Here is a 56,782-nt window from a genome sequence, read left to right on the forward strand (position 1 = left end):
GTCATTTCGTGCATTGGCGGGAAACACGGGTAGACCGAGCAGACAGAGCCCCCGGCAGAACAGGGTAAAAATCCTGATAGATTGAGTGCTTTGTCGTTGATCAGTTGGCATCACTCAACGAAGCTTTAAATACCGCCGTCAGAAAGCACGGCACTGTAAAATCCAACCTGACTTTCCAAAACAGACTCTCCTACCCTTTTGCTATCCTTCCATCCGCCTCACCCTAAACGCCCTGCCGACGCATACTCAGTATCGCCGCACCAAAGCCAATAAAGGTCGAACCCACCACCCGATTCACCCACTTGGAAAATGCGGGACGGATCAGCAGGCCCTTGGCACGAGAAGCCAGTACGGCATACAGGCTCAACGAAGTCAGCGACAAGGCCATGAAGATCACCGTGAGGATCAGAAATTGCGGCAGCAGCGCGGCGCTTTGATCGATGAACTGCGGGAACAACGCGGTGAAAAATATCGTCGCCTTGGGGTTGGTGGCGGCGGTCAGGAACGCCGATTTGTACAGTTTGCTACGCGACGGTCTATTACCGGTTGGCTGGCCTTGAGCATCGCTTGCAAGCACCGGGGACTTTTTCAACAACTGTTTGGCGCCCAGATAGAACAGATAACCGGCACCGGCGATTTTCACCGCGTTGAACAACCACTCGGAACTAGCCAGCACCGCCCCGAGCCCGAGCATGGCCGCAGCCGACAGACAGAACAGGCCACAGGCGTTGCCGAGTGACGACCAGAGGGTGGAACGCGCGCCGTAGGCAACGCTGTTGCTCAATGCCATCAAGGTCGCAGGACCAGGACTGGCGATGGCAATACCGGCGACCAGGGTGAACGCAAGAATCGAGTGAACATCCATTTTTCTGACTCGTTGGCGATTAAAGGACGGATGCTACAAGGGTAATTGGAATGCCTCATCCAAAATCGAGCAAAAAAGCTACGAATCGCAGCCGCTTCTCGCCAGTTGTACAGCGTATTGCTGTTCACCGGTCCAGCACGATAGAGTCGCGCCCCGATCAGGCCAAAAGGGCCGGACGTTCGTGCTGAAAAGAGGTTGCGGTTGAACGAACAGACATTGTCCATGCGCCTGGAGCGCGTGGCGGCGCATGTACCAGCAGGCGCGCGCCTGGCCGATATCGGCTCGGATCACGGCTACCTGCCGGTGGCGTTGCTGCGCCGCGGTGCCATCGGCGCGGCAGTTGCCGGCGAGGTGGCATTGACACCGTTCCACTCGGCCGCACGCACCGTGCGCGAGAACGACCTGCAACAGCAGATCAGCGTGCGCCTGGCCAATGGCCTGGCGGCGATCGAGCCGGGAGACGGAATCACCGCGATCAGCATCTGCGGCATGGGCGGCGAGACGATCCGCGACATCCTCGACAGCGGCAAGGCGCGCCTGAGCGGTCAGGAGCGTCTGATCCTGCAACCCAACGGCGGCGAGCAGCCACTGCGCCAATGGCTGATGGAAAATGGCTACCGTATCCTCTGCGAGGAAGTGCTGCGGGAAAACCGTTTCGACTACGAAATCATCGTCGCCGAGCGCGCCGGGCCGGTGATGTACAGCGCCGAGGAGCTGTACTTCGGCCCGCTGCAGATGCAAGCCCGCAGCCCGCTGTTCCTGGCCAAGTGGCAGCGCATACTGCGCGAGAAGCAGAAGACCCTGAGCAACTTCGCCCGGGCGCGGCAGGCGGTGCCCGAGGCGAAGCTGCAGGACATCGTGCGGCAGGCCCGCTGGATCAGCGAGCTGCTGGCTTGAGCCCGACCCGGGGTTTCTACGAAAAATCGCCGGGCGTCGACCCAGCCGCTATCGCCAGGCCGGCGTCAGACGCCGACCTTCCATTCAGCACTCCCGATCAGCCGGCGACCCACGCTGGCAGCGCCTCAAAAATACCTTAAAGGTATTCAGCCATACTTCGTCAATATTAGACACCACAAACCAAAGGTAGGAAGCTAAAACACACCACAATAATACTTAAAGAGCATCGCCATGAACCCAGCCCGCGAAAGCGTTCCTGCTGCATTCCCCTCAACCTTCCTCACGTTGATCGGGTCATGAACATGCAGCCCAACTCTTCCTGGATCGTCCTGTCCATCACCGCCTTCTACATGCTCAGCCTCGCGCTGATCAGTTTCGGTGTGCGCCGACATTCTCGTAGCGCCAATAACTACACCACCGGCGGCGGACACTTTCCGGCGTTCCTGATCGGTTTTCTGATGCTCTCGGAATTCATCGGCACCGCCGTCAGTATCGGTACCGCGCAAACCGGCTTCAAAACCGGGATCTCCGCCGCCTGGAACCTCTTCGCCCTGGCCTTGGGCTTTGTCCTGTTCGCCTGGCTGCTGGCGCGTAAATACAAGGACCTGGGCGACAACACCATCTCCGGCGTGCTGTCGCGCAACTACGGGCAGAACACCCGTTTCGCCACGTCGATCATCACCATCTTCGCCCTGGAAATCGTCGCGGTTTCCATCTATGCCAGCGGCGGCGCGGTGCTGGCCAGCGTGCTGCAAGTCGATCGCACGCTGGCAATCGTCATTGTCGGTGTGGTTTCAGTGCTGTACGTCAGCATCGGCGGCATGCGCTCGGTCATCTATACCAACTTCGTCCACGCCAGCCTCAAATACCTCGGCGTCGGGCTGGCGCTGTGGTTCGGCTTGAAACAGGTCGGCGGCATCAGCGCCCTGCGCACTCAACTGCCGCCCGGCATGTTCGACTGGACCGCCATCGGCTGGGGCCAGATCATCGCCTGGATGATTGCCGGCATCGGCTCGATCTTTTCCACCCAATATGTGATTCAAGCGGTGAACACGGTCAGTGACGCGGGCAAGGCGCAACGGGCCTGTTTCTATTGCGCCGGCCTGATGATCCCTTTCGGTATCGGCGCGGCCTTGATCGGCATGTGCAGCGCCGCGTTGTTCCCCCAGGTTGACTCGCTGCAAGCCTTCCCCCGCCTGATCGCAAGCATGGATCAACTGACCGCCGGCCTGGTGGTCGCGGGCTTGGCCGGCTCGCTGTTCGGCACCATCTCGGCGGTGAGCATGGGCTCGGCGACCTTGCTGCTGCGCGACTTCTACGAACCCTGGTTCAACCCGGAAAAAAGCGATGTCAAATCCCTGCGCTTTGTCCGACTGGCAACCGTCGTCGTCGGCCTGCTGCCGATCGCGCTGGCCCTGACCTCGGACAAGGTGCTGATGATCGCCTTCCTCGGCAAAGCCCTGCGCGCGTCCCTGGCGGTACTGGTGTTGATGGTGTTCTACGCGCCGAAATTCGGCACCCCGAAAGCCGCGTTCCTGAGCATTATCGCCTCCCTCCTGGCGACGGTCGGATGGTTCCTGGCCGGCAATCCGTGGGGTATCGACAATGCTTATATCGCGCTTTTCACGCCGCTGCTGATCATGACCATCGGCCACCTCACGCGACGCGGCACGCCGCCCGAGCCGATTGCACCGAAGGCTGACGACGGGATGAAACAACAGCGCGCCTGACCCTTGTAGACGCAGGCCTGCCCTTCTTGCCCAAGGTTCAGTCCTTGACCAGGTGACTCCTGTTCCACCCAACGCCCGATGCGATGCATCGGGCGTTTGTCGTTCAAGGACCGGCGCAACCGACAACGTTTCGGCCAACACAGCGCCAGGCAGGGAAGCGATGGTCGCCGATTGAATGCTCGAGGCGTTGGCGCTGGAGGATATCCGCTATCGATCCCGATGATTTCCGCCGCGCCGGCGCGGACTCGCAAAATCGAATCCTCCTCCGTATTGATCAAGGACTACGCCCATGTCAGCTGCTACGACTGCGACACTCCCTTTGCGCAATGACGTCTGGTTGCATATTTTCGCCGGCTTGTGCGCGAGCCTGGTCAGTATCGGCCTGGCGCGTTTTGCCTATACCCCGCTGATCCCGCAACTGATCCAGGCACACTGGTTCGTGGCGACGGACGTGGTCTATCTGGGCGCCGCGAATCTCGCCGGGTACCTCATCGGAGCGCTGCTCGGACATCCCCTCGGCAAGCGCCTGTCCAATCCATTCGTGCTGCGGCTGATGCTACTGGTCGCCACGTTGTCCTTCTTCGCCTGTGCCTGGCCTTTGTCCTTCAGTTGGTTCTTCGCTTGGCGTTTGCTGTCGGGGATCGCCGGCGGCGCCATCATGGTCCTGGTCGCCTCCACTGTCTTGCCACACGTGCCGGCGGCGCGCAGAGGCGCGGCCAGCGGCGCGATCTTTCTCGGCATCGGCCTGGGCATCGCCGGCTCCGGCACACTGGTGCCGGCCCTGCTCGAATGGGGCCTGCGCGATACCTGGATCGGCCTGGGGCTCGTCGCCGCGCTGCTGACCGCGGCCAGCTGGTTCTGCTGGCCGCAGAGCCCGCCCGAGCCTGGCGTCGCAGTCGGCGCCAGTACAGCGGCAAGCCATGCCGATCAAGCCTCCAACAGCGGTTTGCGCCTACTGCTCGCCCAGTACGCGTTGATGGCCACAGGGCTGGTACCGGCCATGGTCTTCCTGGTGGATTACGTGACTCGCGGTCTCGACGCCGGCCCCCGTGTGGCGGCGCTGGTCTGGGTGATGTATGGCATCGGAGCAATCTTTGGCCCGATGGTCTACGGCATGCTCGCCGATCACCTCGGAGCCCGCCGCAGTATCCGCTGGGTGCTGATCGTGCAGGCGCTGACGGTGGCCACGCTGAGTGTCGCCAGCCAGCCGTGGCTCCTGTGCGGGCTTGCGGTATTGATCGGTTCGTTTCCGCCCGGCATCGTGCCGCTGGCCCTGGCCCGCGTGCACGAACTCAAGCCCCACGCCCACGCCCAACAGGTCGCCTGGAGCCGCGCGACGGTTGCTTTTGCCAGCTTCCAGGCGTTGGCCGGGGCCGCCTATTCGCTGATCTTCAATGCCAGCGGCGGGCATCATCAGTGGCTATTCATGATCGCGAGCATCGCGCTGCTGCTGGCGATCGCCCTGGATATCGCCACCCGTCGGCTACGCTAGTGCACCTCGCCCAGCGCCCCCGCCGGCAGCGCGAGGAAAAACATCGGGGCCGCGGCGGCGACCTGTACCAGCGCCACGGTCATCGGACTGGCCGACAACAAGGTCATCAGCCGGCCGGCGCCCACCTCGTGCATCCAGGTGCCGATGTTCGAGGTGATACTGGCCCGCCAGAGCCCGCGAAACAGGCCATGGCTCGGCGGGCTCCAGGGCGAAAGGGAGGCCGTGGCATGGGGGTTATCGAGAGTCTGTTTCATGGCGGTCCTTGAGTCGGGGCCGCGGTTTGAAGTCCGGGCCCGGATGCCGAGAGCGAAAAGTACGGCAAACGACTATCCCTGCCCACGAACAAGCTGCCTTGTAGGGTTGTGCTCTACGCCGCTGGGGCAGCAAGATCGTGGTCGACGGATCAACTAGCGCAGCAGCGCCTGCGCCACGCTCCTTGGCTGAACCAACTGCGACGCTTCGCTCACGGTCGAGGTGACCATCGTCGCAATAATCGACTTGAGCGCCAGTTGCCCCACGGGCTGGCCCTGACTGTCCGTCACCACCAGCTCATCGAGTCCCGCTTCAACCAGTCGTTTTACCGCCGATTCGAGTGAGGTCCCCAGCGGCACCGTCAGCGTTGCGCCGGCCTTCACCGACACAAACGGCCGCATGATCGCCTCGACGCCAATCACCCGGCCGCGATTCACTTCCTTGACGAAGTTGGCGATGTAGTCGTCGGCGGGGCTCATGACGATCTCCTGGCGGGTGCCTTGCTGCACCACCTCGCCGTCCCGCAGGATCGCGATGCGATCACCGATGCGCAGTGCCTCATCAAGATCATGGGTAATGAACACGATGGTCTTCCTGATCTCTTTTTGCAGGTCCAGCAGAACCGATTGCATGTCCATGCGGATCAGCGGATCCAGGGCCGAGAACGCTTCATCCATCAACAGGATCGGCGCGTCGCTGGCCAAGGCCCGGGCCAGGCCGACGCGCTGCTGCATGCCGCCAGACAGCTGATTCGGATAGTGCCGCTCGTAGCCCTTGAGGCCGACCCGCTCCAGCCAGCCCATGGCGATCTCGACTTGCCGGCCACGGGCCATGCCCTGGATCTCCAAGCCATAGACGGCATTCTCGAGCACGGTGCGGTTCGGCAGCAGCGCGAACTTCTGGAACACCATGGAAATGCTGTGCCGGCGAAACTCCCGCAACTCGTGGGGGCTCATCTTCAGCACATCCACGCCACCGACGATGACTTCGCCGGCCGTGGGCTCGATCAAGCGGTTGATATGGCGGATCAAGGTCGATTTGCCCGACCCGGACAGCCCCATGATCACCTGGATACCGCCGGACGGCATGCTGATGTTGATGTCCTTCAGGCCCAGCACATGACTGTGCCGGCTCAGCAGCTCGGCCTTGCTCATGCCCTGTTTGACCCGCTCGATGCTGGCCTGCGCCTGGTAACCGAAGATCTTGTAGAGATGCTTGATTTCGATGCCGAAGTCATCGCTCGGATTAGTGGCCATGGACCCGCTCCAGATGCTTTTGCAGTCTTCTGCCGTAGGCCTGGCTGACGCGGTCGAAGATCACCGCAATGCCGACAATCGCCAGGCCGTTGAACATGCCCAGGGTGAAGTACTGGTTGGAAATAGCCTTGAGCACCGGTTGCCCGAGCCCCTCGACCCCGATCATCGAGGCGATGACCACCATGGCCAGGGCCATCATGATCGTCTGGTTGATCCCGGCCATGATCGATGGCAACGCCAGCGGCAGCTGGACATTTTTCAGTTTCTGCCAACTGGACGAACCAAAGGCGTCGGCGCACTCCAGCATCTCGGCATCGACGTGGCGGATGCCGAGATTGGTCAGGCGGATCATCGGCGGCAAGGCATAGACCACCACCGCAATCAGCCCGGCAACCTTGCCGATACCGAGCAACATCACCACCGGAATCAGGTAGACAAAGCTCGGCAGCGTCTGCATCACGTCGAGCACCGGGCTGATCAGGTTGCGCAGACGATTGGAGCGGGCCATGGCAATCCCGGTGGGCAGGCCGATGACGATGGAGATAACGGTGCAGACGAAGATCATCGACAGGGTTTTCATGGTGTCGGTCCACATGTCCAGATAACCGATCGCCATCAGCGTGAACACGCACCCCAGGACGATTCGCCAGCTGCGACTGGCGAACCAGGCAATCAACGCCACCAGCACGATGATGATCGGCCACGGCGTGGTGGTCATGAACCGTTCGGATTGATTGAGGAACACTTGCAACGGTTGGAAAAAAGCTTCGAAGCCATCGCCATAGGTACTGGTGAAATGGCGAAAGGCCCCGTCGATGAGCTTTTTCAAGGCGCGGAGTCTTTCGTCATCCATATGTGGAAAGCTGAGCAACCACTCCATGACATTCCCCTTTCGTAGAAGACCGTAAGAACGCTGGCAGGTCATTTCAATACATGGGTGTTTTTATTGTTGTCGCCGCCAATGGAGTAATGCAGCCCGTCGCAACGGACTGCATGGCTCAGACGGATTACAGCGCGGCCTTGATCTTGCTCGACGCCTCAGGGCTGACCCACTGGCTCCACAGCGCTTCGTTGTTTTTCAGGAAGTACTTGGCGCCCTCCTCGCCGGTGGCCTGGTTATCGGTCATCCAGGCGATCAGCTTGTTCACCGTGGTATTGGACCAGGCGCGCTTGTTCAGGTAGGCCATGACGGTGGGCGAGCGCGCGGCGAAGGACTTGGTGGTCAAGGTATAGACCCGATCGATCGGCCAGCCGTTGGGTTTCGGATCAGGACAGTCGGCGACCGTGTTGCAGCGCTTCCACTCCGCCGGGTCGACGGCATGGCCATTGTCCAGTTTCACCATCGGGTACTTGCCCAGCAAGGCGGTGGGTGCCCAGTAGAAGCCCAGCCAGGGCGCCTTGCGTTCGTAGGCCTTGGCGATGGAGCCGTCCAGCGCCGCCGCCGAACCGGTATCCACCAGCACGAAACCGGCCTTCTCGAAACCGTAGGCCTTGTAGAACTGGCTGGTGACCACCGTGCCGCCCCAGCCTTGCGGGCCGTTGTAGATCGCGCCTTTCTTGGGGTCGTCCGGGGCCGGAAACAGTTCCGGATGCTTCTTCACATCATCGAAGCTCTTGATGTCCGGATGGGCGTCGGCGATGTATTTCGGAATCCACCAGCCCTGCGAGCCGCCGTCGGACAAGGAGTTCGCCGCCTGAATCAGGTTACCACTCTGAATGCCCGTCCTGACGACCTCGGGCACCAGGTCGATCCAGCCTTCCGGGGCGATGTCGGGGCGGCTTTTTTCGGCCATCGAGGTGATGGTCGGCACCGTATCGCCGGTGACCAGGCTGGCATTGCAGCCGTAGCCGGCATTGAGGATCAACTTGTCGACGTTGGCCATCACCTCGGCCGATTGCCAGTTCATGTTGGCGATGGTCACATCGCCACATTCCGCCGCTGCCGCCCAGCCACTGCAGGCGACGATCCCCAGGGCAAGTCCCGTCTTCGAGAAAGACTTTATATTCATAAACGCTAACCTCGATTGCGGCCAGAGTTAGGAAGGGCCAACTACCGCGTCATCGGACCTTCTTGGGTGTCAGCAGAATGGACAAATGGCCCCATGGCGTTGGCGACCGAGGCCGCCGAATCCAGACCTGCTTTTATTGTTCTATCGAAGCCGCCGGCAATCATGGCTTCAAGGCCCGCGGCGGTGACGCCGCGGTAACTGATCAGTGTCTGCAAGAGTTCATCGACGCTGTAGCCATGGCTGATCAGTTGGCTGGCATCCACCACTACGGCGTTTACCGCACGCTGGGCAATGGCGGCAGGCAGACCAACGCCCAGGGCATGTTCGAGCAGGCTGCGCGCCAACAACGCCGGGTAGGCCGGCCCGGTTCCCACCAGCGCCGTCAGGTAATTCAGATGACCTTCGCTGAAGACCTGATCGGCGCCGCCGAAGGTTTCGAACAGCCGCTGAGCAAAGGCTTTCTGCGGGTCAGTAACCGCCTGCGCGGCCAACCAGGGGGTGTAGGACTTGCCGATTTGCGCGGCGGCATTGGCCATGGCGCGAATCACCTGGCGGCTGCCGGTCAGCGCCATCACCTCAGCCATGGGCACACCGGCCATCAGGGAAATCACCAGGCGGTTTTCAGCGAAAATCTCCACCTCGGCAAATTGTTCGGGGCGTACGGCAAGGATGATCACCGCGCAACGCTCCACCAGGGCCTGGTTGTCACAGGTCAGCATCACCTGCGCACGCCTGGCGCCCGCTAACGGGTGGCGGCCGCTACGGTTCGAAAGCAGCAACGCCTCGGGCCGGACAAATGCCTTGTCGAGCAGCGCCTGGGCAATCGAGCGGCCAAGCCATCCCGATCCACCGATAATGCCTATCGTGGGAGCTTCGAACATATGAACCTGCCTTCGTCAGTCAGAAGTCGCGGTCATTGCGGGTTGGGGGGTGACGCGTCATCCGTGACATACCCATGGCGGGCATAGAAGCGTTTCAACTCGCGCTCCAGGGGTTCCTGGCCGGTAAAGATCTTCACGTACTCGGGAATCCGCCGCATGCGCTCGCCGATGTCCTCCCGGGTGTTGGTGCTGATGTAGCCGATCTGCGTCAGGTAGATCGTGCGCGCCCGCACATCGGCGGCGTCGAAGTCGTAGTCGAAACCCATGAACATCCGGATCAACGCTTCCCGTCGGGCGATGTCGGCGACCCGGATATGTTCGGCCACTTCAGCCGACTGCAAGGCCCAGCTGCGCATGGCGAACTCGAACTGTGAATCGAACAGGTCGGGGTTCAGCCAACAGTCGAAAACATTGAGCATCGCCTCGGCAATGCTCTCGGCATAACACTCGGTCTGGGCGATCAGGTTGCCGGTGTTCTTCACCCGCCAACGTTCGATCAAGGCGCCGAGCAGTTCTTCGCGATCCTTGAAGAACCAATAGAAACTGGTGCGCGACAGCCCCAGCTTCTTGGCCAGCGGCATCACCCGGACCGTGTCGACGCCGCACTCGGTCAGGCTTTCATACGCGGCATTGAGCCACCCTTCCAGGGAGCCTCTCCAGCCGCTTTCTACTGCTTTGGATTGTTCGTTCATGGCTCGATCCTAATCGCTCATCCGACGCTGCGCAAGTAAAATGTACACCTATGTCCAGCTTGTTGACACAGGTGTACATTTCGCCCTACCGTAATTTCAACTTAGGTCCTGCCCTGTTCCGGAGAGTCTTGACGATGCTGAACGATCCGCTCCTCCAGCCCTATCAGTTGAAGCACCTGACTCTGCGCAACCGCATCATGACCACCGCGCACGAACCGGCCTATCCGGTGGACGGCATGCCCAAGGAGCTGTATCGCGCCTACCATGTGGAGCGGGCGAAGGCCGGCGTGGCCCTGACCATGACCGCCGGGTCGGCCGCGGTTTCCCGGGACAGCCCGCCGGTGTTCAACAACATCCTCGCCTACAAGGATGAGGTGGTCGGCTGGATGCGCGAGCTGGCCGACGCCTGCCACGAACATGGCGCCGCGGTGATGATCCAGTTGACGCACCTGGGTCGGCGCACGCGCTGGGACAAGGGCGACTGGCTGCCCGTGGTGTCGCCGTCGTTCGAGCGCGAGGCCTCGCATCGCTCCTTCCCGAAGAAGATGGAAGACTGGGATGTGCAGCGCATCATCAAGGACTATGCCGACGCCGCCGAGCGGATGCAGGCCGCCGGCCTGGATGGCATCGAGCTGCAAGCCTACGGGCACCTGATGGATCAGTTCTGGTCACCGCTGACCAACGACCTCGATGCGCCCTATGGTGGCTCCATCGACAATCGTCTGCGCTTTACCTTCGACATCCTGCGCGCCATTCGCCAGCGCGTCGGCCAAGAGTTTATCGTCGGCGTGCGCTACACCGGCGACGAGCAGATGCCCGGCGGGCTGACCCAGGCCGATGGCCTGGACATCTCCAGGCGCCTGAAAGACAGCGGTATGGTGGACTTTCTCAACGTCGTACGCGGGCATATCGACACCGACGCCGGCCTGACCGACCTGATTCCGATCCAGGGTATGCGCAACTCACCGCACCTGGATTTCGCCGGGGAGATTCGCGCCGCCACCCACTTCCCGACCTTTCACGCGGCGAAGATCCCGGACGTGGCCACCGCCCGCTACGCCATCGCCTCGGGCAAGATCGACATGGTCGGTATGACCCGTGCGCACATGACCGATCCGCATATCGTGCGCAAGATCATCGAAGGTCGCGAAGAGGATATCCGCCCCTGCGTCGGCGCCAACTATTGCCTGGACCGGATCTACCAGGGCGGCGCCGCCTACTGCATCCACAACCCGGCCACCGGTCGCGAAACCAGCATGCCCCATGACATCCCCAAGGCACCGCGCAAACGCAAGATCGTGATTGTCGGCGCCGGTGTCGCCGGGCTGGAAGCGGCGCGCGTGGCGGCCGAACGCGGTCATGAAGTGCTGGTGTTCGAAGCCGCCAACCAGGCCGGCGGGCAGGTTCGACTGACCGCGCAATCGGAACGGCGACGGGAAATGATCAGCATCGTCGAGTGGCGCATGGCCCAGTGCCTGGCGCGCGGCGTGAGCTTTCGCTTCAATACCTGGGCCGAAGCCGGCAGCGTGCAGGACGAAAACCCAGACGTGGTGATCATCGCCACTGGCGGCCTGCCCCACACCGAGATTCTCTCGGCCGGCAATGAGCTGGTGGTCTCGGCCTGGGACATTATTTCCGGGGATGTGAAACCCGGGCGCAATGTCCTGCTGTTCGACGACGCCGGTGATCATGCCGGCCTGCAAGCCGCCGAGTTCATCGCCAAAACGGGCGCGAAAATCGAAATCATGACCCCGGACCGGACCTTCGCCCCAGAAGTGATGGCGATGAACCTGGTGCCCTACATGCGCTCGCTGCAAGCGCTGGATACCACCTTCACCGTCACCTTCCGCCTGCTCGCGGTCGAGCGCGAGGGCGCCGAGTTGCTGGCGACCATCGACAGCGACTATGGCAGCGCGCGCAAGGTCCGGCGCGTCGACCAGGTGGTGGTCAACCACGGCACCCGACCGCTGGACGAACTGTATTTCGAATTGAAACCAACTTCGAGCAATGGCGGCGTGGTTGAACAGCAGGACCTGATCGTCGGTCACCCGCAACAGCTCGTGAGCAACCCGGACGGCCGCTTCCAGCTGTTCCGCATCGGCGACGCGGTGGCGGCGCGCAATACCCATGCCGCGATCTACGACGCCTTGCGACTGGTCAAGGACTTGTAAGCCAACCCGCTCCCAGGTGAAGAACATGCCAGACAATGAAGCCCCCTCCTGGAAAATCAGCGCCAGGAACGGCATTCAAGGCCCGGTCAGGGGCTCGCTTTATCATTCGTCCACCACTGATGAATGGCTGCCAACAGCGGCTGAAGGCTTTTGGATCAAGCCGCTGTTCGAGGACCCCGAGCGCGGTGAAAAGACCCTGTTGATGAAGGTCGATCCCGGCGCCCAGGTCGCCAGCCACACCCATGCCGGGGAGCTGGAGCAGCTATTCGTACTACAAGGCTCATTCTTTGATCAGGATCGAACCCTGAATGTCGGCGACTACTGTTGCCGCGCGCCGGATGCGGCACACAGTGCGGGTTCGGTACAGGGGGCTATTTTGCTGTTGATTTATACTCGCCGGTGAATAGAGGTTGCAGCAGCATCCTCCAGTCAGCGGTGGCCGAGTCGTCCAATGAAAAGCACGCCTTGAGATCACAGCGTCCCGGCGTAAAACGTGGTCAACTTGCCGGGTGCGGCGTCCACATACTTGGGAACCCAGTAGGTTTCGATATGCGTGGCGCCATCGATAATGAACAACTCCTTGTCCTTAGTGCCCGTAGCTTTGGGGAACGCGTCCTGGGTCATGTACAGGCTGTCGGCCTTGCTGCCGGCAATCATCAGCAACGGCTGATTGATCAGGTCGATCTGGCTGGTGGCATCGAAGCGCATCAGGTCCAGGAGACTGCTCGTGGTGTACTTGAAGGTCGAATTGGGGTGCGCATGCGTCTTCCAGTAGTACTCGTAACCCTGGCGATACAGGTCGAACGGCAGTTTGGCGATCTGTCCATCGGTGAGATTGGCGTCCCCCCAATACAGCACTTCGCCGCCGGCCGCTTCCTGGGCGCGGGCCGCGGAAGCCTGTAGTGTGGATCCCTCCGGGGGTCAAGCACTGGCACGGTGCCACAGCCACCACCGGCATGAGCCATATCGCCATAGCCGAAGCACTTGATGGCAAGTCAGTGAGCTGGATGGAGAAAGTTTCCAACGAGCAATACCGACAAGCCGTGACAGCGCGGGCGTCGGCGCAATAGCGCTACTTGCCTCTGCAATCGAGCCAATGGCATCCCAGCCCAGTCCCGGATCAAAGCCATCTGCATCCGTACTATCACCACACCAGATAAATATGTATATTCGAATATACGAATATTCATATATCTTACGAGGCAGCGCCATGAGCCTTTCCCCCGCCACTGTCTTCAAGTGCCTCGGTGACGAGACCCGCGCTCGAATCATGCTGATGCTCTGCGAACAGGGAGAGCTTTGCGTCTGTGAGCTCATCTGGGCACTGGACGATAGCCAGCCGAAAATTTCTCGTCATCTTGCGCAGCTACGTACCAGCGGACTGCTGGAAGATCGCCGCCAAGGGCAATGGATCTATTACCGCCTGCACCCGCAGTTGCCGGAGTGGGTCGGGGAGACTCTCCAGGTGACCCTCAAGGCCAATCGAGCCTGGGTCGAGCGGGGCACCGACCGCCTTGCCTCCATGGCAGACCGCCCCGTCCGCCAGGCCGCTTGCTGCTGATCCGACGCCCGAGACAATCAAAGGTTGGCCGCCCGCCCTCACTCCCCACCCGCTCATGAACCTGGCCACCAGGCCCCGCGGTTGAGCATCCAAGCCCAGGAGCAAATAATGAAAGTTCTGTTCATGTGTACCGCCAATAGCTGCCGCAGCGTGCTCAGCGAAGGCCTGTTCAACCTGATGGCGCCTGAAGGGATGACGGCAGTCAGTTCCGGAAGCTTCCCGAGCGGGCGCTTGAACCCTCGCGCGGTGAGTACCTTGCAAGGGCTTGGCGTGGACACTTCGGGACTCTATAGCAAGGGCTCGGAAAGCTTTGCCGACGCTCCGCCGGACCTGGTGATCACCGTGTGCGACAAGGCCGGCGGCGAGCCCTGTCCGGTGTACTTCGGTCCTGCCATCAAGAGCCACTGGGGCCTGTCCGATCCGTCCGAGGTCAGCGGCACTGATGAAGAGGTCCAGGCCGCCTTTGACGCGACGGTTGCGCACATCCGCCAGCGATTCAGCGCCTTTTTCTCTCTCGATTTCAAAGCGCTCAACTCTACGGAATTGAAGCAGGCGCTGGACCGGATTGGTGAGCTCTGATGAACGACTTTACCCAGGAAAACCCCAGCGACGCGCCGAACCTGGACCTGTCACTGTTCGATGTACCGAGCGATGAGCGGCTCGCCCAGTACCTCCCGCCCACGCACAAGCCGCGTATTCTTTTGCTTTATGGATCAACTCGCGAACGCTCCTTCAGCCGCTTGCTGACGGAGGAAGCGGCACGCATCCTGACGCTCATGGGCGCCGAGACGGTCATCTTCGATCCGTCCGGCCTGCCCCTGCCCGATGACGCGCCCGCCGACCACCCCAAGGTGCGGGAACTGCGCGAGCGGGTGATGTGGTCGGAGGGCCAGGTCTGGTGCTCGCCTGAACGCCATGGCTCGATGTCCGCCGTGTTCAAGGCGCAGATCGACTGGATTCCCCTGGCGCTGGGAGCGCTGCGACCCTCCCAGGGCAAGACCTTGGCGGTGATGCAGGTGTGCGGCGGCTCGCAGTCGTTCAACACGGTCAATCAGCTTCGCGTGCTGGGCCGCTGGATGCGCATGGTCACGATTCCCAACCAATCCTCCGTGCCCAAGGCGTTCCTGGAATTCGATGAGGCCGGGCGCATGAAGCCGTCGTCCTACTACGACCGCGTTGTCGACGTGATGGAGGAGTTGATGAAGTTCACCCTGCTGTTGCGCGGCCGGGAGGAATACCTGGTGGACCGCTACTCCGAGCGCAAGGAAAGCGCCGCAGCGCTCTCGGCGCGAGTCAACCAGCGATCCATCTAGGACAGCCGCTTTGCCAGATAGCGGGCGGTGGACGGGCAAAGGCTAGGGAACTCACGCTCAGGCTCGCCAAGGTCCGCGTAAGGCATGCCCTCGGCAAGCAGCGACTCCGTCAGTGAGTCAAGGTTCTCAAGCGGGATCATCTCGATGGATTGGGAAACGGACATGAAACATCACCAAGAGGTTAGAGGATGAGCATCACGAGTCATATCAGGGTAGCGACCCCATCGGATGCAGCAGCCATCCAGGCAATCTATGCACCGATAGTCGAGCTTACGGCAATATCCTTCGAACTGGAGCCCCCGACCGTTGCACAGATGGCACAGCGCATCGAGTCGACGCTGCCAACCTACCCATATCTTGTTGCGGAACGCGACGGACAAGTCCTTGGTTACGCCTACGCAAGCCAGCATCGGGCTCGGGAAGCCTATCGCTGGTCGGTAGACGTGACTGTTTACATCGCCCCAACCGCGCACCGCACAGGTATCGGGCGGACACTCTATGAGCACTTGTTGCCTATTCTTGCGAGCCAGGGCTTCCACGCGGCCTATGCCGGTATAGCGCTGCCAAACGTTGGCAGCGTGGGTTTGCACGAAGCGCTGGGCTTCGAACACATTGGCACCTACGCGCAAGTCGGCTTCAAGCAAGACAAATGGCATGACGTGGGATACTGGCGCAGGTCGTTGAGTAGCGCCACACCTCCAGCCCCGATCATTCCGTTCAGCGCCTTGCAGCCCGCCACGAGTACGTAGCCCTGGGTATTTGGCACGGCATTTCAAACAACGCTTGAGATGCCTGAAATTATTCCTCATGGACGCAAATCCTGCCGCTGATGGACTATCCCGCTCCATGCGGCGCAGGCTGGCGATGCAGAGCCGTTGGCCCCATCAGGCTGCCCCGTGTGCGCATGTCCTTCAGCCACGCAGGAGCCGAGCATGAATATCGCCAACTGGCTGGACGAAGCCGGCCTCCGTTACCCCAAGCGCGCGGCCTTGTTCGAGGGACGACGGCAAGTCGCCAACTATGGTGCCTTTCTCGACCTGGTCCGGCACCGGGCCGCGTATCTGATCGACGAGCACGGCATTGCCCCCGGCGACCGGGTCGCACTGTTCATGAAGAACTGTTGCGAATACCTCGAGCTGCTCTACGCCATCTGGTGGGCCGGCGCCGTGGCGGTGCCGATCAACGGCACGCTGCACCCCGTCGAGGCCGGCTGGATCGTGCGTAATGCCAAGGCCAGGCTGATCTTCACCGATGGCGGCCAGGTATTCGCGCCCGGTGCCCTGCCCCAGCCGTGTCGGGAGCTGGATCGGGAGGACATGGGCGCACTCACCTCGATCACTTCACCGCCAGACACCCCCTATCCGCGTCACGCCGCTGACCTCGCCTGGCTGTTCTACACCTCCAGCAGCACAAGCGATGCCAAGGCGGTGATGCTCAGCCACGGCAACCTGATGGCCATGTCGCAGGACTGTTCGCCCGATGGCGATCCCATCGACAGCGATGAGGCCGTGGTCTATGCCGCGCCGATGTCCCACTGCGCCGGACTCTACAGCCTGATCCATGTGCGTCGGGCCGCTCGCCATGTCGTCCCGGAGTCTCGCGAATTCAAGGCCGACGAACTGTTCGAGCTGGCGAGCGGGTTCGGCAATATCACCTTGTTCGTGGCCCCCGCGATGTTCACCGGCATGGTCGAGCAGGGCCGCCGCCAAGGCTACGACGGCGGGGGGATCAAGACCATCATCTATGGGGACGCGCCTATCTACCCGACAGAACTGCGCAACGTACTGCTCAAGAACAGCTACGGCGAGCTCCTCAAGACGGAGCTGCGCCTGTGGTTGAAAGCCAGCGCCAATGACACCTGTGCTCACTGAGGGGCATCTTCGACACTGCGCTTGGAGCGGCTGCGGACAGGTCGCTCGGCGCGCTCATGCAGCCGCAGGCCGACCACCGCGCTCAATGCCTGGTCCGACAACTCGGGGTTATTGACCGCCAGCCGTACTTCGAGGAGATCCTCGAAACCGGGAAAAATGCTCAAGCCGTTACGCTCGGCCGCCTCGCGGGACACCATGCCGAGGCCGTCCATCTGCGTAATCAGCGAAAGGGTCAGGGTTTCGCTGCCGGAGTAGATCATCCGCTGGGCGCCCCCATAGTTTCCAAGGCCCGCGTCGAGCAAGCGCAAGAAACTACGGGAATACGGACAATCGTCCGCCGGACGCACCAGAAACCTGTCCCCCAGCAGCAGCAACGGATCGCTCTCATGACCGCAGTGGGCGCCCACTACCTGAATCTGCACATTCGGCAGCACGATGCTCGGCACGCCGGGCCTTGGCGGGCCGATCAGCACGGCCAGGTCGAAGTCTTCATTCTTGAGTTTGCTGAGGTTTTCCATCGACTCGGCGTAGCTGAATTCCAGCTGATACTCGGGAAACACTTCAATCAGGCTCCCGACCATTCTCCGATTGAAGTCCTCCGACAGCGTGGTATTCAACGCCACCTTCAGCGTGCGTTGTCCAGGCACCTTCAGGGCGTTGACCTTTTCTTCCAACTGCCGCGTGGCGACCAACACTTTGTCCATATAGGGCATGAGCTCCGCGCCCTGCGGGGTCAGGGTCAAGCCCTTGTTCGAGCGTCGAAACAGGCGAAAACCAAACTGCTCCTCAACCTTGTTCAACTGCGCGGCCAACGCCTGTACCGTCAAACTGGAATGCTCCGCGGCCGCCGACAACGAGCCGGTCTGCACAATGCGCATCAGGTTGTGCAAGGTTCTACTATCCATGGGCTGATGCCCTCTAAAGTTGACTGGCAATAAGTAAGAATAAATTGAGATGACCGTTCGGCGCTTTTTCTGGCGAGATCAGAAAACCATATCTAGGGTTACGTGACTGGCGAAATGCCAGTTTGCGAGCGCCAGAAAGGCCGCCGCCACCGATAGCAATACCAAAGAAAACCAGGGATGGCTTGTGCTTGCAACTATGTATGCACCCGCCCTCAGTGACGAGTTGATCCCAGCGTTTCGTTGTTTTCTCTCAAGGATAGAAAGATGACCAACGTACAACCGACGCACTCTTTTTTCTTGAATCCACGCCTGGCCACCGATAAGCACAATCCGGCAACCAGCAGGCCCCCAAACATCTCAAAGTCAGCGTGGGCAACTCAAAGGCACGATTGAATCGTCGCCCATTGCCTGTGTCTTCGCTAACACGCAGTTGCAAGCAGCCATTGTCGACTGGCGGAACATCTCCACGCTGATGGGCCAGCTTGCGTAAGGGCGCCCTCCTTCCCGCAAGGAGGGTATTGGCAACACCACGGAAGGATCCATCATTATGAGCCGCTCCACCCCTCACGCCTCCCCTCCTTATGGGAGCGCCATCCACGACGCAATCGAGGAAGGCAATCTGCAACAGATGAAGACTTTGTTGCAGCAACGTGACTCAACAAAGCCACAACCGAAAGACCTGCAAACCGCGTACGAAAAACTGGCCAGGGAAGTTTCCCGTTTAGAGAAGCTTTAGGGCCTTTCTCTCAATGCAATGGAGGCAATAACTATGTCTGATTCTACTCAGCAATTTGTCGGCTTGTTTCCGCTCAGTTATCGAATTGGCACCTCGGCCCCGGGGGCACAAAGCCTGGTGCTCAATCTGCTGGTCTTTACGCCCGAGCAGAGTGTCAGTGGTACTGCCGTCGTCACCCAGGCAATCAACCCGCCGCTCGACCTGCAGTCGGATGTCTGGGGTGAATATACCTACATGACGGTCATGTCACCGGCCGTCAGCAAAATCCTGATTACCGCGCAAGGCAACCACGGTGGCCCAAGCTCGAACTCTGCCGTGAACTTCAAGTTGCACCTGGTGGTGGGCAGTGACTGGAAAGACGGCGTGGCCAGCTACCAGTACCTGGATGGCCAGCGCTGGGTCAACGTCCAGAACGTCCCCGCACACCTCGAACAACCGGTGCAATCCAACTTTTTTCCAGCGATGGGCCCTGGCCCGGTCATCCTGCCCTACCCACATATTATGCCCCTGTACGCGGCGCCGATTCAGAGCGCCATTGCCAGCGGCGACCTGGCCCAGATGAAACACCTGGCCGGCCTCGCCAAGCAGCAACTGGAGCAACAACCCCAGTTGCAGAGCGCACTGGAAGCGGCGAGAAGCGAAATCAGCAGGCTGGAACGTCGCTGACTGGCAGCTCGACCAGACTGAACTGTCCGCATACAAACAAGGGAGTTGCACCATGTCGACTGGACTTTTTCACACCCGCCTCATCACCCATACCCCACTGCTGGGTGCTCCGGTACTCACCCTCGACCTGCTGGTCGATACCGTTCGCAAGACCGTCACCGGAGTGGCCAGTGTTTTCGCCAGTACCTACCCAACGGTTAATTTCCGCGCCCGGGTCTGGGGCAATTACTCCGAGGCCAAACTGACCGCCTCGGTCGAGAACCACATTGTCCTCACGTTGGCGGGTGGCCCAGGCAGACCGCCCAGCCAGATCGCCGAGACCTTTCATCTCAAGGGTATCCTCGGAGCGGATTGGGCCAGCGGGTTTGTCGACTATAACTACGTCGACCAAGGCCAGGAGCATTACGTCAGGCACGTAGCGGTCAGCCAGGCCCCGGTCTCGCAGCACGAACCCGTGACCCATCAGAAATTGCCGCTCTACGCCGTGGCGGTGCAACAGGCACAAGCCAGTGGCGATCTGGCGCATCTGAAATCCGTTGTACGCCTGGGAGAGCAGCAACTGGCGCATCAAGGTGTACTGCAAAGTGCCCTCGAGCAATTGAACGCGGAAATCGCGCGCCTGGAAGCACGCTAATCCGTTTTGCCCGGGCGAGGCCGATCCGGGTCTCTCCCGGGCATTTCCAACCAGAGGCAGATCCAGTCGCGCCATCGATACCAGGGACGGCGCGAACACTTCGATGGACTCGTATCGCGCCCGTGCCCGCGCACAAGGATTTTCCATGTCAGACAGCCGCCCTGCCCGCTATCTCACCGAGACCGACCTCAAACGCTACGTGCCCGTGCATGTGGTCTGGGAAATCACCCTGGCCTGCGACCTGAAATGCTTGCACTGCGGCTCACGCGCGGGCCATCGGCGTCCCGATGAACTGAACACCCGGGAATGCCTGGAAGTGATCGACTCGCTGGCGGCGCTCGGTACCCGGGAGATCACCCTGATCGGTGGCGAAGCCTATTTGCGCAAGGATTGGACGCAACTGATCCGAGCGATCCACGATCACGGCATCTACTGCGCCATCCAAACCGGTGGACGCAACCTGACACCTGCGAAGATGCAGGCCGCGGTCGAGGCCGGCCTCAATGGTGTCGGTGTTTCACTCGATGGTCTTGCCCCGCTACACGATGCGGTACGCAATGTGCCGGGCTCTTTCGACAAGGCCGTGGACACTTTGCGACGGGCCAGACAATCCGGACTCGCGGTGAGCGTCAACACGCAAATCGGCGCGGCCACATTGCCTGATTTGCCGGCGCTCATGGACACCATTATCGACCTGGGTGCCACTCACTGGCAGATCCAGCTCACGGTCGCCATGGGCAATGCCGTCGATCACCCGGAACTGCTGCTGCAGCCCAGCCGGCTGCTTGAGGTCATGCCGTTGCTGGCGAGGCTTTACCGGGAGGGGGTCGATCGTGGCCTGCTGATGAACGTGGGCAACAACATCGGCTACTACGGCCCTTACGAACATATCTGGCGCGGCTTTGGTGACGAGCGCGTGCATTGGAGTGGCTGCGCCGCCGGCCAAACGGTCCTGGCACTTGAGGCCGATGGCACGGTGAAAGGCTGCCCCTCTTTGGCCACCGTCGGCTTTTCCGGCGGGAACGTGCGCAACATGAGCCTGCACGACATCTGGCATTACAGTGAAGGCATGCACTTCGGGCGCCTACGTGGTGTCGAGGACCTCTGGGGCTATTGCCGCAGCTGTTACTACAACGATGTTTGCCGTGGCGGCTGCACCTGGACCTCGCACTCCTTGCTGGGCAAGCCGGGCAACAACCCTTACTGCCATTACCGTGCGCTGGACCTGGAAAAACGAGGACTGCGAGAGCGAATCGTGAAAATCGAGGACGCCCCGCAGGCCTCCTTCGCGGTCGGGCGTTTCGACCTGATTACCGAGCGCATCGACACCGGTGAAAAAGTCAGCAGCGTCAGTGATAGCGGTCAGGTGATCAAACTGGCCTGGGCCAATCAGGGGCAGAAATCGCCGGATGAAGGACGTATTCCCGTGCAACTGGCGCTGTGCCGTGCCTGCCTGCAATACATCTATGCTCACGAGTCGACCTGCCCGCACTGCCAGGCGGATGTTGCGGCTGCGCAAGCAGAATATCAGGCCGACCGCGCCAGGCAGCAAGCGATCATGAATACCCTGGCGGGGATCCTGGGGATTGCGCCGACTACCTTGATGTAGCTATTGCGCAACAAAGTGCTTGCTAAATGGCGGGTTGAGAAGCGTTGCCAAGATGGCGGATGGCTGCGCGCCGCTGATTACCGTCTCGCCTGACTTGATGGCCGGTGTCAGGCGTCCACACCATGCGCCGGTTTCGCGTTCAGCCTCCACAAGAGCCTTGACACCGTCTTCGCTGCGCAGAAAGTTCATGGCCAGTTGCCGCTCTTCGGCGTCTTGCGGGAGCAATGCGACAAGCGCCGCTGGATCGTTTATGTCCTTGCCCTCGCAAAAAAGCGCATGGTACACGCCTTCAAACAGGGTTTGGGGGCATTGACCCCTATCCCTCTGCCACTGCATGAGCCGAAGCGCGCGTTCCGTATCCGGCATCGTGCCGATCCGGCTGAAGTCCAATGAGATACCGAACTCCGCGGCAGCAAGGCAAAGGGCTTCTTCATGGGCTTTGGCTTGGCTGCCGAAGCGATTTTCCCGGTAGGTGCGATAGTCCATGCCGACCTGGGCCGCAGGGTGCGACCGACACGCCTGGTAGTCGACAGGCAGGCTTACCCCGGTGCTGGCCATGGCTTGGCGCAGGCGTTTTTCACCGACCCAACACCAGGGATTGAGGAAATCAAAGGCCAAGGCGATGAACGTGTTTTTCATGTGGGTCAACCGAAATATCCAGTGACCCGACTTTAGGTGAAATGACCCGATCCGGGTAGATATCCGCAGCGCAACGCAGTGTTGCGTGGGCGCTGTCATCACCTTCAGTAGCTGAGGATTTCCTCGAGAAAGGCGATGAAAACCTTCACCCGGCTGGATCCTCGATGGTTTGGCAAATACAACACGTTGATCATGCCATTGGCCTCGCCCGGGTTGACCTCGTAGTTGGCGAGCACGCGGGTCAGACGTCCTTGGCGCACATCCTCGGCCACCAGCCAATCCGCCAGCAACGCCATGCCCCTGCCGTCCAAGGCCGCCTCACGCAGGATATCGGCATTGTTGCTTTCAAGCCGTCCCTGGACATTGAGGCGAATGCAATCTTCCGGGCTGCGAAAAACCCAGCCCTGATGCATGCCCTCGTAATCGAAGCGCAAGCATTCGTGATGCAAAAGCGCCTGTGGCTGCAAGGGAATGCCGGCTCCCGCCAAATAGTCGGGGCTTGCAACTATCCAGCGTTCGAAGCGGCCAATCGGTTTACTGATAATGTCTTCGCTGGCCAATGAGGAGCCCAAACGAACGGACAGGTCGATTCGCTCCTTCAACAGATCGGTCATCTGGTCGCTCAGCGACAGGCTCACGTCGAGTTCCGGATACTGGGCAAGCAAGCGCCCTATATGCGGGGCTATGACCCGCCGGCCAAACTCGACCGGTACGCTGACCCTCAGGCGCCCGCGGGCCACGGCGTTGCGATCGGCAACGGCCGTGTCTGCCTCAGCGAGGGCATCCAGGATAAAAAGAGCTTTTTCGAAGTACGCTTGTCCGGCGACCGTGGGATTGGTGTTACGAGTCGTACGATTGAGCAATGACGCGCCCAACTCCGTTTCCAGGCCGGCGACCTGGCGAGTGACGGATGAGGTTGAAACGCCGAGTTTACGCGCTGCAGCAGAATAGCCACCGCAGCGCACGGTTTCGACGAACATAGTCAGCGCAAGCAGTTTGTCCATGGCCCAAACTCCGATGTTGTGAGCGACTGGACCCAGCGGCTCAACCGATATACCTGGTTGGACGCATTCTGAACAAGTCTTGCGCATTTGCCTTGAATGGTTGTGCTGGTAAGCCTCACGACTTCGCACTGATGCGCAGGCGGCTGAAAAACAGCAGGGCCGCCAAGGCGGGTATCAAAGCAGCCAGGCAGACGAACAGACTCCATCCCAAGCGCTCGTAAAGCGGGCTTGCCAGCACTGAGCCCAAGGCTCCGCCGAGGAAAATGCTGGTCATGTAGACCGCATTCAAGCGAGCGCGACTGTGTGGATCAAGAGCATAGACCTCACGCTGTCCCAGCACCATGTTCAGCTGAACGGCAAAGTCCAGCAGCACGGCGCTAACCACCAGCCACAGGTAACCCGAGGCTGGCAGTGCCGCGATCAATAGCGATGCCGGTGCCAGTATCAGGGCGATGACGGTACCCCGCGTTGTATGACCGGCATCCGCCAGGCGTCCTGCAATCGGCGCCGCTATCGCCCCGACCGCGCCCACCAAGGTAAACAGGGCTACCTGTGTTTGGCTGAAATGGTGATGACGGATGAGTTCGACAGGGGCAATCGTCCAGAAGATGCTGAAACTGGCAAAGAGCAATCCTTGATACAGAGAGCGCTCGCGAAGCACGGCGTAACGGCGCGCGAGGCTAAAAATCGAACCGATCAACGCCCCGTAGCTGGCACGGTGAGCGGGCATTCGTTGCGGCAGGGCAACCCCCATCAAGAGGGCAATCATCGCCATCAGGGCGGACGCAGCAAAGAACACCCCATGCCAGCCGAACGACTCGGTGAGCGTACTGGCGATAGGGCGGGAAAGCAGAATCCCCAACAGCAAGCCACTCATGATGTTGCCCACCACTTGGCCGCGGGATTTTTCCGGCGCCATGTGCGCCGCCAACGGCACCAGGATCTGCACGGCCACCGATGTGAGGCCGATCAGCAACGAACAGATCAGAAAAGTTGAAGGTGTCTGGCTCAGTGCCGCACCGGCCAGGCACAAGGAAGCCGCCAGCGAGAAGCCAACCACCAGTCGGCGATTTTCCATCAGGTCGGCCAGGGGTACCAAAAAGAACAGCCCCATTGCATAGCCGAGCTGAGTCAGGGCAACGATGAGGCTGGCGTGCTCGCTTGCCAGGCCAATCTGGGGCGCTATCAGCTCAACGATGGGCTGGGCGTAATACAGGTTCGCGACGACGGCGCCACAACAGAAGGCAAGCAATACGACCATCGTGCTGGACAGGGTTGGCGACGTAACAGGAGTCGCCTTCGGATCAGACGTTGTGGAGCTGCCAAGGGACATGGCCACACCTCATTGGGGGTTGAATGGATGTCGCTAGCCTAGATGCCTGTTTCCAACTCAGGAATCAGGCGGCGGAGCAACACTACGATGCGCGAGGCGCAATGCTCGGCGGGCATGCAGTTGGCGCAACACACTTTTGCGCGGCGAGGCGATACCCCGTCTCTGCCTGTCTGCCTACCCTTCCCGCTTCGAGTACAACGCTGGCGCAACGCCGCGGCCACTGCGCCACGGTCAGGGCGCCGGGGCTATCGGAACGCGCTTCAGACTGGCGAAGGATGAGCAAGCATGAACAAGAAAGGTCTCTGGCTAGGCGGATTTACCCTCGCCATCTGTGGCGCCGCTTTAGCCGGTGCGCTGATGTGGCGGCCATCCCTGCCCCCGGTCAAGCAACATGCGCCACAGAATGCCGAACAGATCCGGCGCGGAGCGCTGGTGGTCGAGACCGGCGATTGCGCGGTCTGCCATACGCGCCCGGGTGGCGATTATCTGTCCGGCGGACTGCCGCTGGTGACCCCCTTTGGCACGCTCTACAGCACCAACATCACACCCGACGAGCACAACGGTATAGGCGGATGGTCTCTGGAAGCGTTCGAGCGGGCCATGCGTCACGGTATATCCCGTGATGGGCATTTTCTTTATCCGGCATTTCCCTACGCCCATTATCGCCGCATGAGCGAAGACGACCTGAAAGACGCTTATGCCTATCTGATGAGCGGACCGCCGGTGGACTCGCCCGCCAGGCCAAACCAGATGAACTTTCCCATGAACATCCGGCCGCTGGTTTCATTCTGGAACCTGCTGTTTCTTCATGACGAACAAGCACAACCGGAGTCCGGGAAAACGGCGCAATGGAATCGAGGGCGGTATCTGGTCGACGGGGCCGGGCACTGCGCGGGATGCCATTCACCGCTCAACCTTCTGGGCGCCGAAAAGTCTGGGCAATCACTGGCCGGCGGCACGGTCGATGGCTGGGAGGCGCCTTCCCTGCTGGGTCTGGCCCAAGCACGCAAGCCCTGGAGCAACCAACAGCTGATGGACTATCTACGCGGTGGAGTGGCCACCGACCACGGGGCGGCAGCGGGTCCGATGAGACCGGTCAGCCTGAGCCTGGGGAAAGTACCCATCAGTGATGTGCAAGCCATTGCCGAATACCTGCTGAGCCTGGATGCACACGCTCCAGCTGAAACACCCTCGCCGACGCCTGAGGCCAAAGCGCTCGATCCGACGGCAGGCAATGAAGGGGCAGCCCTCTTCCAGGCGGCCTGCGCAGGTTGTCATGGCGCGGGCGCCCCCATGCGCTCGATCGACGGCCGTCCTGAACTTGCAGACACCTCAGCCATGCGCTCGGCCAGCTCGCGCAACTTCGTGAAAACGGTACGGGAGGGCATCGCCCTGACCCCGGGCGCTGCAGGTCCTGGCATGCCGGCATTTGCCGCTCTTCTCAACGAAGCCCAACTCACGGTGCTGGCGACGTACCTGCGTGCTCGCGCAGAGCCGGATCATCCCTGGGCCGACCTCTCAGAAACTATCGAAGACTTACGCGAGGATGCGCAATGAGCCGCATGACCCTGAATGTCAATGGCGCGTCCCACCTGCTGGACATCGACGCCGACACCCCCCTGCTTTATGCCTTGCGCAACCAGCTTGAACTCAATGGCGCAAAGTATGGCTGCGGGCTTGGCCAGTGTGGCGCCTGCACGGTGATCGTCGACGACAAGCCGATATTTTCCTGTATCACCCCTTGCTCAAGTGTACAGGGCAAAAAAATCCGTACCGTGGAAAGCCTGGGTACAGCCGCTCAACCCGGTGCATTGCAAAAGGCCTTTATCGAAAAACAGGCCGCACAATGCGGCTACTGCATCGCCGGAATGTTGATGCGTGCCCAGGCGCTGCTGGAGCGCAATCCCAATCCCGACGAGCAGACAATCACCACTCACATGGCGCCGAACCTCTGTCGTTGCGGCACACACTTGCGAATCATCGGCGCCATCCGTGCCGTTGCCGCGTCGGGAGCACAGCATGAAGAGTAACGCTAAGGTCGACCTTGGGCGGCGCGCCTTCCTGCGCAACGGCTCCCTGCTGGTGGCGTTCTCGCTGCTACCGGTTGCAGGCAATACATGGGCCGACGCCGAGGTGGATACCCTCGGCACGCTGGTCCTGGCTCCAGACCTGGCCGGCAGCTTGCGCAGCAACCCTTACCTGGATGCCTGGATACGCGTCGATGCGCAGGGAATAACCGTCTACACCGGGAAGGCCGAACTGGGTACCGGGGTGAAAACCGCCTTGTTGCAGATCGCCGCCGAGCGCCTGGAAGTCGCACCCAGCGCCATAAACATGCTGACCGCCGACACCGCGTTGACCCCCGATGAAGGCTATACCGCGGGGAGTCACACCGTCGTCGACAGCGGCACGGCGTTATTCAATGCCGCGGCCCAGGTGCGCCAATTGCTGGTGGAGTCCGCGGCCAGGCGCTGGCGCGTCGAGCCTGATCGGCTGGTGACCCGTGATGCGCTGATTCAAGGGCCCGACGGACAGCGCATGAGCTACTTCGAGGCCGTCGGCAGTGTGGATCTGCATCGCCATGCGCTGCCGAAATCGCCAACAAAGGCTCCTGGAGAATTCAGCCTGATCGGGCACTCGCTGCCTCGCCTGGACATCCCGGCCAAGGTCAGTGGCGGTGCCGCATTCGTACAAGACATGCGTTTGCCAGGCATGCTGCATGCCCGACTCATCCGGCCCCCCAGGCCAGGTTGCCAGCTGCAGTCGTTTGATCCCGACGCCTTGCAAAGCCTGCCTGGCGTGGTGCAGGTCGTTCGTGACGGCAACTACCTGGCCGTCGTTGCGAAGGACGAATGGCAAGCCGTGAAGGCGATGCGCGCGGGGTATGCGCAGGCGAAATGGAGCGAAGGCGTTGCGCTGCCCGACGCACGCACCATCCATGCGTTGCTCCCGAGCCTGCCGTCGCGCCGTTACCCCATCAGCCACACGGGCAGTCCGGCAGCGGTCCCCGGATCGGGTTATCGGGCACGGGTGACCAAGCACTATCTCATGCACGGTTCTATCGGCCCGTCCTGCGCGGTGGCCTGGTTCAAGGACGAAGTGCTCACTGTCTGGACCCACTCCCAAGGTGTCTACCCGCTCCGCGCGGGTATCGCACAAATGCTCGGGTTACCCCTGGAACGGGTTCGCTGCATCCATACCGAAGGGGCCGGCTGCTACGGCCATAACGGCGCAGATGACGCGGCGGCGGACGCCGCCCTGATTGCCATGCGCGTGCCCGGCTCTCCCGTGCGGGTTCAATGGATGCGCGAGCAGGAAAACCTCTGGGAGCCCTACAGCTCGGCCATGATCACCGAGGTGCAGGCGAGCCTGGATCAAAACGGCCGGATCCAGGATTGGGCATACGAACTGTGGACCACCCCGCACAACGAACGCATCGTCAATGCCGGTCGCTTGTTACCGGCACGCTTGCTCTCCAAACCGTTCACCTCGGCCCCATCGGTGCCTATCGCGCAACCGGAAGGCGACGGTGACCGTAACGCCGTGCCCCTGTACCGCACTGCCTCGACCCGTATCGACATGAACTTCATCACCCAGATGCCATTTCGCACCTCGGCAATGCGCTCTTTGGGTGCACACATCAATGTCTTCGCGATCGAAGCCTGCATTGACGAGTTGGCGGCGCGGGCCGGTGTGGACCCCGTCGCTTTTCGCCTCGCCCATTTGGATGACCCGCGCGCTCGAGCGGTGATAGAGCGAGTGCGGGACAACTTCGGCTGGACAACCCAGCCCATCAAGCCGGGCGTGGGTGTCGGCTTTGCCTTCGCGCGGTACAAAAACATCATGGGCTATTGCGCCCTCGCGGTGCAGATCAACGTTCACCCTCAGACCGGCGACATCGTGGTTGATCGGGTGGTCACGGCGGTGGATGTCGGACAGATCGTCAGCCCGGACGGCCTGCGAAACCAGATAGAGGGCGGGATTGTGCAATCCACCAGTTGGACCTTGTTCGAAGCCGTCGATTTTGATGTCGCAGGCGTCCGCAGTTATGACTGGAGCGGTTATCCGATCCTGCGTTTTGCGCAATTGCCACGGAATGTCGAAGTGCATTTGCTCGATCAGCCAGGGCAGCCATTTCTGGGGGCAGCGGAGATCGTACAAGGCCCGATGGCGGCAGCCCTCGGCAATGCCCTGACCCGCGCCACTGGCCGACGGCCTTCGCAACTGCCCCTGACCCGGTCGCTTTGAGCGCGGCAACAATGACCAAGCGTGAGCGCGCTCATTGTTGCCTGTACCCAGATCGGTGTTGCAACTCACGCAATACGGCTTGGCGAAGAGTGCGGATTATCAGAGTCCGGCCCTGCCCTTAGAGTAGGTCGAAAAGGAGGACCTACCATGGGCACGTTTACAACTCACCCTCAACGATCTCCCGGGGCACCTCGTGCCCTGGTGATTGGCGGATCATTGGGCGGGCTTTTCGCAGGTAATCTGCTGCGCCAGGCCGGCTGGGACGTCGATATTTTCGAGCGTTCTTCCCATGAGCTCGACAGTCGAGGCGGCGGCGTAGTGCTGCAGCCGGAGGTGGTCGACGCGTTTGGCAAACTGAACGTTCCATTGACCCACCTGGAGATGGGCGTTCGTTCGCAGTACCGCACCGTGCTGTATCCGGACGGCCGTGTCCAGAGCAAGACCTTCGCCCCGCAAGTCCAGACGTCCTGGTCACTGCTTTACACAACCTTGCGTCGGGCCTTCGGCAATGAGCGCTACCACCAGGGGAAAATCCTGGTTGACCTCAATCAGCCAGAAGCCGGCCGTGTGGTCGCTGTGTTCGAAGATGGCGAACGCATCGAGGCTGACTTGCTCGTCGCCGCTGATGGCGGGAACTCGCAGGTACGCCAGCTGCTCTGGCCAGAATACCAGCCTGGCTACGCCGGCTATGTTGCCTGGCGCGGCCTTCTACCGGAAAGCCGTTTGCCTGAGTTGCCTACCCAGGTGTTGGCGGGGGACTTCGGTTTCGCGAATGCCGGCGGCTCGCACATCCTGGGCTACCTGGTGCCAGGTGAAAACAACGATATTCGTCCCGCTCGACGCTACTACAACTGGGTTTGGTATCGGGTTGTCGAGGAGCAATTCATCGGCGCTCTCATGACTGACGCCAATGGCCACAAACGCGACTATTCGGTACCGGAAGGACTTCTCGCGCCGACGTGGCGCGAACATGTCCGGAGGGAAGCCGACAGCCTGCTGCCCCCCGCCTTTCGGGAAGTGGTGCACGCCACCGAACAGCCTTTCGTGCAAAGCATCCGCGATTTGGCGATGCCGCGGATGGTTGATGGCCGGGTGGTTCTACTCGGCGATGCGGCCGCCATTCCCCGGCCGCACACCGCCGCCAGCACCTCCAAGGCGGCATTCAACGCACTCGAACTCGCCCGGTGCCTGAGCCAGACCCCAAACGACACGGATCGCGCCCTGGCGAACTGGGAGCCGGCACAGGTTGCCTTGGGCCAACGCCTACTCGCCCAGGGCCAAGCCATGGGCGATCACCTGATGTTCCACCGTCCGACCCTTCACGCTGGCTGAGCCCAGCCGACTCAAACTGGAGAAAGATCATGAACCCCCTGTTCCAACCGATTGCCATTGGCCCGTTGCAACTCGAACATCGCATCGCGATGGCCCCCCTCACACGCTCGCGCGCCGGCCAGCCGGGTGATGTGCCTACATCCATGAACGCCGAGTACTACCGTCAGCGCGCCAGCGCTGCCCTGATCATTACCGAAGCGACCCAGATCTCTCGACAAGCACAAGGCTATGCCTGGACGCCGGGCATCTACAACCAGGAACAGATTGATGGCTGGCGCGTAGTGACCGATGAAGTCCATAAGGCCGGCGGACAGATTTTCATGCAGTTATGGCACGTCGGACGGGTTTCGCACCCCAACTTCCAACCAGATGGCGGACTTCCAGTTGCGCCGACATCGATGCCGGTTCCGGGTAGAACATTCATTGTCGACGAACAGGGCAACGGCGTGTGGGGAGAGATTCCTGATCCTCAGGCACTGACAATCGATGGCATCAGGACAATCGTGGAAGACTACCGTCGCGCTGCGCGTAACGCCATTGAGGCCGGAATGGACGGCGTTGAAATCCATGCGGGCAATGGTTACCTGCTTGACCAATTCATCAATAGCGCCAGCAACCAGCGAAAAGACGCTTACGGTGGCAGCATCGAAAATCGCAGCCGCATGTTGCTCGAAGTCGTAGCCGCCGTAGCAACGGAAATCGGAGCCGCGCGAACAGCCGTGCGCCTGACCCCCATGGGGCGCTTCATGGGGATGGGTGACGACACGCCTGAAGACACGTTCGGCTATCTGGTCAACCGACTCAACGATTGGCCGCTGGCCTATCTTCACCTAGTTGAGCCTGCCATCGTCGGGACTGTACGAGATGAGCAACTTGACCCCCGCTGGGACGCCATCATCAAGCAATTGCGGAGCACATGGCACGGGGTGCTGATGCTTGCCGGCGGTTATGACCCGACCAACGCCGCCCGGGCAGTGTCGGAAGGCCGCGCCGATATCATCGCCTTCGGTCGCCCCTTCCTGGCCAACCCTGATCTGCCGCGACGTATCCGCGAAGGGCTGCCACTCAATCCAGCCGACCCTGCCAGCTTCTTTGGCGGCGATGCGCGCGGGTATACCGACTATCCCGTCCATCCGTAACCATCGTTCGGCGACAGATACCTGTGTTCTTGAGCAATCCAGGCCCGCAGCGTCTGCACTTGTCCTATCCTTCCATCCAACCACCCACTCCGGACATCAAAATGCCCGCCCCCGAATCCAACCTTCTGCAAAGCTGGCACCATAACGCGCAATCCTGGATCGAAGCGGTCCGTGGCGGAGCGATCGAAAGCCGCCGCCAGGTCACCGACCAGGCCATCCTGCTGGCGGTGCTGGGTCGCCAGCCCGAGCGTGTACTCGACCTGGGCTGCGGCGAGGGCTGGCTGTTGCGAGCGCTGGAGAAACGCGGCATCAACGCTGTCGGGGTGGATGGCGATGGAACGCTGGTCGAGTCGGCGCGGGCGGCGGGCTCGTCGCAAGTGCATCTGGCCAGCTATGCAGCGCTGGTGGAGGCAAGGGTGGACATCGGCAGCCACTACGACCTGGTCTGCGCCAACTTCGCCCTGCTGCACCAGGACATCATCCCCCTGCTCGCCGCCATGAACGCCCTGCTCGCCCCCGGCGGCGCGCTGGTGATCCAGACGTTGCATCCGTGGACTGCGGCAGCGGGTGACTACCAGGATGGTTGGCGAAAAGAGACCTTCGATGGGTTCAAGGGCCAGTGGCAACCCATGCCATGGTATTTCCGCACCCTGTCCAGTTGGCTCAACGCACTGGACATGGCCGGTTTTCGCCTGGCGGGCCTGCAGGAGCCGCAGCACCCGCAAAGTCCCGTGCCGCAGTCGTTGTTGCTGCAGGCTGAGAAACGGGACTGAGCGACGCATCTGCGGGTATTCCTAGTTGCCCGTGTTCTCGACCACGCCCTTACCCTGAAAGCCCAGAGAGTATTTCAGAGCCCGTTGCTGCTGGGTGCGGGGATCCGGCAAACCTATGGTCTCCGGGTTCGAAAAGCCGGTGGTGCCCTTGGTATTGATCGCATCAAACAGGAAGCTGAAACCTTGTTTCAGTACGCTCTGCGAGGCGCCATGACAGCCCATGCAGCCGCCCATGGTCTGGCTTTGAGTGCTGTGATCAAAATCCGGGACCTTGATGTTAGCCATGGTGCGCATATTGGTCAGGGTGTTGTCCTTCGGAACGGGGAATATGTTGGTTCCGCGAAACAGCTGGATCCCTGGTCGGCTGCTTTCGAGCATGATATTGGCCAAGTAATAATCCGGGTCGGTTTCAGTGCTTGACGGGATGGCCTGCACCCCTTTGAGCCGGTAGTGCTTCCAGACCGAATTGTTGAATTCGCTGCTGCCGTCCATCAACTGCTTGACCTGGTTGTTGACCGCAGTGACTTCGGAAAAGATGGTTTGCGGTTGCACGACACGGATCGGACCGGCCTGCCCCTCGGGGATGCCGTTACTGCCGGAGTAGATGGGCGGATTTTGGTTCCGATCCGCAATCTTGCCCTTGGGCAGGGTCACCGTATGGATTGTGTTGCCGTCAGAAAATCTAGCGATCGGCGCTGGATCGTTATTCGGCGACTTGGAGTAGGCGATATTGTTGTAGTTGGCGATATAGTAAAGCCCGCTCGGCGATTTGTCGGGCAACGTCAGGGCATCCTCCTGCTCGAATGTGGCGAATATGAAGGTCGGGTAGTTGGCCGTCTTATGGATGATATGCAAGGCCACCAGAGCATATTCTTCGTTGTACGCCACCGGCGCCTTATCGTCGCCGTGATAGGTCACAACTGTCGCCGTATAGTAACGCGCACGCTGTGCGGTCGGAATGTCCGCCAGCTTGCGCCACGCAGCCTTGACCTCCACCGCGCCGTCGGGCAGAACGATATGATCCGGGTAGCGGCTCAGGCTTTTCGCATACGCGTAAACGACGGGATTGGCCTTGGCCTCGAACAGGATCTGGCTGTCGTTCGAAGGGGTGTAGTTGCTCCCTTTCATTGCCGCCTGCGGAGGGTTGACCGGGAAAAATATCGCGTTTTGCCCTATCTGAGTCGCCTCATCCAGGTTGTTGTAGTGAGCAAAACTGGCGCCTGCGGCCAAAGGCGCACCGTTGGGGAAATCGATATAGCTGTATTGCGGGCTGGAACCAAACGGACGCGTCGGGCCGCCTACGGCGTTTTTCCCTAGCGCCGGAAACAACTCGGTGCGGTGGGCGAAGGTTTGCCACAACAGCGGGCTGGAAGATTGTGGCAACTTGCCCGAATCGGCAAAGCTGCTGGCCGGATTGCCGACGCCGCGGTTAGCGGGCAACGGCGTATTGGCCGCGTTGTTCAGTGCGATAAAGCTCCGCCAGGCGAAGGTTGCATAGTCGGTATGGCTAAGGCCCGTGGCCAGATCCGCGGGCAGTTGCGGGTTGTCCGTGGTTAAATCGTTCGCAGTAATCGCGTAGGAAACGCCCAATCCCGACGGATAGACGAAGCCAGCATTCCCAGTGAAACGCTTGGCGAAATACGGCGCCCAATGCAGCCCATCGTCTGAATAAAACGTATTGGCGCTGCTGCTGATAAACACACGCTCACCGATCATCGTTGCACTATTCAGGAAGCCCTTGGGCGCCTGGTTGGTTATACCCGCCAGTTCTTGCCTCGCGCCCCACTGGCCGGCCCGGTCGTAAGTACGGGCGAACATGGCGCCATTTTCAAAAGCGTAATAGACCCATAATTTACCGTTATAAACGACAGGTACCATTGTCAGAATCGAGTCGGCACCTTCCTGGAATCCCAGGTTTTCCCGGCTCCAGGCAAGACCGTCATTCGAGCTGACATAATAGATGGCCTTGCCTGAGTTTTCGCTATACAAGACAAATAGTTGTCCATTATACACCACGGGCTTGTTATTGACGGCCTTATGCCCGGTATTGATAAAACTGGCCTGGGACCAGGCGATACCATCAACGGAACTGATGGTTTTCAAGCGGCTCTGGGGATCGGAAAAGGTCAGTACCAGCTTTTGCTTGAACACGCTGACTGAGACATCACCCAAGACGCTATCCACGCTAATGGGCTGTGCGGCGGACCAGTTTTTCCCTTCCGTCGAAGTGGAAAAATAGATATGTTTTTGGTCATAATTATTGGACCAAAACATATAAACCTTACCTTTGAACGACTGCACCGATGGTATATAGAATGCTGGCAGGGTGAATCGCACCAGACTCGTCGAAGACGGCTTGCCGGTTGAAGCTTCCGGATGGTCAAAGACATCCACCGAAATCCCCACACCTTGTTGCGGTGTCGCTACGATGACGCTCTCCGCACCCGCCGACGAGACCAGTAACACACCACATAGGCACAGTATCAGTCGACTGATCATTGCTCTGACGTTCATATCTCACTCCATTGAGTTAGTTACCACTACAGGCCGTTTAGGCGCCCTGTAGTGGCGCAGCTGTTCCATTGCTGAAGCGCGATGTTGATTGGCCGCGAGGTGTCCAGCCTCAAGAAACCTTGCATGCCTCCCTGTTGCAACTCTACTTATCTGCCGATTGCTCCATTGCAGCGGCCATGTTTTCCACGGTGGCGCCGACCGAATTCCCGGCAATGGTGTACAGATAAAGTGACGTGACAAACCCCGGTGAGGCCCCCAGGGCAACGTCGACTGGAGCACCGGCGCTATTCGGCAGCAACTTGCCGCTGGTATCCTGCTCTTCATTCAGCGCCTGCTCCACCTTCAGGCTATAGCGGGTAAACTGGAGAAATTGAGGGTCGGTTATCGCGACGGCCGCCAGTGGATCCCAAAAGTACAGATAGTGGCCGATACCAGGCGCGATGGTCGAGCTCTGCAGCACCTGCGTGAGGAATTGAGCAACCGGGTTGGAAATACGCGAGAGTTGGTAGAGGAAATTCTGCGTAAGGGGAATCTGGTTACAGGCATTCAGCGCAACCAACTGCACGGGAATGCCGCCATCAAAGACATATTGGGCGGCCAGCGGATCAAGGAAGATGTTCCATTCGGCAACCTGATTGGTGTAATAAGGTGCGTCGCCCAGGGCGTCAATAATATTGCCAGCCGCACCAGGCTTGACGTATTCCGACAACAAATTGCCGCCCATCATAACGATGCGCTCTACTTTTCTGAGTAACAGATTTTTCAAGGCGTTGTCGGTTTCAGCGTGCTGGAACAAGTGACCCCAGGTCGTACCGCCGCCGATCATTAATACGGTAAACTTATGATCAGACTTTTCCAGTGTTTCCCTTAAGAACGCGAGCGTATCGGCTCGCGTGGGATTTGGGTTTTTCCGCGGAAACTCGGCGTCGTAATGGTGATCCGCCGCCTGGCGCGTTTCAAAGGGAAAGGTATTGCTGTAAAGCATCGGCCGTTGAAAACCGGCGACGACGGGGATGCGCGCTATCTCAGGATCATCGAACAACGTGAGGTAGTTACTGATATTTTCAGCGCCATGACTTAAGTGAACAGCGCCCACTCCGGTCACGGTGATACCTTCGACCTTTACCGCGTGATGCTTTAGCAAATACGAGATAGCCATATAATCATCAAAATCGACATCGGTATCTATAAGCAGGTGCTTGAGTGATTGTACAGACATATCGTTAGCCTCCTGGCTAATGAAGAATTCACATCCAATGTCAGGCGCTACCGAACGCTCCAGCTTTCCCGGGTATAAGTCTAACAGTAGCGATTTTCAGCGTAGGCGGCCATTTAATATCTGTCTAGTGACCCGGGGCGGTTAATCTATTTATCCACTGATAACAATAAGCTATGCATCCAACCTGATGGATTTATTATTCGCATGACCCGGTCGCAGCTCCCCTCCCCTCACGTTAACCTGAAGGATGGCACTTTCCTGAAAATGACCTACACCTGATAGCTAAGGAAGAACGGCTAGCGAACGACAGGAGTCGATCGGCAATCCCCTCGCATTCCCTGCGCACAATCCGCTTCCTCTCTTTTGATCACTCCTGGCAAATCGGCGGGGGTTTGAACTCATTCGTCCGGCATTGCCGAGGAGGTAGACCACCGCATACCCAATACCCCCGTTCACCTGTGAAGCCTGTCCCGGCTATCGAGCCGAGACCCTGATTAAGAATAAAGGAAGCCCCCGCATCCGCGGGCACAAGCCCAAACGATGCCAGGCGTTTTCCCTATCAAGGAGATGATCGATGAAGCACCCCCAAGGAAAGATCACAGCATTCGCGGTGACCGCCGCGTTGTTCAGCGTCGCGGCCCAGGCCGGAACCTACCCCGACTACGGCTACGCGCCACCCGCCAGCTATACCGGCGCCAAATTCGTACTCAGCCAGAGTTATCCCAGCACACCGCCCGGCGGTCCGCTGCCGGCGTTCTTCAAGAAGTTGCCGGTCAAGCGCGACAATAACTTTGAAACCTGGCGTGCCTACATGGACGACGTGAAAAACTATTGCCTGGAAGGCAACGTCGACGTCAATTGGGACGTTCAGAAAAACAAGGTTCGCCATTGGTATCACATGCCGTGGCAGCACTACGGTCCACTGGGACGTGAGGGCATCCATGGCTTGACCAAGGAAGCGCAGATTCAGGCCAAGCAGCTGGCGCCCACGCAAACCGCCACCGGCCAGACTTACGCCGTGGGTATTTACAACGACATCGGCGCCTACACCATCGGCCAGGTCTGGAAAGACCCGCAGAACCCCGATCCGTCCTACACCTCGCAGCCCAACAGCTTCCCCAACGGTACAGTCGTGTGCAAGGCGCTGTTTGCCGACATCGATCGCAACAGTGTGCCGTTTCTGGTCAACCCGGTTTTGTGGCAGGGCTATATCACCGACACCTTCACCTCCGCCAATCGCAAGGTGAAGGACGTCGCCCTGATCCAGATGGACATCGCCGTACGGGATACCCGCATGAGCGAGACCGGTTGGATCTTCGGCACCTTCCAGTACAACGGCGCCAAGACCGGCAAGCCCGGTTGGGACAACCTGGTGCCGGTGGGGATCATCTGGGGCAACGATCCGAAAGAAACCGGCAATGACTTCACCAACCCGACACCGACCGTCACCAGGATCAACCCGGCGCTGCAACAGACCGCCATCAACGCCAACACCAAGGAGCTACCGCCGACCCACCTGGGCTGGAACGGTCGCCTCAACGGTCCGGTGGACAACCCCAACAGCTCCTGCCAGAGCTGCCACATGACGGCCGAGTCGCCGCAGGTGGCGATCATGAATCCGCTGTTCCAGAAAAATCCGCCGGCGGTGGGTTCGCCGAAATGGATGAAGTGGTTCCGCAACATCCAGGCCGGCCATCCGTTTACCCCGGGCGCCCAGAGCACGGATTTCAGCCTGCAACTGTCAGGCGGACTGGTGAATTTCTACCAGTGGAAGTGTGACATGGGCGGGATCTACGAGAACGGCATCAACGCTTGCGCGAAAGCTGCCGGCATGAAGTTGAAGATGATGAAGTCCGGCGATACGGCGCCGCTGCCAATGCAGCGGGTGATCCGCGATCCAAGCCTGGAACAACTGCTCGAGTAACAGGCGACAACCACCGGGCACTGGTTGCCCGGTGGTTGACTCAGGCCATCGGCAACAGTTGCGGTGTTCAGGCCTGTTGAAGCCTCCATGGCCCGCAGATTTCTTGACCTGCGCTTGAAAAGCCCTGACAATCCCGCGGCTTTCAAGCTGTTTACTCAGGATGAGCATGAAGTTTTCATGGATGATTTAATTAGAAAGTTGGACTTGGTTTCATTACGTTTATTTGCCGCCGTATGCCAGGAAGGTAATATTTCACGTGCCGCGGAGCGCGAGTTTATTACGCCATCGGCGGTAAGTCGCAGGATCTCGGAAATTGAAGCATTGGTTGGGCTGCCGCTCATTCTCCGGCATGCTCGTGGTATCAGCGTGACGCCGGCTGGAAATGCAGTATGGCAAAGTGCGCTGAGTGTCGCTGACAACATCCAGGAACTGGGTGCCGAGCTCTTGCAATTCAAGACCGGGACGAAGGGAACCGTCCGTGTCGTTGCAAATCTATCCGCCGTTGTGCAGTTCCTGCCTGAGGACATTGCAGCGTTCGAGCAGCTATTTCCAGAAATTGATGTTGAACTGGAAGAACAACCCAGCCTGCAAGCCATGCGCACTATTGCCGCGCACGGCGCCGATTTCGGTATCTGCAACGAAGTTGCTGGTCTTGATGATTTTGACGTAGTGCCCTATCGAAAGGACCAACTGTACGTAATGCTGCCAAAACAGCATCCTCTTGCGCAGACCCGTTCATTGAGCCTTGCAGACTTGACCGGCGAGAAGGTGATTGGCCTGAAGTTGGACACCTCATTAATGCAACTGTTGAAACGAGAGTACGCAGCACTCGGCGTCCTCTTTACCCCACGCATTCGGGCAGGCAGTCTTGAGGCCATGTGCCGCATGGTGCAGGTTGGTTTGGGTATCGCCATCGTTCCAAAGCTTGTCGGTGAAATGTATGTTGATGTGCTTGATGTTGCGCTGCGGCCTTTGAGCGCGGCGTGGGCAACACGACAATCATTCCTGATTTCCAATGGCCGGCATGGACTCAGCGCATCGGCCAGTACGCTTGCCAGCTTTTTGACCGATGGCAAAGATTTTTTCCGCTCGAATGTTCATTGAGCAAGCGGCGATGCATGGACACTGTCCAGAACATCGCCCTTGCCAACCAGGCTATCTACGTCAAGCCTGAGTCTCATTTCCCTCGGGTGAGGTGATTGCCTTTATGCCCGCGCAGAAAGCGAGAACATCTTCTCGCTTGGAGAGTGGGCTGAAGGATACCCGCAGTGTGGCGCTCATTTGGGCAGGTGTAAGCTTCATGGCGCTCAACACCCGAGAGGGCACAGGGGAAACACTGCTGCAAGCGGAGCCTTTGGAAACGCAGATGTTCCGTTGCGCAAGAAATTTCATCGCCTTGCCCGCATCCAGCCCAGAGAAGCACAGCGAAAGCACATAACCCGAGGTTTCAGCGTCCAGTGTATTGAGGGCAAATGCAACTTCCAGATGTGTCAGTGTCTCGCGAAGGAGAGCGTTTAACTGTTTCACATGGTCGTGGTATTCAACTGCATTTTTTTCATGGTGGCGAAGCGCTCGGTATAAGGACTCGACGCCATACAGGTTCTCGGTTCCGGGACGAATCCCGGACTCTTGCTCGCCCCCGAACTGAGAAGGAAAGAGCCTGAGGCGATGACTCATGAAAAAAAAGCCTATCCCTTTGGCGGCCCCCAGTTTGTGACCGGAACCAATCAAGGCATCAACATAGGTCAAGTCAGGCGTCTCAACCTTTGTAACCATTTGAACGCCATCGCAAACAACGGAAATTTTCGGATCGAATGCCTTGACTCTTCTGGCGATATCGTTGACAGGCTGGCACACGCCGGTTTCATTGTTGACGCCCATGATCAGAACCATCGCCGTGTGTTCGTTGAGCAGGTCATACAAACAGGCGCTCTCGATGACGCCGCGACGGTCAACCGGTATGACATGGACAACAAAGCCAAGCTGCTGCATATGCTTGACGGTATTGAATATCGCCGGGTGCTCGATGGCACTGATGATTATCTGATTGCGTGGCGACTGGGTCGTCGTTAAAAAATTGCAGTGCCCCTGGATAATAAGATTCGCCGCTTCAGTGGCGCCGGAACAAAAGTAGTATTCGCCCGGCCGGCCGCCGAACAGCGTGCTCAACTGTACCCTGGTTGCTTCGATCACAGCTTTGGCGGCATGGCCTGCCGGATGATCACTGGACGGATTTCCTGGCGCGGGATAGAAACTGACTGCGTCTTCGAAAGGCAAAGCAGAAGCCGCGTTATCGAGATAAACCATTGGCAATGTCATTTACACGAGCTCCATGTTATTACTACGCAGTACATCCTGTACTTGTTCGATAAAGGCGACGCTGTCCAGATTGAAAGTACCCACGGCGCTCTTTTCAACAAAAGAATATTCGATCTGTTGTTCCTGATTGACGATAACTTGTGCGCAGTTCCTGGAGAACTCTTCAATCAGTATATTGGCAGCGACAACGCCACGACCGATTTTTTCACCGATGAATTCGTCATCGCTCCTTGCGTACACGGCAATATGGTCAGTGGTATTGTCAAATTGGCAAAGCAGACCGCCGTAGGTCGCGGGGCATAGTACCCGCCCTCCAGTCTCATAGAGATTGATCAGCGGATTTTTTTTCAGGCGGGCCAACGGACAATGCTCCAGGTCGCGCTGATTTATCGAGCCGTGATCCTTCCACCAGGCCCCACCAAAGTAGGCGTCTTCAGCCTGGGTATCATAGAGATACGGCGTCGTCAGCGAGAACATGCCCTGATTTTCCGTAGAAAGAAAAAGCGCATTGGTTTGCTGAAATGTTTCGTGGACGTAGCCTGGGTCGACGGCCTTGAGTTGCTCAATGCCCGAACGCGTGCGACGCAGGATCTTTTTAAAGAGATCGTTGCCCCTGGACTGCAAAATGACTTTTACCCTGTCGAGCGCTACATCATAAGCATCGAGGATCTGCCGGTAGGCAGCAGGAATATAGGTAGACTTCTGTTCACCCTGTAGGTCTTGGGTGATTTTTCGGCGCTCATCATTCCCGCCCTTGATGCCAATGAGGTCAGACAGGCAGAGGTTCAGCAGGACGTTTTTATTCGTCCGTCGTAGTGCCTCGTATATCTCGACCCCTAACTTGAAAGTGAGAATCTCTGTCTCGCTCGGAGCTCCCTGTATGCCGAATCGATAACCTTGATCAGACGAAAAAATCGTGGTGTGCCCGCAGTCGATGACAATGTTCTCCCGAAATTCCTTTTGTAAGGTGATTACTTGAACGATCGACTTGATATCCATAGGCTGTACTCAGTCCAGATTGAAAACTCTTCTTCTTATGTAGGCCCTGTAGAGGCCATAGGGCCTACCCACAACACCCGCGATGACACAAAATATCAACGCGGCCTTCAACGCCTGCATGAGCGACGCACCGCTAATGCTCATATTGATCATATAGAGTGGCAGCTCAAATGACAGATAAGCCAAGGTGTCCACAACATAGGGTTTCAGCCCAGTATCACTTGCTGAAATCCTCATCTTCCGGAATACAAAATCACGCCATATTCCAAACGGACGGGCGGTGCTGGTAATGATAAACAGCCCAATCAGCCTGGCAGTCAAATGAGTACTCAGCGTCATCTGCGCGAAGCCAAGCTCAATCGGTATTGAGATCAGATAACAGAATGTATTGAGGGCAAAAGTGTCAGCCCAGAAGTTCTTTAACTTCTGAGCATTCGATGTGACTTTTAATTCATTATCTATAGAGGACATGGCGGGCCAAAAAAATGTTTGCCACGATCATCACGGCATTATTTAAATTAATCCTGGAATGATACGAGATTTCTATCTGCCCTCCCTATCTTGTTTGCACACGGCAGGCATTCCCGATGGAGATGGCTGGGGCAAGCCTCGGAGAAAACCTGCGCCACCTGATCGATACCGAGCTGGAAGCGCAGGTATGGCCGCTGATCCCGGCCAGCAAGCTCAAGCCGGTGATCTTCCAGACGTTTATGCTCGAACAGGCTCGCCAGGCGCATGAACTGATCGACAGTGGCCGGCATATCGGCAAGATTGTCCTGACTTCGCCACACCCTGGTTGAATGACGGGCGAGTCCATCTCGCCTGTGAATCTCAGCAGCCGTCCTGGCCGGAGCAGGCGGCAAACAAGAAACCACGAACGGCCGGCGCTCCACGTCCAGGATCCATGCTCTGGGCGCTCCCATCCCGGTCATTTATCGATAAGTTCTCGTACAGTGACCGCCAGTTGACTACCCACCTTCGCTTTCAGCGCCTCGATGAAGTGGGTTATTTTCGCATCGACAAACTGTCGGGAAGTGTAAACGGCATAAACATTGCGCTCGTAGGTATGGTACTCAGGCAAAACGCGCACGAGTTTCCCTGAACGCAGATCGTCGATGGCTGAGAACCCCGCCAGCAAACCGATCCCCGCTCCGGCTCGAATAGCGACGGCCATTGCGTCCATATCATTCACGCTGAAGCTTGCCCCACTGGGCACGAAAGTGGCTGTGCCGGTCCTGCTCTTCAGATGCCATTCATCCCGCGCGTAATCAACGGTCCCCAGCAACAGGCACTGATGATCGTGGAGATCTTCTGGCGCTACTGGCGCCGAATGCAGTGCCAGATACTCAGGGGATGCGACCAACACACAATGACTGACCCCGATTTTTTGGCTGACGTACGCTGAATCCGGCAGTGTCCTGGCGATCAGAATCGATACATCCAGTTGGTCTTCCAGCAAATTCGGCATCCGCTGGGACAGCAGCAAATCCACAGTGACTTCCGGAAATTCCTTACGGTACTCAAGGACGGTGCGGGTCACCAGATGACGCGCAAGGCCAGGCACGCAATGCACACGCAGCGTGCCCTTGGGCTCCAGGATCGAATTACTTGCTTCGGCTTCAGCGTTTTCAAGATCGGCCAGGATCGTAGTACAGCGCTCGTAAAACCGTCGACCTGCGTCAGTGACTGAAAGACGCCGAGTCGACCTTTGCAGCAAGCGGGCATCGAGCATGTTTTCGAGCGCGGAAACAGCACGGGACACATTGCCGACTGTCGAGTCGAGATGATTTGCCACCGCAGTAAAACTGCCCATCTCAACGACTTTTACGTACACAGACATGTTTGAAAATTTGTCCATCCCTACCGTCCTTTGCGGCCTGCTTCACAGCTCAAGTTGTAGTGCGATTTGTACAGCCCCAGCCCACTCTCGCCAAGGCTGTTCATTGCCATCGAGGCAATGCCAGACAGCGACACCGCATGATCGCCGCCGATAATGAGGGACGCAACCCACCTCCAGCACGCGATATTACCTCTACGCACAACAATGATTCCCTCCTGGCCAGCTAAATCAAATTCGTCCTTCTCCATAGACTTGGTTGCACAGGCCGCCTGAGCCGGCTTCGCCGAAAGGCCATTGAAGCGTTGCCGCAGGCGACACGCCTCAATCGAATTCCTGACCACCACATGAAGGCCAAATCCATGAACATGCCATACGACTCGCTTTATCTTTTCATCGACGGTGAATGGATCAGCGCGGAAGGACGCGCCACTGCTGCCGTCATAAACCCGGCCACCGAAGCTGAAATAGGACGTGTACCACTGGCCACCAAAGGCGACCTTGATCGTGCCCTAGAGGTTGCCCGAGACAGCTTCGACACATGGCGTCGGACGGTGCCTGATCAGCGCGCGAAGATTCTCAAACGCGCTGCCGATCTCATCCTGGAACGTGCACAACACATCGCATCACAGATGACGATGGAGGAAGGCAAACCGCTTGGAGAGAGCCTGGATGAGGTCACGCGTGCCGCGGAGTATTTCGAGTGGTTTGCCGAAAGCGCGCGCCGTATCGATGGCCGTGTCGTGCCGGCGAATCGCCCGGGTGTTTTGCAGATGGTGAAGCGCCAGCCAATTGGTCCGGTCGCCGCCTTCACACCGTGGAATTTTCCGGCCATTACTCCCGCCCGCAAGCTGTCGGCCGCTTTGGCGGCAGGTTGCAGTGTCATTCTCAAGCCCGGCGAAGAAAGCCCCTCTACGGCGCTGGCGCTCGCTCGCGCCCTTGATGATGCGGGTTTGCCAAAAGGCGTTCTGCAAGTTGTTTTCGGAGTACCCGATCAAGTCTCCAGCCAACTGATCGCATCACCGATCATTCGCAAGGTGACATTCACCGGTTCAGTGCCGATTGGCCGACTGCTGTCGGCCAGAGCGGCCGAGGGTGTCAAACCAATCACGCTTGAGCTGGGCGGTCACGGCCCGGTACTGGTATTTGAAGATGCCGACGTTGAAAAGGCCGCGGTAGAAGGCGTTGCGAACCGGTTTCGGGGCACCGGGCAGGTCTGCATCTCATCGACACGCTTCCTGATCCAGCGTGGTGTTTATCAACAGTTCGTCGATCACTTCGTAGCGGCAACCAAGGCGCTGAGAATCGGCGATGGCTTGCATCCTCATACCCAGGTCGGCCCACTCGCCAACCCAAGGCAGTTGGCGAAGATGGAGGAGCTGGTAGCCGACGCGGTTGCCAAAGGTGCGCGGGTGCTTACCGGCGGGGCCCGCCTGTCAGGGCAAGGCTTTTTCTTCGAGCCGAGCGTTTTGGCCGATGTGCCCATGAACGCCCGGGTCATGCATGAAGAACCCTTCGGCCCAATCGCTATTTTGATGCCCTTCGACGCCTTGGCAGACGGGCTGAAAGAGGCCAATCGCCTGCCCTACGGCCTGTCCGCCTATGCGTTCACCTCTAGCGCACGAACCGCCATCGACGTCGCTGACGGCCTCGAGGCCGGAATGATCGGGATCAACCAATACCGAATCGTGGCCACTGAACTTCCCTTCGGCGGCATGAAGGAAAGCGGTCACGGCTCAGAGGGCGGGATCGAAGGCATCGAACACTACCTGACCAACAAATTCATCAGCCAAATCTAAGGACGCCGCAAATGTCGAAGATCAATTTCAGCAGCCCTCGTGAAGCTGCCAGAGCGTTCACCCCAAAGCTGTCGCAGTTCGTCGACACCACGCTCTACCCGCAGATCTGGAGCGATCCGGCACTGTCCCCGCGCGACCGCAGCCTGATAACAGTGGCCGCACTGATTGCCGGCGGTCACGCAGAAGAACTGCCAGCCCACCTGCGGCGGGCGGTGGGCAATGGAGTCAGCCATGACGAAATTTCCGCCGCGATCACTCACCTGGCGTTCTACGCGGGTTTCCCCGCCGCAATTACCGCGTCCGCTATCGCCAATGCCACATTCACTCAATCGGAGAGCAAACAGCCATGAAAGCCATCACCCTCGAAGAGTTTGGCGACGCCGACGTACTGAAGCTGAACGACGTGGCCAATCCTGAAGTGCGCCCGACCGACCTGCTGGTACGTGTCTACGCGGCCGGTGTCAATCGGGCGGATCTGACACATCGCACCGGTGGCTACGGGCGTCCGAATTTCGGCGACTCTCCTGTCATCGGTCTTGAGATTGCCGGTGAGGTGCTCGAAAAAGGCAGCGCCGTTATTGGTTTCGAAGTCGGTGATCGGGTAATGGGCGTCGTAGGTGGCGGAGCCTATGCCGAGCTGGCACGCATTGACCACCGCATGGCCATGCACATCCCGACACAGTTGGACTATGTGCACGCGGCGGCGATTCCCGAGGTGTTTGTCACCGCTCATGAAGCGATGATGCATCTGGCTCGGCTCAAATCGGGGGACTCGGTGTTGATTCACGCTGCTGCCGGGGGGGTGGGCTCTGCCGCCGTGCAACTCGCTTACGCCACGGGTGCAACCGTTTATGCAACCACTGAGGGCAGTAAGTTGTCGCGCGTCGAGCATTTGGGCGCTGATGTTGCCATCGACTACAAGACAAGTGATTTCGCCGAAGTCATCGCCAACAAAACCGCTGGTCGAGGTGTAGATGTCATTATCGACTTTGTCGGCGAGCCTTACTTCGCACGTAACATCGCTTCACTCGCCAACGGCGGTCGACTTATCCAGGTCGGCATCCTCGGCGGTGGCGGTAAAGTGACTCTGGAGCTGGAACATATTCTCTACCGTCACCTGCAAATCATCGGTACTGTCATGAAGTCCCGTACCCAGCCAGAAAAGCACGACATGATCAAGCGGTTCCGCGAGCATTGGCTTGAACGGTTCGAAGGCGCAGGAAGCCTGGAGCCGGTAGTCGACAGTACCTTCCCTCTTTCACGTGCCGCAGATGCCCACCGCAGGATGGAGTCGGCCGAAAACGTCGGGAAGATCATTCTGACGATGCAGCCTGAAGACCTGCTCTAAGTCAAAGTCAGGCCCACCCATTGTTTGCCGACACATCGCTACGAAGTGGATAGGATAGAGGCGCCCCTTTGGATCAGGAGGCGCCTTTTTGACATCGGCCAAGGAATACCAGCTTTCGCGCAATGATCAGCGTTTGTCGCTGCACGCGCCTGAAGGCCGAAACTGCCTGGTTGTATTCGATCAAGGCGGCCAGGATCGAGTCGAGAGCAGTCCCATTCCAACCTTCGCCATGGATAAAACACGTTTTCAGGAGAAAGCCTGCCATGATAAATAAATCTGCCACCTGACAGTTGAAGCTCTGAAAATGCCCAAGACCAAGCCGACGGCTAGCGCGGCAACAACGGCTGCCGATATCGAAAGATCCATCCAGGCGCTGAACAAAATGGCCGAACGCCTTTGGGGGGATGGCAGGGAGACCGAGGCAAAGGCCCTCCTCGATGCCCTCGACGCGTTGAACCGGGCGCTGGACAGGATCCGGATCGGCGAGAGTCGCCGGGTGGTGACGCTCCATTGAGCAGCCGGCGCCCAACAGAAAATAGATCGGCCCGGTATTCGCCCACTGATAACAGGCCTCAGCGCCCCGTCCCGACCCGGCCCGCGCGGTAAACCGAGAAACCGTAGAACGCCAGCGCCAGGCCCGCCAGCACGCCGCCGACCACGCCGACATAGGCAAATCCGAGTTGCCGCCCCACCCAACTGCCCAACAGTGCTCCACCACCGATACCGATGTTGTAGATCCCCGAGAACAGCGCCATCGCCACATCGGTTGCGTCCGGCGCCAGTACCAGCACCTTCGACTGCAACGACAGCCCGAAACCCATGATCGCCATGCCCCAGAACACGCTGAGCGCCCCCAGCGTCGAAACCTCGCCGCTCAACGGCAACAGCAACGCCAGGCACAGCACCAGCAATGACGTGGCGGCCAGCAGAAAGTACTGCGGATGCTGCCGATTGAATCGACTGAACAGCAGCGAGCCGAAAATCCCCGCGCCACCGAACAGCAGCAGGATAAGGGTCACCACCTCGCCACTCAGGCCGGCCACGGTTTTGATAAACGGCTCGATATAGCTATAAGCCGTGAACTGCGCCGTGATCACCGCAGCCGTCAGGCCGTAGACCGCCACCAGGACGGGGCGCTTGAACAGCACGGGCAGGCTTCTCAGGGAACCCGAGTTCTGGCTCGGCAGCAGCGGCAAGCTTCGGCCAAGCCAGAGCAGCAGGGCGCCGGCCATCAAGGCAATCACCAGAAAGGTGATGCGCCACCCCATGGCTTCACCGAGCAATCGACCCAACGGAATTCCCAGTACCAGGGCCATCGACGTCCCGGTCGCCAGCAGGCCCAGGGCCTGCACCTGCTTGCCGGGCGGCGCCACCCGCACTGCGAGGGACGCGGTGATCGACCAGAACAGCGCATGGGACAAGGCGATGCCGATCCGGCTCACCAGTAGGACACCAAAGCTTGCGGCCAGACTGGACAACACATGGCTGACAATGAACAGGCCGAACAACACCATCAACAGTCGGCGGCGCTCGATGTTGCGGGTGAGCAGCATCACGGGCAGCGAGGTCAGCGACACCACCCAGGCATAGATTGTCAGCATCAACCCGACCTGCGCGCTCGACAGGTCGAAGCTGTCGCCAATGGCACTCAACAGGCCAACCGGCACGAATTCGGTGGTGTTGAAGACAAAGGCAGCCAACGCCAGCGCAATGACCGGTTGCCAGTTGTCGGCGTTTTCAGTGGCGGGGGTAGTCATTTAAAAATCCGTTATGCGCCAGCGAAGAGCAACTGGCTGGTGATTCAGAGGTCAGGCTTCGCAGCCCTGTGGGGCCGCAAGTGCCTCAGGTCGGAAAAGGCCGTGAGTATCGGAATCACTCCAACTTTCATGCAGCACTCCACAAGCAGAGGGTGTCCGTGCTGTCGTCGCGGTTGTCCCCTAAATAAAATACTACGGCACAAACAGCTTACATTAACCTCGGAGCGGCTGGCGATCTCGGTCTCGACGGGCGAAAGCAGACATTTTGGATCTGTGCCGTGATGAAGCCCGGGCGCAGATCCGTTTCCAAGCGGCCATGGGTTTGCCGGGACAGGCACAGCAGGCAGCTCACAAGCGCTGTTATTTATCCTCTGTCTTCTCGAAGAACCGTCACTTCTTTACCTTCCGTATTAGACTTTCCAATCAAAGGAAACACGTTTGTCATGGGGGTTGTCAGCGTATACCCCCCGACCTCTCTCGGCGCACCGGTGGTAGGCAATATGATGCCATTGAGCTCTTCATCAGCAAATTTGACACCCGCCTTTAACTTCCCTTTCATCGTTGTGCGAATACTATGCGCTATCCTTTCAAGATGACTGACCTCTTTTTCCTCGGCCGTTGGATTGCGCAAAAACTCCACCGCCGTTTTAGGCTGCCTTGACAAGGCCTTTTTTCCTCTCGTCCCAGAGTCCAAACGTTCAGCGGTAGATTCAAGCTCAACAGCCATTAGCAAGCGATCCTCACTATCCCCACTGACGGTGACATGCTGAGGCTTCTGATACATTCGAATATTTTGAATAGACTCAACAGAAAAATGTTGATTAAATTTGTCCAGAGCCGTTAACAAACTATCACTCGACGCTCCAGCACTCGACGACGCCGCCCCTGACATCCCCTGCGAGGCAGATGAGGTCTTGGTTTTTACCGACTCCAATTTTCCGTTATTATTTCTAAGTTTTGGCCACGTCTCGTCGCTCCTTCCTTCCCGCATCATGACAGCCGCTCTAGACTTGACCTCCATCTCTATCTTCGTCAACTCACCCGCCATAGGTGCGCTGGCAATTTCAATAGGTAGACTAACACTGCTGCCCCTCAATAACTCTTCAATACAGCTCATTACATTATCCAGTGCCAAGCTATATTTTTCATTCTGCAGAAGAGGAGTCCTTTTAAAATAGACCAGCAACGCTTCTAATTCTTTTTTCCTCGGCCCTTGCGCCTGCGCATTCGACGATTGACTTTTCTTATCATCACGCTCCCTTACCCGCGTGCCCTTAAGTCTCACAGCAATATGACCGCCTTCAGTCTCCGTACCCCACTTATGACCCTTTTGTTCCCCACGAACAGAATCCGGCCAACCCGCATAACTCGTGACAGCATCACCTTCGCCCTTATAAGGCTGCCCTCTAAGCCTCAGCAAAGTAAACTTGCTCATCTTTTTTTTGAGCATCTTATCATTGCCTACCAACAGGGTATCCCATTCCTTTTTTATTACGTCCCATTCAACACTACCAATTTTGCTAACCAGATCATGATTATTCCAGTCATCCTGCAGAATCACTTTTGCAATCCAGGCAGAAGGTTCGTCTCCTTCTTGCGGGGATGAAGATGCTGCTTCCATTGATGACAGCATGACCCCTGAACCTAGAGCCACACCCTCCTCCTCAGCTTCAACCGACTTTCCTGAAGATGACATCGGCGGAGCTGAGGTAGAAACTCCCACTGATGAGCGCATCGACTCTGGACCTGGAGCCGCCTCCTCATACTTCGCCTCAGCTTCAACTGACTTTCTTGAAGATGACATCGGCGGAGCCGAGGTAGAAACCCCCATGCCTACGTCTAACCGCTGTTTTTCACCCGAAGTTGATGCCGCCGTATCCGATAAAGACAATTGGGAATAGTCAAATAGCTGAGCGGGCATTTCAGCAGAAAAACTCACCTTATAACCGCCTGACAACGCTTTAACCACTATCCCTACTCTCCCCACACCTTCCCCCGAGACAACTTTCACTTTCGTCCCAGGCGACAACCCTATACTGACCACCCGCTGAACAAAACTTGATGACGGCCCCTCAAAAATCAAGGGTCTTGAATGTTCTTCCTTTTTGCCTTGCACGGTAGCTGCAGACGGACTGACGCGCATTTGCGCAGCCATGCGCCCCATCACATCCGCCTCTTTCTCCAGCCCGGCGTCGTCATTTACCGGCGTGCCAGCCTTCATTTGCAGCGTCGGTTTCACCCGTCCCTGCTTTTGCTGCACCACATGCCACGCCTCATGGGGCAGATGCTTCTCCTGCCCCGACGCCAAATGGATATCCGTCCCTTGCGCATAGGCATGGGCGTTAAGTTGCGCAGGCTTATCGGAGTTGTAGTGGACTTTCACGTCCCCCATGGAATACCCGGACAAGCGTTCAATCCCAGACTTCAATTGATCAGGCAAGCCGCTATTGTTTACCCGCCGATTATCTTCAAGGGGAAGAGCAGCGGGGTAATCATGTTTCTGAACAATAGCCTCCGACTTCACGCCTTGAGCCACTGATCCAGTTCGATTGTCCTGAAGAACAGAAGGAGGTTGAGGCGTTCCCCGTCTTTGAGCGGCTGCATCATCGCCCACATGCGCCTTGTGCTCCTTGATTTTATCAGCGTCACTGTACACAGCCTTTCCCCCCTCGCTTTTGAGGCGCCGCATGAAGTACTTCGTAACCTCGGCATAGCCGGACGAAGTAACCCTCGAAACAGTAGCACTCATTGCAGAACGAGGATCGGATCCGCTGGCCCCGCCCAAAACTACTTCAACCGCCCCGCCCCAGCCAACCAAGCGGGCACGCCTTTCTGCAACCATTCAGTGGCCGCGGGATTGTGTTTGACGCGGCTATCCAGAAACGCCACGCCAATGGCCTGAATCGCCGCCACTTGCTTGGGATCCGGGGCCGGCTCGCCCTGCATCGGGCCATGGAAGCCGCCGCCGGATTTGGCGCCGCGCTTGTGCCCTCGGCTTTTCGGAGCCTCGCCGGGCTGATCACCGCCCTTGTCGGCGGTCTTCAACGACCGGTTGAACAACTCGGTACCGGACAAGGTCTTGTGCGTTGCCTTGTTCAGCTCCAGCTGAACGCTGCCAGCCACCGTCACCGACTCGCCCAGCACTTGTCGCTGGCGATAAGAACTGACCCAGTTGAACGGATCTTCATCCTCCCGGCTGGTCATCGACAGCACGGGCGCCGACATCTGCGCGAACACCTCGCGTCGGGCATCGGCTTCCACATAAGGGCTGAGCAGCAACACTGCTTTGGGCTGAATCGCGACGCCCGACCTGGCGCCGGGTTCCAGCGCCCCGGCCAGTGCTTCAGCGGTCTGCGCCCCTAGATCAAAGCCGGCCACCACAACCTGGTTCCAGTCGATGGCCGCCAGTTGCGCGTCCCCTTTCGCGGCCCGCGCGCGAACCTCAGTCAGGACTTTCTGCAATGTCGACAGCCTGTCGCGCAAGGCAGCGGCGGTGTAATGACTGCTCGCCAGCCCACGGAAGTTGCCATCCAAGGCCTGCGTCGAGGCAAAAATCGACTGATCATCGGAATGCCCCTGGACAGACAGCACCGCATAACCGGCTTGCGCCCAAGCCTGGCGCCAAGCCACTCCGCCGGAGGCCGGCTCACCCAACCCCGGCAAGTAGATAATCAGCGGCAAGCGCTCATGGGTAACCGGCGCCAACCACGCCACAGCCACCGCTTGCTGGTCGAGTTGCCAGGTTGCGCCCCAACCGGCCGTCTCGTTGTGGGACGGTTGATAGGCGCCGGCCAGGTCTTTATTGACCCGCTCGGTGAATTCGATACCCGGATCTGGCGGATCGCCCGCACAACCCGAGATCAATCCCAGGCTGCCCAGCAAGGCGCCCACCGCTAGCCAGTATTGAGGTTGGAAGTTCATTCGATTCGCAAAGCCGTCAAGATCAAGATGGCTGGCAGCGTAACCGAGCTTCTGGCGAACGAGGCGCCAGGGCAGGTAAAGAATGGGTAAAGGGTGAGGTCAGACTGACACCGCGTGGGTCGGTTGTGGCTCACGCCACATACCGGACCCAACCAAGAAGCCGCACAGCACCCATGCCGATCAGCGATCGGCTCAGCGCATCAAAAGAAACCCAGCGGATTGATGTCGTAGCTGACCAGGAGGTTTTTGGTCTGCTGGTAGTGGTCGAGCATCATTTTGTGGTTTTCACGGCCGACACCGGATTTTTTGTAGCCCCCGAACGCGGCATGCGCCGGGTACAGGTGATAGCAGTTGGTCCACACGCGACCGGCTTTGATCGCCCGTCCCATGCGATAAGCACGGTTGATGTCACGGGTCCAGAGACCAGCGCCCAGGCCGAACTCGCTGTCATTGGCAATCGCCAGGGCTTCAGCTTCGTCCTTGAAGGTGGTCACGCCCACGACGGGGCCGAAGATCTCCTCCTGGAACACGCGCATTTTGTTGTTGCCCTTGAGCAGCGTCGGCTGGATGTAGTAGCCGCTGGACAGATCGCCTTCCAGATGTTCCGCCGCGCCGCCGGTCAATAGCACCGCACCCTCCTCCTGGGCAATCTTCAGGTAGGAAAGAATCTTGTCGTATTGCTGCTCCGACGCCTGGGCGCCGACCATGGTCTCGGTATCCAGGGGATCGCCGCGTTTGATCTTGCCGATCTTCTGCATCACGACGGCCATGAACGCATCGTAGATCGATTCCTGGATCAATGCCCGCGATGGGCAGGTGCAGACCTCACCTTGGTTGAAAAACGCCAATACCAGGCCTTCGGCGGCCTTTTCAATAAACTGTGGTTCAGCCTGCATGATGTCTTCGAAGAAGATATTCGGCGACTTGCCACCCAGCTCCACAGTGCTTGGAATGATGTTCTCGGCCGCGCACTTCATGATATGCGAACCCACCGGCGTGGAGCCGGTGAAAGCGATCTTGGCGATACGCTTGCTGGTGGCCAGGGCCTCGCCGGCTTCACGACCAAAGCCATGGACGATGTTCAAGACCCCCGCCGGCAGCAGGTCGTTGATCAGCTCGGCGAAGATCATGATCGACAGCGGCGTTTGTTCGGCCGGTTTGAGCACCACGCAGTTACCCGCCGCCAGCGCGGGCGCCAGTTTCCAGGCCGCCATCAGCAGCGGGAAGTTCCACGGAATGATCTGCCCCACCACGCCCAGCGGTTCATGAAAATGGTAAGCCGTGGTCAGTTCGTTGATCTCCGCGGCGCCGCCTTCCTGGGCACGGATGCAACCGGCGAAATAACGGAAGTGATCGGCCGCCAGCGGAACGTCGGCATTCAGGGTTTCGCGCACGGCCTTGCCGTTGTCCCAGGTTTCGGTAACGGCCAGCACTTCAAGATTCTGTTCAATGCGGTCGGCAATGTTCAACAGGACCCGCGAACGCTCCTGTACCGAGGTCTTGCCCCAGGCATCGGCGGCCGCATGCGCGGCATCCAGCGCAAGGTCGATATCAGCGGCGGTGGAACGGGGGAACTGGGCAATCACTTCGCCGTTGATCGGCGAAGTATTGCTGAAGTATTCGCCATTGACCGGCGCGACGAACTCACCGCCGATGTAATTGCCGTAGCGAGGTTTGAAAGAAACGACAGCGCCTGGGGTTCCGGGTTGTGCGTAAATCATGATTGAGGCCTCTTTGCCGATCGTTGCCGGTTGGTCGAACACGCGATGAGCAGATGTTAGAGAGCCTGCGCCGCCAAACGAATGCGCCCTTGGCAGGGGTCACCTTGTTATTTAGTCGTAGTTGGCGCCCGGCTGAAAAGCCGCACGCACGCGACAACCGGTACTTTGGTACGGCTTTACCTGACTATCGTCGCATTCACAAAGCCTGGGTAGTGGCATGTAATGCCCCTACTACAAGAAAGGAATCGCCCCTTATGCCGCATACCCTGCCACTTTCCCTGAACAACAGGTACGCCCAGCCGCCACACCGCCATCAAAAATAAATAGGTGAAAGGCCATGTACAAAATTCTGATTGCCGATGATCACCCGTTGTTTCGTGAAGCCATCGCCAATGTGATCAGCGACGGTTTTCCAGGCAGCGAAGTGATGGAAACTGCCGATCTGGAGAGCGCGCTGGCGCTGACCCGATGCCATGACGAGCTCGACCTGATTCTGCTCGATCTGAATATGCCGGGCATGCACGGCCTCAATGGCCTGATCAATCTGCGCAACGAGGCGCCCACCATCCCGGTGGTGATTGTGTCCGCCGAACAAGACAAACAGGTTGTGCTGCAGGCCATTATGTATGGCGCGGTGGGCTTTATTACCAAGTCCTCGCCACGGGCGCAGATGATTGAAGCCATCGAGCAGATCCTTGACGGCAAGGTCTATCTGCCTGCGGACATCATCCACGCACAAAAGACCGGTACCCGGCGCAGCATGAACAACGCGCCGAGCTTTACCCCTGAGTTACTGCAGGCCCTGACCCGCAAGCAATTGCAGGTCCTGGAACGGATGACCAGGGGCGAGTCGAACAAGCAGATCGCCTACACCCTGGAAATCGCCGAAACCACCGTCAAGGCGCATGTCTCGGCGATCCTGCGCAAACTCAACGTGCATAACCGGGTCCAGGCGATTCTCAGCGCCGGGGATATCGATTTCAGCTCCTACCTGCGGCGCTGATTTGATCCACCTGCCGACTATTTACCCAGCAGATGACTGATCGCCGTTTTGAGTTTCATCGGCCGCACCGGTTTGTGCATCAAGGTATGGCCCAGCTCACGCATTTGCAGCTTCAGCTCATTGCTGTAGTTGGCCGTGATCATCAGCGCGGGCAAGGGTGAGCCACGTCGGGCGTTGATCGTTGCCACGGCATCGACACCGTTCTGCTCATGGTCCAGGTGATAGTCGGCAATCAACAGGTCGGCATCGGCGTGATAGTTCTCCACCTGCCGCGCCAAGTCCTGCTCTGACAGCGCCGTGACAACCTGGCAACCCCAGCTTTCCAGCAGCGTGCGCATCCCCGCGCAAATCGTTGCGTCATTGTCCAGCACCCAGATCCGTGCCCCACGCAGCCTTTCGAGCATGGGCTCAGTCATCGGTAACTGGACCTGCGGCTTGGGCGCGCTAAGGGCCAGCGGCACTTCGACGGCGAACATCGAGCCCTTGCCGGGGGTCGAGCGCACGCTGATCTTATGCCCTAGTATTCCGGCGATTTTTTCGACAATGGCCAAGCCCAGACCCAACCCGCGATCCTGATGCGGCCGTTGCACGTCGCCACGTTTGAACTCCTGGAAAATTTCCTCCAGTTTGTTCTCGGCAATCCCGATACCGGTATCCCAGACCTCGATGGACAGGCGCTGGCGATGCCGACGACAACCCAGTACCACTCGGCCAGTGGTGGTGTATCGGATCGCGTTGCTCAGCAGGTTGCGCAGAATCCGCGCCAACAACTGGATATCGCTACGTACCAGCGCCGAACACGGTACGAACGCCAGGCGCAGGCCCTCGCTGCTGGCCGCCTGGGTGAACTCGGCCGCCAGGTTTTCCAACAGTTCGCTCAGGGCAAACGGCGCAATATCGGCCTTGATCACCCCGGCATCGAGCTTGGAGATGTCGACCAGTGTGCCGAGCAGGTTCTCCACGTCCTCCAGCGAATTACTGACATTACGTACCAGGATCGCGTTGGCCGCCGGCTCGCGGCGCTCCAACAAGGCACTGGTAAACAGGCGCGCGGCGTTGAGCGGCTGCAGCAGATCATGGCTGACGGCGGCGAGAAACTTGGTTTTCGACAGGTTGGCCTGCTCGGCTTCGAGCTTGGCTTCACGCAGGCGCGACTCGACCCGACTGCGCTCGTCGATCTCGCGCAGCAGTTGGCTGTTCAGGGTGGTCAGCTCGGTCGTGCGTTCACGGACTCGCTGTTCCAGGTTCTGATAAGCCTGGTGCAGCGCTTCAGCGGTACGCCGACGTTCAGTGATATCGCGGATCAGCACAAAAATACCGATCACTTCACCATTGGCCAGGCGATTGGGCACATAGGAGCGCAGCATGTAGCGCTCCTGATTGTTGATATTGATTTCCGGGCATTCGAACGTCACGCTTTCCCCCGCGAGGGCGCGCTCGACATAGCTTTCCAGCCGCTGGTAGTGCTCTTCGCTATGGACCTCGCGCAGGCTCTGGCCGAGCATCACCCCACGCGGCCAGCAGTACCACTGCTCATAGACCTTGTTGGTGAACTCATAGACCAGGTCGGCATTCAGATAGGCGATGAGCGCGGGTACATGGTCGGTGATCAGGCGAATCCAGCGCTCGCTCTCGCTGAGGGCTTCAGCATGCCGGTAGCGCTCGGTGATGTCCGTGAAGGTATTGACGAAACCGCCGGTAGGTAACGGATGCGTGCGGATTTCCAGAACCCGGCCATCGGATAGGCGCTGCTCCCGCTCGTGGATCACCCGGCCGTTGGTGTCGCGGCTGGCCGGCGTCAACAGCTCCAGTTCGCTGTCGGCGATCACCTCGGAAAAAAGCCGGTGCGCGGCAACCGGGGCCAGTCCGCTCAGTTCCAGAAACCGCCGATTCCACAGTTCCAGGATGCCCTCGGCGTTGACCATCGCAACGCCCTGGGACAGGTTGTCGACGGCCCGTTGCAGCAGGTGCGACTTCTGCGCAACGGCTTTCTCGCGGCGCAGGGTTTCGCTGAGTTTGACTTCAGTGATATCGGTAAACAGGATCACCCGCCCCCCCTCGCGGGTCGGCCGCTCGCTGACCTGCAACCAGCGGCCATCATTCAGGCGATACAACAGGTGTTCGTCGGCGCTGTGGCGCGGCTCTTCAATAAACAACCCGGTACTGGCCATCAACCGCTTGACCTCAGTCAGGCGCATGCCGCCGATGATCCGTACCCGGCTGTTGGCCCAAAGCGCTTTGAAACGGCTGTTGAACAGCACGATGCGCTGGTCCTCATCGAACAGCACGAATGCATCGGAAATACTTTCAATGGCATCGACCAAATGCTGATGGGCCGTTTCCGCCCGCAGGCGGGCATCACTGAGCAGATTGTTGCTGGCCTTGAGCTCGGCCATGGCCTGGTTCAAGGCAT

General features: G+C 59.1%; 50 protein-coding genes and 4 pseudogenes (1 of these 54 cut by a window edge). 29 read left to right on the forward strand and 25 right to left on the reverse strand.

From position 1 onward, the window contains the following. Positions 1 to 223: 223 nt before the first annotated feature. Complete coding sequence (locus M5B96_RS22405; RefSeq protein WP_248799189.1) at positions 224 to 865, reverse strand: LysE family translocator; 642 nt, start codon at positions 863 to 865, stop codon at positions 224 to 226. A 201-nt stretch (positions 866 to 1,066) separates the two neighbouring features. Here M5B96_RS22405 and M5B96_RS22410 point away from each other — a divergent pair, with 201 nt between their 5' ends. From M5B96_RS22410 to M5B96_RS22420, 3 genes are all read left to right on the forward strand, one after another. Continuing rightward, entirely contained in the window at positions 1,067 to 1,762 is a 696-nt protein-coding gene (locus tag M5B96_RS22410) for a tRNA (adenine(22)-N(1))-methyltransferase (RefSeq protein ID WP_318654857.1), read from the forward strand. Positions 1,763 to 2,064: 302 nt separating this feature from the next. Further along, the gene (locus tag M5B96_RS22415; protein ID WP_248799353.1) at positions 2,065 to 3,492 is read left to right on the forward strand and encodes a sodium:solute symporter family protein; all 1,428 of its coding nucleotides are present in this window, start codon (positions 2,065 to 2,067) and stop codon (positions 3,490 to 3,492) included. Positions 3,493 to 3,781: 289 nt separating this feature from the next. Continuing rightward, entirely contained in the window at positions 3,782 to 4,984 is a 1,203-nt protein-coding gene (locus M5B96_RS22420) for a YbfB/YjiJ family MFS transporter (RefSeq protein ID WP_248799190.1), read from the forward strand. 2 nt (positions 4,985 to 4,986) lie between these two features. Here M5B96_RS22420 and M5B96_RS22425 read toward each other — a convergent pair. From M5B96_RS22425 to M5B96_RS22450, 6 genes and pseudogenes are all read right to left on the reverse strand, one after another. Beyond that, positions 4,987 to 5,238 (reverse strand): annotated as a pseudogene (locus tag M5B96_RS22425) (MFS transporter); the annotation flags it as partial. A 153-nt stretch (positions 5,239 to 5,391) separates the two neighbouring features. Next, on the reverse strand, positions 5,392 to 6,492 hold the full coding sequence (locus M5B96_RS22430; protein ID WP_248799191.1) for a quaternary amine ABC transporter ATP-binding protein: 1,101 nt from the start codon (positions 6,490 to 6,492) through the stop codon (positions 5,392 to 5,394). Continuing rightward, positions 6,482 to 7,345 (reverse strand): ABC transporter permease, encoded by an 864-nt coding sequence (locus M5B96_RS22435; RefSeq protein WP_412548642.1) that lies wholly within the window; start codon positions 7,343 to 7,345, stop codon positions 6,482 to 6,484. Before M5B96_RS22435 ends, M5B96_RS22430 begins: the two co-directional genes overlap by 11 nt. Positions 7,346 to 7,499: 154 nt before the next feature. Further along, on the reverse strand, positions 7,500 to 8,501 hold the full coding sequence (locus M5B96_RS22440; RefSeq protein WP_248799193.1) for an ABC transporter substrate-binding protein: 1,002 nt from the start codon (positions 8,499 to 8,501) through the stop codon (positions 7,500 to 7,502). Between the two features lie 41 nt (positions 8,502 to 8,542). Then, positions 8,543 to 9,382 carry a pyrroline-5-carboxylate reductase family protein gene (locus M5B96_RS22445; protein ID WP_248799194.1) on the reverse strand — a complete coding sequence of 280 codons (840 nt, stop codon included), beginning with the start codon at positions 9,380 to 9,382 and terminating at the stop codon, positions 8,543 to 8,545. Positions 9,383 to 9,414: 32 nt separating this feature from the next. Further along, positions 9,415 to 10,074, reverse strand: a complete 660-nt coding sequence (locus M5B96_RS22450; RefSeq protein WP_248799195.1) for a TetR/AcrR family transcriptional regulator — start codon at positions 10,072 to 10,074, stop codon at positions 9,415 to 9,417. Between the two features lie 134 nt (positions 10,075 to 10,208). Between M5B96_RS22450 and M5B96_RS22455 the strand changes: the two genes are divergently transcribed. Continuing rightward, on the forward strand, positions 10,209 to 12,245 hold the full coding sequence (locus tag M5B96_RS22455; RefSeq protein WP_248799196.1) for an NADH:flavin oxidoreductase: 2,037 nt from the start codon (positions 10,209 to 10,211) through the stop codon (positions 12,243 to 12,245). Positions 12,246 to 12,270: 25 nt separating this feature from the next. Then, positions 12,271 to 12,648, forward strand: coding sequence for a cupin domain-containing protein (locus tag M5B96_RS22460; RefSeq protein ID WP_248799197.1), 378 nt, complete (start codon positions 12,271 to 12,273; stop codon positions 12,646 to 12,648). 68 nt (positions 12,649 to 12,716) lie between these two features. Here M5B96_RS22460 and M5B96_RS22465 read toward each other — a convergent pair. After that, positions 12,717 to 13,145 (reverse strand): annotated as a pseudogene (locus tag M5B96_RS22465) (alpha/beta hydrolase); the annotation flags it as partial. Positions 13,146 to 13,455: 310 nt separating this feature from the next. Here M5B96_RS22465 and M5B96_RS22470 point away from each other — a divergent pair. From M5B96_RS22470 to arsH, 3 genes are all read left to right on the forward strand, one after another. Continuing rightward, positions 13,456 to 13,806 (forward strand): metalloregulator ArsR/SmtB family transcription factor, encoded by a 351-nt coding sequence (locus tag M5B96_RS22470; protein ID WP_248799198.1) that lies wholly within the window; start codon positions 13,456 to 13,458, stop codon positions 13,804 to 13,806. Between the two features lie 108 nt (positions 13,807 to 13,914). Continuing rightward, positions 13,915 to 14,385 carry an arsenate reductase ArsC gene (locus tag M5B96_RS22475; RefSeq protein WP_248799199.1) on the forward strand — a complete coding sequence of 157 codons (471 nt, stop codon included), beginning with the start codon at positions 13,915 to 13,917 and terminating at the stop codon, positions 14,383 to 14,385. Continuing rightward, positions 14,385 to 15,119 (forward strand): arsenical resistance protein ArsH, encoded by a 735-nt coding sequence (gene arsH / locus M5B96_RS22480; RefSeq protein WP_248799200.1) that lies wholly within the window; start codon positions 14,385 to 14,387, stop codon positions 15,117 to 15,119. The genes M5B96_RS22475 and arsH overlap by 1 nt, the downstream gene beginning before the upstream one ends. Here arsH and M5B96_RS22485 read toward each other — a convergent pair. Further along, the gene (locus M5B96_RS22485) at positions 15,116 to 15,283 is read right to left on the reverse strand and encodes a hypothetical protein (protein ID WP_248799201.1); all 168 of its coding nucleotides are present in this window, start codon (positions 15,281 to 15,283) and stop codon (positions 15,116 to 15,118) included. The two genes, arsH and M5B96_RS22485, sit on opposite strands and share 4 nt — an antisense overlap. A gap of 24 nt (positions 15,284 to 15,307) precedes the next feature. Between M5B96_RS22485 and M5B96_RS22490 the strand changes: the two genes are divergently transcribed. Both M5B96_RS22490 and M5B96_RS22495 read left to right on the forward strand, forming a co-directional pair. Further along, entirely contained in the window at positions 15,308 to 15,868 is a 561-nt protein-coding gene (locus tag M5B96_RS22490) for an arsinothricin resistance N-acetyltransferase ArsN1 family B (protein WP_248799202.1), read from the forward strand. A gap of 183 nt (positions 15,869 to 16,051) precedes the next feature. Then, positions 16,052 to 16,906, forward strand: a pseudogene (locus M5B96_RS22495) (AMP-binding protein); the annotation flags it as partial. Positions 16,907 to 16,983: 77 nt separating this feature from the next. On the opposite strand, the gene M5B96_RS22500 reads toward M5B96_RS22495, so the two are convergent. Then, complete coding sequence (locus tag M5B96_RS22500; protein ID WP_248799203.1) at positions 16,984 to 17,895, reverse strand: LysR family transcriptional regulator; 912 nt, start codon at positions 17,893 to 17,895, stop codon at positions 16,984 to 16,986. A 547-nt stretch (positions 17,896 to 18,442) separates the two neighbouring features. Here M5B96_RS22500 and M5B96_RS22505 point away from each other — a divergent pair. The 4 genes from M5B96_RS22505 (at position 18,443) to M5B96_RS22520 (ending at position 21,540) form a co-directional block, all read left to right on the forward strand. Continuing rightward, the gene (locus M5B96_RS22505) at positions 18,443 to 18,631 is read left to right on the forward strand and encodes a DUF1843 domain-containing protein (protein WP_248799204.1); all 189 of its coding nucleotides are present in this window, start codon (positions 18,443 to 18,445) and stop codon (positions 18,629 to 18,631) included. A 33-nt stretch (positions 18,632 to 18,664) separates the two neighbouring features. Further along, positions 18,665 to 19,297, forward strand: coding sequence for a DUF1842 domain-containing protein (locus tag M5B96_RS22510; protein WP_248799205.1), 633 nt, complete (start codon positions 18,665 to 18,667; stop codon positions 19,295 to 19,297). 52 nt (positions 19,298 to 19,349) lie between these two features. Further along, positions 19,350 to 19,931 carry a DUF1842 domain-containing protein gene (locus tag M5B96_RS22515; protein ID WP_248799206.1) on the forward strand — a complete coding sequence of 194 codons (582 nt, stop codon included), beginning with the start codon at positions 19,350 to 19,352 and terminating at the stop codon, positions 19,929 to 19,931. A 145-nt stretch (positions 19,932 to 20,076) separates the two neighbouring features. Continuing rightward, positions 20,077 to 21,540, forward strand: a complete 1,464-nt coding sequence (locus tag M5B96_RS22520; protein ID WP_248799207.1) for a GDL motif peptide-associated radical SAM/SPASM maturase — start codon at positions 20,077 to 20,079, stop codon at positions 21,538 to 21,540. On the opposite strand, the gene M5B96_RS22525 is transcribed toward M5B96_RS22520, so the two are convergent. The 3 genes from M5B96_RS22525 to M5B96_RS22535 all read right to left on the reverse strand — a co-directional run bounded on the left by M5B96_RS22525 (position 21,541) and on the right by M5B96_RS22535 (position 24,516). Next, positions 21,541 to 22,179 carry a DsbA family protein gene (locus M5B96_RS22525; RefSeq protein WP_248799208.1) on the reverse strand — a complete coding sequence of 213 codons (639 nt, stop codon included), beginning with the start codon at positions 22,177 to 22,179 and terminating at the stop codon, positions 21,541 to 21,543. 104 nt (positions 22,180 to 22,283) lie between these two features. After that, positions 22,284 to 23,183 (reverse strand): LysR family transcriptional regulator, encoded by a 900-nt coding sequence (locus M5B96_RS22530; RefSeq protein WP_248799209.1) that lies wholly within the window; start codon positions 23,181 to 23,183, stop codon positions 22,284 to 22,286. 115 nt (positions 23,184 to 23,298) lie between these two features. Beyond that, entirely contained in the window at positions 23,299 to 24,516 is a 1,218-nt protein-coding gene (locus M5B96_RS22535) for an MFS transporter (protein WP_248799210.1), read from the reverse strand. 285 nt (positions 24,517 to 24,801) lie between these two features. On the opposite strand from M5B96_RS22535, the gene M5B96_RS22540 reads away from it, so the two are divergent. From M5B96_RS22540 to M5B96_RS22565, 6 genes are all read left to right on the forward strand, one after another. Further along, positions 24,802 to 26,073: a c-type cytochrome gene (locus M5B96_RS22540; RefSeq protein ID WP_248799211.1), complete on the forward strand. Its 1,272-nt coding sequence runs from the start codon at positions 24,802 to 24,804 to the stop codon at positions 26,071 to 26,073. Then, positions 26,070 to 26,546, forward strand: a complete 477-nt coding sequence (locus M5B96_RS22545) for a (2Fe-2S)-binding protein (RefSeq protein WP_248799212.1) — start codon at positions 26,070 to 26,072, stop codon at positions 26,544 to 26,546. The genes M5B96_RS22540 and M5B96_RS22545 overlap by 4 nt, the downstream gene beginning before the upstream one ends. Further along, a complete protein-coding gene (locus tag M5B96_RS22550; RefSeq protein ID WP_248799213.1) occupies positions 26,536 to 28,764 on the forward strand; it encodes a xanthine dehydrogenase family protein molybdopterin-binding subunit in 2,229 nt (742 codons plus the stop codon). The genes M5B96_RS22545 and M5B96_RS22550 overlap by 11 nt, the downstream gene beginning before the upstream one ends. A gap of 147 nt (positions 28,765 to 28,911) precedes the next feature. After that, a complete protein-coding gene (locus M5B96_RS22555) occupies positions 28,912 to 30,096 on the forward strand; it encodes an FAD binding domain-containing protein (protein WP_248799214.1) in 1,185 nt (394 codons plus the stop codon). A 26-nt stretch (positions 30,097 to 30,122) separates the two neighbouring features. After that, complete coding sequence (locus M5B96_RS22560; RefSeq protein ID WP_248799354.1) at positions 30,123 to 31,235, forward strand: alkene reductase; 1,113 nt, start codon at positions 30,123 to 30,125, stop codon at positions 31,233 to 31,235. A 101-nt stretch (positions 31,236 to 31,336) separates the two neighbouring features. Next, positions 31,337 to 32,008, forward strand: coding sequence for a class I SAM-dependent methyltransferase (locus tag M5B96_RS22565; RefSeq protein WP_248799215.1), 672 nt, complete (start codon positions 31,337 to 31,339; stop codon positions 32,006 to 32,008). A gap of 21 nt (positions 32,009 to 32,029) precedes the next feature. On the opposite strand, the gene M5B96_RS22570 is transcribed toward M5B96_RS22565, so the two are convergent. After that, a complete protein-coding gene (locus M5B96_RS22570) occupies positions 32,030 to 34,522 on the reverse strand; it encodes a sialidase family protein (protein ID WP_248799216.1) in 2,493 nt (830 codons plus the stop codon). A gap of 142 nt (positions 34,523 to 34,664) precedes the next feature. After that, a complete protein-coding gene (locus M5B96_RS22575; protein ID WP_248799217.1) occupies positions 34,665 to 35,741 on the reverse strand; it encodes a nucleoside hydrolase in 1,077 nt (358 codons plus the stop codon). A gap of 574 nt (positions 35,742 to 36,315) precedes the next feature. Here M5B96_RS22575 and M5B96_RS22580 point away from each other — a divergent pair. Both M5B96_RS22580 and M5B96_RS22585 read left to right on the forward strand, forming a co-directional pair. Then, the gene (locus tag M5B96_RS22580; protein WP_248799218.1) at positions 36,316 to 37,665 is read left to right on the forward strand and encodes a hypothetical protein; all 1,350 of its coding nucleotides are present in this window, start codon (positions 36,316 to 36,318) and stop codon (positions 37,663 to 37,665) included. Between the two features lie 87 nt (positions 37,666 to 37,752). Beyond that, entirely contained in the window at positions 37,753 to 38,769 is a 1,017-nt protein-coding gene (locus M5B96_RS22585; RefSeq protein WP_248799219.1) for a LysR family transcriptional regulator, read from the forward strand. A 60-nt stretch (positions 38,770 to 38,829) separates the two neighbouring features. Here M5B96_RS22585 and M5B96_RS22590 read toward each other — a convergent pair whose 3' ends face one another. The 3 genes from M5B96_RS22590 to alaE are packed head-to-tail and all read right to left on the reverse strand — an operon-like array spanning position 38,830 to position 41,454. Then, positions 38,830 to 39,984 carry a cysteine desulfurase family protein gene (locus M5B96_RS22590; RefSeq protein ID WP_248799220.1) on the reverse strand — a complete coding sequence of 385 codons (1,155 nt, stop codon included), beginning with the start codon at positions 39,982 to 39,984 and terminating at the stop codon, positions 38,830 to 38,832. Beyond that, a complete protein-coding gene (locus tag M5B96_RS22595) occupies positions 39,985 to 40,983 on the reverse strand; it encodes a hypothetical protein (protein WP_248799221.1) in 999 nt (332 codons plus the stop codon). A 9-nt stretch (positions 40,984 to 40,992) separates the two neighbouring features. After that, the gene (gene alaE, locus M5B96_RS22600; protein ID WP_248799222.1) at positions 40,993 to 41,454 is read right to left on the reverse strand and encodes an L-alanine exporter AlaE; all 462 of its coding nucleotides are present in this window, start codon (positions 41,452 to 41,454) and stop codon (positions 40,993 to 40,995) included. 122 nt (positions 41,455 to 41,576) lie between these two features. Between alaE and M5B96_RS22605 the strand changes: the two genes are divergently transcribed. Then, complete coding sequence (locus M5B96_RS22605) at positions 41,577 to 41,783, forward strand: zinc-binding dehydrogenase (RefSeq protein WP_248799223.1); 207 nt, start codon at positions 41,577 to 41,579, stop codon at positions 41,781 to 41,783. Positions 41,784 to 41,911: 128 nt separating this feature from the next. Here M5B96_RS22605 and M5B96_RS22610 read toward each other — a convergent pair whose 3' ends face one another. Then, positions 41,912 to 42,841, reverse strand: a complete 930-nt coding sequence (locus M5B96_RS22610; protein ID WP_248799224.1) for a LysR family transcriptional regulator — start codon at positions 42,839 to 42,841, stop codon at positions 41,912 to 41,914. A 341-nt stretch (positions 42,842 to 43,182) separates the two neighbouring features. On the opposite strand from M5B96_RS22610, the gene M5B96_RS22615 reads away from it, so the two are divergent. The 5 genes from M5B96_RS22615 (at position 43,183) to M5B96_RS22635 (ending at position 46,481) form a co-directional block, all read left to right on the forward strand. After that, positions 43,183 to 44,619, forward strand: a complete 1,437-nt coding sequence (locus M5B96_RS22615; RefSeq protein WP_248799355.1) for an NAD-dependent succinate-semialdehyde dehydrogenase — start codon at positions 43,183 to 43,185, stop codon at positions 44,617 to 44,619. 11 nt (positions 44,620 to 44,630) lie between these two features. Next, positions 44,631 to 44,969: a carboxymuconolactone decarboxylase family protein gene (locus M5B96_RS22620; RefSeq protein ID WP_248799225.1), complete on the forward strand. Its 339-nt coding sequence runs from the start codon at positions 44,631 to 44,633 to the stop codon at positions 44,967 to 44,969. Further along, the gene (locus M5B96_RS22625; protein ID WP_248799226.1) at positions 44,966 to 45,967 is read left to right on the forward strand and encodes an NAD(P)H-quinone oxidoreductase; all 1,002 of its coding nucleotides are present in this window, start codon (positions 44,966 to 44,968) and stop codon (positions 45,965 to 45,967) included. Before M5B96_RS22620 ends, M5B96_RS22625 begins: the two co-directional genes overlap by 4 nt. An 88-nt stretch (positions 45,968 to 46,055) precedes the next feature. After that, complete coding sequence (locus tag M5B96_RS22630; protein ID WP_248799227.1) at positions 46,056 to 46,241, forward strand: hypothetical protein; 186 nt, start codon at positions 46,056 to 46,058, stop codon at positions 46,239 to 46,241. A gap of 30 nt (positions 46,242 to 46,271) precedes the next feature. Continuing rightward, the gene (locus M5B96_RS22635; RefSeq protein ID WP_248799228.1) at positions 46,272 to 46,481 is read left to right on the forward strand and encodes a hypothetical protein; all 210 of its coding nucleotides are present in this window, start codon (positions 46,272 to 46,274) and stop codon (positions 46,479 to 46,481) included. A 58-nt stretch (positions 46,482 to 46,539) separates the two neighbouring features. On the opposite strand, the gene M5B96_RS22640 is transcribed toward M5B96_RS22635, so the two are convergent. From M5B96_RS22640 to M5B96_RS22655, 5 genes and pseudogenes are all read right to left on the reverse strand, one after another. Continuing rightward, a complete protein-coding gene (locus tag M5B96_RS22640) occupies positions 46,540 to 47,724 on the reverse strand; it encodes a sugar transporter (RefSeq protein ID WP_248799229.1) in 1,185 nt (394 codons plus the stop codon). A 57-nt stretch (positions 47,725 to 47,781) separates the two neighbouring features. Beyond that, positions 47,782 to 47,855, reverse strand: a pseudogene (locus M5B96_RS32805) (metallophosphoesterase); the annotation flags it as partial. A gap of 233 nt (positions 47,856 to 48,088) precedes the next feature. Next, a complete protein-coding gene (locus M5B96_RS22645) occupies positions 48,089 to 50,413 on the reverse strand; it encodes a DUF4157 domain-containing protein (protein ID WP_248799230.1) in 2,325 nt (774 codons plus the stop codon). Positions 50,414 to 50,511: 98 nt separating this feature from the next. Further along, positions 50,512 to 51,645: an alpha/beta hydrolase gene (locus M5B96_RS22650; protein WP_248799231.1), complete on the reverse strand. Its 1,134-nt coding sequence runs from the start codon at positions 51,643 to 51,645 to the stop codon at positions 50,512 to 50,514. 200 nt (positions 51,646 to 51,845) lie between these two features. After that, positions 51,846 to 53,366: an aldehyde dehydrogenase family protein gene (locus M5B96_RS22655; RefSeq protein WP_248799232.1), complete on the reverse strand. Its 1,521-nt coding sequence runs from the start codon at positions 53,364 to 53,366 to the stop codon at positions 51,846 to 51,848. A gap of 337 nt (positions 53,367 to 53,703) precedes the next feature. Here M5B96_RS22655 and M5B96_RS22660 point away from each other — a divergent pair, with 337 nt between their 5' ends. After that, positions 53,704 to 54,369 (forward strand): response regulator transcription factor, encoded by a 666-nt coding sequence (locus M5B96_RS22660; RefSeq protein ID WP_248799233.1) that lies wholly within the window; start codon positions 53,704 to 53,706, stop codon positions 54,367 to 54,369. 17 nt (positions 54,370 to 54,386) lie between these two features. On the opposite strand, the gene nahK is transcribed toward M5B96_RS22660, so the two are convergent. Next, positions 54,387 to 56,782, reverse strand: the 3' portion of a protein-coding gene (gene nahK, locus M5B96_RS22665; RefSeq protein WP_248799234.1) for a hybrid sensor histidine kinase/response regulator NahK/ErcS'. The gene runs 235 nt beyond the window's last position; the window shows 2,396 of its 2,631 coding nt (coding positions 236–2,631); its start codon lies beyond the right edge, outside the window; the stop codon is at positions 54,387 to 54,389.

It is taken from the genome of Pseudomonas sp. MWU13-2105 (assembly GCF_023242315.1).
Lineage (GTDB): Bacteria > Pseudomonadota > Gammaproteobacteria > Pseudomonadales > Pseudomonadaceae > Aquipseudomonas.

Excerpts from the sequence above, each read along its gene's own strand:
- M5B96_RS22555 (WP_248799214.1), top strand. The coding sequence starts at position 28,912 with ATGGGCACGTTTACAACTCACCCTCAACGATCTCCCGGGGCACCTCGT.
- M5B96_RS22525 (WP_248799208.1), bottom strand. The coding sequence starts at position 22,179 with ATGAAAAACACGTTCATCGCCTTGGCCTTTGATTTCCTCAATCCCTGG.
- M5B96_RS22535 (WP_248799210.1), bottom strand. The coding sequence starts at position 24,516 with ATGTCCCTTGGCAGCTCCACAACGTCTGATCCGAAGGCGACTCCTGTT.
- M5B96_RS22625 (WP_248799226.1), top strand. The coding sequence starts at position 44,966 with ATGAAAGCCATCACCCTCGAAGAGTTTGGCGACGCCGACGTACTGAAG.
- M5B96_RS22470 (WP_248799198.1), top strand. The coding sequence starts at position 13,456 with ATGAGCCTTTCCCCCGCCACTGTCTTCAAGTGCCTCGGTGACGAGACC.
- M5B96_RS22635 (WP_248799228.1), top strand. The coding sequence starts at position 46,272 with ATGCCCAAGACCAAGCCGACGGCTAGCGCGGCAACAACGGCTGCCGAT.
- M5B96_RS22580 (WP_248799218.1), top strand. The coding sequence starts at position 36,316 with ATGAAGCACCCCCAAGGAAAGATCACAGCATTCGCGGTGACCGCCGCG.
- arsH (WP_248799200.1), top strand. The coding sequence starts at position 14,385 with ATGAACGACTTTACCCAGGAAAACCCCAGCGACGCGCCGAACCTGGAC.
- M5B96_RS22430 (WP_248799191.1), bottom strand. The coding sequence starts at position 6,492 with ATGGCCACTAATCCGAGCGATGACTTCGGCATCGAAATCAAGCATCTC.
- M5B96_RS22475 (WP_248799199.1), top strand. The coding sequence starts at position 13,915 with ATGAAAGTTCTGTTCATGTGTACCGCCAATAGCTGCCGCAGCGTGCTC.
- M5B96_RS22405 (WP_248799189.1), bottom strand. The coding sequence starts at position 865 with ATGGATGTTCACTCGATTCTTGCGTTCACCCTGGTCGCCGGTATTGCC.
- M5B96_RS22575 (WP_248799217.1), bottom strand. The coding sequence starts at position 35,741 with ATGTCTGTACAATCACTCAAGCACCTGCTTATAGATACCGATGTCGAT.
- M5B96_RS22520 (WP_248799207.1), top strand. The coding sequence starts at position 20,077 with ATGTCAGACAGCCGCCCTGCCCGCTATCTCACCGAGACCGACCTCAAA.
- M5B96_RS22620 (WP_248799225.1), top strand. The coding sequence starts at position 44,631 with ATGTCGAAGATCAATTTCAGCAGCCCTCGTGAAGCTGCCAGAGCGTTC.
- M5B96_RS22645 (WP_248799230.1), bottom strand. The coding sequence starts at position 50,413 with ATGCGGCGCCTCAAAAGCGAGGGGGGAAAGGCTGTGTACAGTGACGCT.
- M5B96_RS22550 (WP_248799213.1), top strand. The coding sequence starts at position 26,536 with ATGAAGAGTAACGCTAAGGTCGACCTTGGGCGGCGCGCCTTCCTGCGC.
- M5B96_RS22655 (WP_248799232.1), bottom strand. The coding sequence starts at position 53,366 with ATGATTTACGCACAACCCGGAACCCCAGGCGCTGTCGTTTCTTTCAAA.
- M5B96_RS22650 (WP_248799231.1), bottom strand. The coding sequence starts at position 51,645 with ATGAACTTCCAACCTCAATACTGGCTAGCGGTGGGCGCCTTGCTGGGC.
- M5B96_RS22445 (WP_248799194.1), bottom strand. The coding sequence starts at position 9,382 with ATGTTCGAAGCTCCCACGATAGGCATTATCGGTGGATCGGGATGGCTT.
- M5B96_RS22450 (WP_248799195.1), bottom strand. The coding sequence starts at position 10,074 with ATGAACGAACAATCCAAAGCAGTAGAAAGCGGCTGGAGAGGCTCCCTG.
- M5B96_RS22615 (WP_248799355.1), top strand. The coding sequence starts at position 43,183 with ATGAACATGCCATACGACTCGCTTTATCTTTTCATCGACGGTGAATGG.
- M5B96_RS22590 (WP_248799220.1), bottom strand. The coding sequence starts at position 39,984 with ATGACATTGCCAATGGTTTATCTCGATAACGCGGCTTCTGCTTTGCCT.
- M5B96_RS22460 (WP_248799197.1), top strand. The coding sequence starts at position 12,271 with ATGCCAGACAATGAAGCCCCCTCCTGGAAAATCAGCGCCAGGAACGGC.
- M5B96_RS22490 (WP_248799202.1), top strand. The coding sequence starts at position 15,308 with ATGAGCATCACGAGTCATATCAGGGTAGCGACCCCATCGGATGCAGCA.
- M5B96_RS22640 (WP_248799229.1), bottom strand. The coding sequence starts at position 47,724 with ATGACTACCCCCGCCACTGAAAACGCCGACAACTGGCAACCGGTCATT.
- M5B96_RS22420 (WP_248799190.1), top strand. The coding sequence starts at position 3,782 with ATGTCAGCTGCTACGACTGCGACACTCCCTTTGCGCAATGACGTCTGG.
- M5B96_RS22415 (WP_248799353.1), top strand. The coding sequence starts at position 2,065 with ATGCAGCCCAACTCTTCCTGGATCGTCCTGTCCATCACCGCCTTCTAC.
- alaE (WP_248799222.1), bottom strand. The coding sequence starts at position 41,454 with ATGTCCTCTATAGATAATGAATTAAAAGTCACATCGAATGCTCAGAAG.
- M5B96_RS22605 (WP_248799223.1), top strand. The coding sequence starts at position 41,577 with ATGGCTGGGGCAAGCCTCGGAGAAAACCTGCGCCACCTGATCGATACC.
- M5B96_RS22485 (WP_248799201.1), bottom strand. The coding sequence starts at position 15,283 with ATGTCCGTTTCCCAATCCATCGAGATGATCCCGCTTGAGAACCTTGAC.
- M5B96_RS22435 (WP_412548642.1), bottom strand. The coding sequence starts at position 7,345 with ATGGATGACGAAAGACTCCGCGCCTTGAAAAAGCTCATCGACGGGGCC.
- M5B96_RS22540 (WP_248799211.1), top strand. The coding sequence starts at position 24,802 with ATGAACAAGAAAGGTCTCTGGCTAGGCGGATTTACCCTCGCCATCTGT.
- M5B96_RS22455 (WP_248799196.1), top strand. The coding sequence starts at position 10,209 with ATGCTGAACGATCCGCTCCTCCAGCCCTATCAGTTGAAGCACCTGACT.
- M5B96_RS22505 (WP_248799204.1), top strand. The coding sequence starts at position 18,443 with ATGAGCCGCTCCACCCCTCACGCCTCCCCTCCTTATGGGAGCGCCATC.
- M5B96_RS22545 (WP_248799212.1), top strand. The coding sequence starts at position 26,070 with ATGAGCCGCATGACCCTGAATGTCAATGGCGCGTCCCACCTGCTGGAC.
- M5B96_RS22570 (WP_248799216.1), bottom strand. The coding sequence starts at position 34,522 with ATGAACGTCAGAGCAATGATCAGTCGACTGATACTGTGCCTATGTGGT.
- M5B96_RS22585 (WP_248799219.1), top strand. The coding sequence starts at position 37,753 with ATGGCCCGCAGATTTCTTGACCTGCGCTTGAAAAGCCCTGACAATCCC.
- M5B96_RS22510 (WP_248799205.1), top strand. The coding sequence starts at position 18,665 with ATGTCTGATTCTACTCAGCAATTTGTCGGCTTGTTTCCGCTCAGTTAT.
- M5B96_RS22660 (WP_248799233.1), top strand. The coding sequence starts at position 53,704 with ATGTACAAAATTCTGATTGCCGATGATCACCCGTTGTTTCGTGAAGCC.
- M5B96_RS22440 (WP_248799193.1), bottom strand. The coding sequence starts at position 8,501 with ATGAATATAAAGTCTTTCTCGAAGACGGGACTTGCCCTGGGGATCGTC.
- M5B96_RS22595 (WP_248799221.1), bottom strand. The coding sequence starts at position 40,983 with ATGGATATCAAGTCGATCGTTCAAGTAATCACCTTACAAAAGGAATTT.
- M5B96_RS22530 (WP_248799209.1), bottom strand. The coding sequence starts at position 23,183 with ATGGACAAACTGCTTGCGCTGACTATGTTCGTCGAAACCGTGCGCTGC.
- M5B96_RS22565 (WP_248799215.1), top strand. The coding sequence starts at position 31,337 with ATGCCCGCCCCCGAATCCAACCTTCTGCAAAGCTGGCACCATAACGCG.
- M5B96_RS22500 (WP_248799203.1), bottom strand. The coding sequence starts at position 17,895 with ATGGATAGTAGAACCTTGCACAACCTGATGCGCATTGTGCAGACCGGC.
- M5B96_RS22515 (WP_248799206.1), top strand. The coding sequence starts at position 19,350 with ATGTCGACTGGACTTTTTCACACCCGCCTCATCACCCATACCCCACTG.
- M5B96_RS22610 (WP_248799224.1), bottom strand. The coding sequence starts at position 42,841 with ATGGACAAATTTTCAAACATGTCTGTGTACGTAAAAGTCGTTGAGATG.